Here is a 55501-nt window from a genome sequence, read left to right as displayed (position 1 = left end):
CTCTCCTGGATTGGGCGATTGCTCTGTTGATTGCCCAGGCCTGCCTGGGTGCGCTCGATACCCTGTACCACCACGAACTGACGGTGGCGTTGCCGTATCGCCACAGTGCCCGGCTGGAGTTGTCGATCCACGCGATGCGCTCGTGTTTCTACGGGATTCTGTTTCTGGGCATGGCGCATCTGGCATTCCACGGCACGTGGGCGATTGTGATTGCGCTGCTGTTCGCGCTGGAGATCGGCCTGACGCTCTGGGACTTCGTGGTCGAGGACCGCAGCCGCAAGTTGCCGGCCATCGAGCGCATCATGCATACCGTGCTGGCGGTGAACGGCGGGGCTTTCTTTGCTCTGTACGGGGGGCAATTGGCGCAGTGGGCGAGTTTGTCTACCGGCCTGAGCGCTATCGATTTCGGCTGGCGTGGCTGGTTGCTGACGCTGTTCGCTATCGGCGTTACGGCTTCGGGTATTCGTGACGGATTGGCGGCGTTGCGCATGCAGCGCGAAGGTAAGCCGTCTAACCCGTTCGCTGGCGGAGCTTACAAACGGGTACTGGTGACCGGTGGCACCGGGTTTATCGGTGAAGCCTTGGTCAATCAATTGCTCGACGCCGGCCACACCGTCAGCGTGCTGGCTCGCGATCCTTTGAAAGCCGCGTACCTGTTCGACGGCCGCGCCCGTTGCCTGCGTTCGCTGAGCAAACTCGGTTACAACGAAACCTTCGACGTGGTGATCAACCTGGCGGGGGCACCGGTTGCTGGTCCGCGTTGGAGCGCCAAGCGTCAGGCACAACTGATCGCCAGTCGCGTCAATACCACCGAAGCGCTGATGACTTGGCTGAAAAATGCCACGCATAAACCGGCGTTGTGGGTTCAGGCCTCGGCCATTGGCTTCTACGGCGTGCGCGATGCCAGCGAACGTCTCGATGAAACATCGACCAGGGGCGATGGCTTCATGGCCGAACTCTGCGCGCAATGGGAAACGGCCGCGCAACCGGCCACTGAGTTCGGTGTGCGTCAGGTGGTGATGCGCCTCGGCGTGGTGTTCGGGCCGGGCGGTGCGTTGTTGCCGTTGCTGATTCCGTTTCGCCTGGGCTTTGGCGGACGCATGGGCGATGGTCAGCAGATCATGAGCTGGGTGCATCGCGACGATGTGATTCAAGTGATCGCACGCGCGTTCGATGATGAGAGCTTGAGCGGCACTTACAACTTGGTGGCGCCGGATACGGTCAGTCAGGCAGCGTTTGCCGAGCAGGTCGGCAAGGTCTTGAAGCGTCCGGTGTGGTTTCACATTCCGGCGGCACCGGTGCGCGCACTGGCGGGGGAAATGGCTCAACTGTTTTTCGACGGCCAGCGTGTGGTGCCCGAGCGTTTGAGCGAGGCGGGCTACACGTTCCGCTATCCAGCCCTCGACGCCGCCCTGCGCGATCTGGCCTGAGGATTGTTCATGAGCAAGCCCCTGATGTACCTGCTGGCCGGCAACGGTAGCGCCGCCGATTGGTGGGATGATGCGCTGCCGCACTTTCAGCGCTATCAGGTGGTGCCGCTGGAGTTGCCGGGCTTTGGCAACAATCCACAGGCACCCTGCGAAGACCTCGCGGCGTACGCTCAAGCGTTGCTCGCGATGACGGTGCAGGGCAGCGCGATCATGGCGGTCGGGGTGAATGCGTTGCTGGTGTTGCATGCGCTGCAACGTCAGCCGGGGCACTTTTGCCGCAGTGTGTTGCTCGCGCCAGTCGGGGCGTTCTTGTGGCAACGACGGCTGCCAGCGTTGATGTCGCCGCTGCCGATTCGCAAGACCATTCACTGGTTGCTGGCGAACAAACCAGCGCTTTTTAAACACAAGTTCTCCAATCAGACTTGGACACCCGCGCAATACCAGCGCATGGGCGCCGGGTATGCCCGCTGCCGCGCGTTTGTGCCGCACTGGGACTTGGTGCGAGCAGACACCGCGTTGCCGCTGCTGGAGTGGATCACTGATCCGGTCGAGCTGGTCTGGGGCGATCAGGACAATGTGCTGGGCATCGCTCAGGCCGCAGCATGGTCAGCCATTCTTGCCCGCGCTGATCTGACTATCAGCCTGAAACCCGGTTGGGGTCATTACCCGTGGATCGACTCGCCGGCCGAATTCGCTGCGTGGCTGGAGTCGGGCGAGCGTGGGTTCGTCGCGCATACCAAGGGCGGGCGCTTGCGTCTGGCCGAGTTGGCCGGGCAAGCGGTGCCGCCGGCGCTGTCACTCAATGATTGTCACGATGAACGTCTGCTGGCGTTTCTCGCGAGCCAACCGGACGCCACGTGGGCGGTGCGCTCCTCCAGTTATGGCGAGGATAAAGCCGATGCGGCGAACGCCGGGCTGAGCACCACATTCCTGCGGGAACCGACGCCCAACGTGCCTGCGCGCATTGCCGAGCTGAGCGCGGCAGGTGTGGAAGAAGTGGTGGTGCAACGCTTCATCACACCGCAGTTGTCCGGGATCGCTTTTGTGCGACATCTGTCGGTGGAACTGGAATGGGTCGAAGGTCATCTTGAGTCGTTGGCCGATGGTCGGGTGAGCCCCGAGCGGGCGATCCTTTCCCGCCTCGGCGACTCTTGGGGCAGCGATACTTTCAAACCTTCCCACGGCCTGACAGCGGACCTGTTGTGGCGTTTTCTGCAAGACGTGTTGCGAGTCTTCCATTACGTGCCTGGCGACGTCGAATGGGCCTGGGATGGCCAGCAACTATGGTTGCTGCAATACCGGCCGATCAGCGATTACGGCTGGCGTCGGCACCTGACTGCCGCCAACATCGCCGAGATCCTGCCGCCCCAACCCAGCACTTTGGTGGAGTACGCCCAACGGCGTGCGGCGGCGAGTATTCCAGCGATCATGGCGCGTTGGGATTCGCGGGTGTTGCAGGACAACGAACCGTTCACGGCGGTGTTTGGCGGCGCCTCGTACATCAACAACGATTTGTTTCTCGCACGACTCGCAGACTGGGGCATCTCTGCCAGCAGCTACGCCGGCGAAGTCGGTGGCGCGACTCCGTATCTGCCTTGGCGACCGCTACGGATGTTACATTCGCTACCGTTATTCCTGCGTATGCAGCGCGTTGCTCGCGGGCATTTGCTGAGCCTTGAGCATGGCTTGCGGCGCTTCGACGGTGAACTGTCCGAGCTCACCACCCAAGGCGCCGACGGCCGGCAACTGGCCGACTGGTTCACCCGATTTTATGTGTTCGTGGTGCAAGGCAATCTGTGCATCGCCACCTCACTGGCCAGCAGCGGCGGCGACCTGTTGGGACGGCCACCGACGGCTTATGACGACCTTGAACACAGCCCACATCGTCTGCCGTGGGAAACCGATCCCGCCACACCGCGCCCGGCACCAACCGACCTGCCGTTGCAGGCCTTCCCGCAGTGGCCGGGGTTTATCCGCTTAGCCCATTCAACTGGCCTGCCGGGCCTGCGCGGCTACTACCTGCAAGTGCGTGAGTGGTATCGCGACAATCTCATGCGGATCTTCTTCCGCCTCCATCACGCCATGCCGCTGGCAGATCGCGAGCATTGGTTTGCGCCGCATCCCGACGTTCGTACCCGCGACGGCAGCTTCTGGCAGGACGGTCGCGAAGGCACGGAGCAGGCGACCGGGTTCATGATTTATCCGGGGCAGGTGCAAGGCGTGCTCGGCGCCGACATCCTGCTCGAAGACACCCTCGACCCCGGTCGCCACGCGCACTATCAAGCAGCGCGGGCGGTGATTGCGCGGATGGGCGGGCGGTTGTCTCACGGCTCGACGTTGCTGCGTGAACTGCGCAAGCCCTCGGCGGTGATGCCGCAGGTTGATCCGGCGTGGCTGGGGTGTGAGGTGGTGTACCGCGATGGTGAGTTGAAGTTGATCATTCCAGCGAACAAAGGATGAACCGACTGCTGTTGAGCAGTCGTCGATAACGTTATGCACAGGGATGTCGGTTGATGGGCTTAATCAAGTCTTCATGGCTGCGGGGTTCGCTACTTGGCTGGGTTGCGCTGACGCATACAGCTCTCGCCGCCGATGCCGTGGTGGTCGGCGGTGAGTCAGGCCAGTCGGCGGTTGCACACGGTCCGACCGAGGCTGTTGTCGAGCTGGATACGTGTCGGTTCTCCATGCCGTTGTTGCAAGACCAATGGCTGACGTTCGATCGCTTTTATCTGGTGTTTGTCGCGGGTAAACAACTGCCCGCTCGGGCCAGCGCGCCTGGTTTATGGCAGGCGGAAACATCGAGCGGTTATGACTGGCATTTCGAGAAGTCCGACAACCTGAGTCAGCCGTGGTTTGGCGTGATGTGTGAAAACGCTGACAGCTTCTCCCGGCTCACGGCCCGGAAGCCCCCGGAAGAGGACTCCATCGCGCTGCAAGTCCTACGTGATGACAACGACCGCAGATGCCCGGCGACCCTGACCGATCACGGTTGGGAGCCCACGTCGCTGGCGGGCCCCAAGAAAAGCTACACCTTCGAGGCACTGGGTGGGGAGAAGTCATCTGGGTTCATCTTCGGTTTCCATGACAAATCACGACGTCACATCACTCGCGTCGCTTTCTGCTTGCTCAGGGGCGAAAGCGTACTGATCGGCTCAGCAGAGTCAGGCTCATCCACTCCTTTGGCTATCAGCGCCGAAGGGTTTGAACAAATCAAAACAGCGGTGCGCAGTATTGTTTTTGAGAAAGCAGCCCAATGATGTACCCCATATACGGAGTTACAGCGTGAAAGGATGTTCAGTTCTACTCGGAGGCCTCTTGGCCATTGCCACGTCCATGGCTTTCGCCGCCGACCCGGACTTCAAGGACTACACCGTCACCCCAGTGTTCACCGGCGCCAACCATGAACCGGTACCGCAAGAAAACGGCAACGCGATGATGGATCAAGCACGAGCGCGGGCTCTGAAAGGTAAGGTCAATTTCGCCGGTCATTACATCCTGTACAGGCTCGGTTGTGGCGGCAGCGCCATTTGCGGCGAAGTGCTGGATGCGCGTACGGGGGACGTTGTCGTCGGGCTGCCGAACGCATACGACGGCAGCACTTTCGATATGGCCTACCAGCCCGATAGCCGCTTGATCTTCATTTCCGGCCTCGCGCTCGATGGCGAAGAAGACGCGCAAGGCAATCGGTTGGAAAGTCGTTACCGGGATCGTTACTACGAGTTTGTGAACAATGAGTTTCGGCTGCTGACGATCACTGACGCGGAATCACCGCCGCTTGATTAAGGATGATTGGATGAACCGTTTTTTCATTCAGCCCACGCTGAATGCTCTTTTACTTTTGCCCCTCGCCTACGCCATCCCGGTAACCGCCGAAGCAGGAGCCGACGGCTATGCAAAGTGCCTCGCAAAAAAACAGCCCAGTTAACGGTGAAAGGGAATTTTCCATGAATCAGCGTCTTCTCGCGGGCAGCCTTTCGCTGCTGCTCTCGTTTCCAGCCTTCGCCGCGCCTTCGGATGCCTACACCCAACGCGATGTCATGCAGTGTGGCGGCGTTGAGGTGGTGTTGGTGTCGTCCTGTCGATCCGTGACGGTGCAGGACACTGAAACCCACGTAATCCCGGTCTGCTCCGACCAGACAATCAACATCGGCGGCAAAGTGCTTCGGCGCAACATCGACAAAGTTTCACAGCTCACGTCCGACGGTGCGAAGACGAAGATGCTGAGTAACGTGGTAGTGGCGATGGATTGTGTGAAAGGAACCACGGGCAGCCTGGTTTCAATCGGCGGTTATGGCGGGTGCGGATCCTGCCCTGAATGGCGCGGTTATTACTCGACGGCCGGACGGTTAGAGCATTACAGCTACAGCAATAGCTATCGGTCGTTTGGTTCGAAAGGTTCTTGGGAGGGGCTCATCGAGGCTTATGGCGTCACGAAGAGACAACTGCAATCGGAAAGCCCTGCAGTGAAAAGGATCGTTTATGGCCAGCCTTAAGTGGGTGTTGATGTTCGGCAGCCTGTTTGTCGCCAGTGCCTTTGCCCAAGACCTGCCAATAGTCGGTGTCGGCGGACACTCAGTGACGTTTCGGGCGACAGAATGGACGATGCCCGGTGTGGAGTCGGCGACTGCTTGGTTCACCGCAAGTGGTAAAACGTTCCCGCTCTTCAGCATCGACGTTGGTGCTGATGGGCACTCCGGTTGGCTCAGTCCTGACAAGAAAACCTTGTTGCTCGACCCGGTGAGCTTCGGCATGTTGTCGGTCGAGAGTGGTGAAGAAAAACTGGTGTCGCAACAGCATTGCGATGTGATCTCGATGGAGACCGGTTGCGTGCTGGCTGAGCGTTCTGCCAGCTTTTGTGTCGGTAAATGGGTGGGCAATCAGTGGGTTTCCAACGACGGTGAAGTGTTCAATCCCGTCCTGGAGACGAAGCCCCCAAAGGACTTGTTGAGGCATGTCGTGGACATCGAGCCGGCGCAGTCCCGCGCGGAATCCATCGAATGGAGCCTGAGCTTTTTGAGTCCGGAGTCCTACATGGCGTGTCATCCACCGGCGCGTAATGTTCAGGCGTTCAATGACTTGGGTTTCTACTTGGCCGAGGGTGGTAACGATGAGCTTGCACTGAAATTTTATCGAGGCGTTGAGGCGCTCGGTAAACGCACAGTGTTGATGTTGAACATCGCCGATTCACTGTGGCGCCTTGGTCGCGAAGACGAAGCGCAGCGCTATTACAGCCAATACCGCGACGCAATGAGCGCCGACGGCAAGGCGCAGAAAATTCCGCAACGTGTAGTTGAGCGATCTGTAATTCAGGGAATGAAAAATTGAATATGTTTGTGCGCTCTATCGCGTTGTCCTTTGGATGCCTGTTTGCCTCCATCGCGATGGCCAAGGACGAATGCAAAGAGACCACCGTGAGCTGGCAGATCGATCTGTGCGTGGAAGCGGCACGCAAAGAAGCCGACGTACAGCTCAATGCTAGTTACAAGAAACTGCTAGCGCGGTTCGAGTCTCAGCAGCGGCGCGACCCTGAACAGGGCAAGGCGTTGATGGCGATGGCCAGAGAGGCCCAGCGCGCGTGGATCAAGCTGCGCGACACCACGTGCCCGCTCGAAGCCACGGAAAGCGAGCCCGGTGTGGCGCTGCATATTACGACTATCAACAACTGCGTGGCCAGAATGAGCCTGGAGCGTGCGGCTTATCTGGACACTATCGTCGCTGATGAGCCGGGTAATGTGGTTGATCTCAACAAGGTGTTCCTGTCCGGCTCCCAGCGCTTCGGCGATGTCGTGGCGCGTTATGTCAGCACCTTTGGCAGCCCTTGTTTGACGGTTCAGATTTTGGCGCCTAACGGCGGTTGGAGAGTGCTTTCCTCCAAGCGGTTTTGCAGTTTTGACGGCAAATCGTTTTGGGATGGCTATGCCAGTGCGTTGTTTGAGGATCATGCATTTGCTGCCGATGGTTTACACCTGACGCTCAGCTTGTTCGAGCTTCGTGGGGACGGAGAGAAGCGTCTCGCCTGCGTGATTCCGATTCAGAATGAGCAAATCAAAGAACTGAAGTGCGGCGCTCCTGAAGCAGCGTGAAACCATCAGTGTAAATATTTGAAGATTGATCAACAGGGAAGTGGGTGGAATTGGCCAGGCTCTTAAGTTTTATTGCTGCGCTCGGATGCATGGTCGGTTTGTCGGCTCAACCGGCATCGGCAAGTGACCTACAAACCATAGGCGAGCTGCATCCGCCGGTGGTTGCTTCGTTGGGTGATCAAAAGATCACGGTGTTCTTTTTGAAGAACAACCTTAAAGGTCAGGTTGGGGGCGTGCATGTGCCTGATGCTGAAATTTTCTACGCCCCCATGAATGCGGTGAAGCCTTCGCTGAATTATGTGTGGAAGGTCGAAGGCGAACAAATTGCCTCGGTGTTCTTCTTCGAGCGCAAATTCCCTGAGCGAGCGGGGAAGTCCATGTTTGTTCTGACAAAACACAAAGTCTCGCACAGCCATTTCGAAGGTGATTCCTATTCGGTGCTGGAACTGCCGCTCTTCAAGGACGGCGATCACTTGTCCTTGCAGTTTTTTCGCGGTGACCCGCCAGACCCTGAGTTGCAGAACTGCCGCGACGGTCTAAATCTGGAAGATGACGTAGAAGTCGAGTGTGCTTACAAGGATGCGGCGAGCATTAAGAAGCGCTTGGCAGACTTGGATGCAAAGATGATTGCGAATTCAAAACTGGGTCAGGGCAACCGTCAGAAGACACTACAAGCCGATGGTGACGCGGCCAGTGATTCTTGCCCCTCGACCGACTTTTCAACGTTCCTCTCAGCTTTCTCCGAACGCGCAGACTTGCAGAAAGCCTTCGTCCAACAGCCGCTGAAAATGCTCACGACTGTGGCGGGAGATCCCGAGCCTGAGATGGAAAAGCGCAGCGTCAGCGGCGATCAGATCAAGTTTCCAATCATCCCGGATCGTGTGAAACGAGAGGCCGATGGTCTTACGTTGACCGTCAAGGAAGAGCGGGGCAACAACGCCACGGCGATCCTGCAGAAGCCGGATACCGATTATGTCTTCGAGTATCAGTTTGTTCGTGGGCAATGTTGGCGGCTTGCAAAAGTCTCGGATTTTTCACTTTAGGCATGCGGTAAGCTCTACTGAGAGCACGACATCGTTTTCAAAAAAATGAGATCAGAGGGATCTGTGAAGAAGTTATTTTTAATGCTGTTGTTGGTATTGCCGCTGACGGCCCGTAGTGAGATCACAACACAGGTCTCGTGTTTCCGTTCGCTGGAAGGTAAAAACATCAATTTCGAATTCAGAACCTATTACGACTCGGTTACCCAATGGAGCGGCACTGGGGTTAGGTATAGCAAGTCGAAGAAGGCCATTTCTCTAGTCCATCGAAGCACCGAGCAAGAAATCCTGGCAGAGGATCGGCCCTATCAATTCACGACAACTTGGGTGGAAGTTTCCGAGGGGGCGCTGACGGGTGAGTATGAGATGGTCCGTCAGGGTGCTCGGATCTATGGGATGACCTATACGAATTACAAATCCGGTAAGAAATATTCGTTCGATCAAGATATCAGCATGGAGGCGTCACCAGAGACAGGCTGTCAGTGGTGAGTCGAGATTATCGAGAAAGGGGACTCAACGTCCCCTTTCTCTTTCTGTGGTCCCTTTATGCCTTAGCCCGATGCTCCGCCGGATTCGGCGAATCGATATGATCCAGCGCTCGCTCCACCAACAACTGCACTCCATCCGCCATTCTGCTGAGCGCCAGGGCGACTGAGCGGCGGGTGCCTTCGATGTCATCGGCCAGGTCGGCGGCGATGGCGCTGATGGACTTCAGGTCTTCGGAGGCGTTGGCCAGGAGGGCTTCGGTGTCGATGTCGGGGGAGACGGTGAAGAGTTTGCCTTTGCGCTTGGGTTTTTCGTTGGGTGGTGGGGCGAAATGGTGGTCGAGGGCGCGTTCGGCGGCTTCGTGGAGTTTTCTGGAATCTAAGGATTCGTAGGGGGATGTGGCTGGGTTTTCTGGGGGATTCGGTGTTGGCTTGATCATTTGAGTAGTACCGATATTAGGAGCTAGCACCGTTTCGCTTGCACTTCGAATGAGGTGGCAGCTGTGTATAGGTGTGCAAGACCGGAATCGGCAAACCGGCAGACCCGAAGGTCTCCCACACACAGCCGCCATAACGATTCGGGAGCATAGGAAAACGCTCAATGAATAGCCATAACCGATTGTGTGCCGATTCCGGACTTGCACGTCCGAGTCACCGATTTTGCGGTGACGAACAGAGGTTATCGGTGAACGCCAAGGTCGCCTAGTTCACGGACAGCCCGGCGTTTTGAAGGAAATGTCCGAGTGGTTTGAGGGCATTAAGATCAAAAGATCGCAGCCTTCGGCAGCTCCTACAGGAATGTGTTTCTTTAGGTGTAGGTCGGGTCCCTCAGAATGAAGTGCAAAGCGTGACTTAGCGGTCATCATGCGGGAAAAACGGTTCATCTTCTTCTAACGCAACCCGATGGTGGCGTTCTGGCTTGAAGCGACTACACTGCGCCGGCCGTTCATTTTTCTTTTGAGGCTGTGCGCATGAAATTTCGTTTTCTTCTGTGGATGCTGGGTTTGTTGATGGGTAAGGCCAGTCGGACTAATCCTGCGTTTCAGCAGCAGTTGGGTGACAAGGCGTTGGTGTTTCAGCTACAGACCCTGGACGGGAAGGTGGCGCGGCATTTCGTGGTGAAGGATCAGCGCATTACCAGCAAGTCCGGCGTGTATGCCGAGCCTGCGTTTGCGATTGCCTTTAAAGACGCGGCGTATGGCTTTGCCACGATGCAGGCGAAGAACAAGCAGTTGGCGTTCATGCAGGGGATTCAGGACAAGTCGATTCAGATCAAGGGCAACCCGGCGCTGGTGATCTGGTTTCAGGGGTTGACCAAGTATTTGAAGCCTAGGAAGGCGAAGGCTGAGGCCTGAGAACCTTGATCCAGTCAGGAGTGGAGGAGGCTTTTGTGGCGAGGGAGCTTGCTCCCGCTGGGCTGCGAAGCGGCCCTAAAGCCTGAGACTTCGGTTGTATCTCACACACTGCGGCGGCTGGGTTGCGACTGCTGCGCAGTCGAGCGGGAGCGAGCTCCCTCGCCACAGGGGTTGTGGTGATCAGGTAGATCGGTGGGGGATTCATCGCGGGCAAGCCCGCTCCCACAGGGATTACCTGAGTCCTGTGGGAGCGTGGCTTGGTCCGGGCGGCGATCCGACGATGCCTTTAGGCCTGGCTAAATTGCGAAGCCAATTCGCGCAGCAACACTTCAGCTTCAAGCACTTTGCTGACCACATCGTTGGCCTTGTCGCGCGTCAAACCAACGCGTTCCAGCAACGCATCCGGAATGTCTTCATCCGGACCCGAACCAATCCCGCGACTACGCAGCAAACGCACGGCCAAACATACGAGGTTCGGGTACTCGGCGTAGTCGCCGTCGTAGCTTGGGTCGTGCTGGAAGCGCAGGGCGGTGGCCAGTTCTTCGGGCATGTCCCAGTAGCGCATCAGCCATGAGCCGATCTGTTCGCGGCTGATGCCCAGCAGGTGTTGCTCGACGTAGCTGTGGCACAGGTGCGGGTTGACCTCCAGGTGGCGGCAGATCAGCGAGAAGTGCGGCGGGAAGACGTGGGCCAGCAGCAGGTAACCGAAGTTGTGCAGCAGGCCGGCGAGGTAGGTCAGGCCGGCTTCCGGGCGCTGGGCGCGGGGCATGGCGCGGGTCAGGCCTTCGATGACGGCGGCGGTGTAGATCGATTGCTGCCAGTACGGCGTGGTGTGTTGCGGGTGGTCTTTGGGCAGGCTCAGGGTTTTGCCCAGGGCCAGGCCCAGCGCCAGGTTGATCACCAGGTCGAAACCCAGCACGCGGACGATGGCGTCTTCCACTGAACGAATCTTGCCCGGCGAGGCGTAGTACGGCGACGCCGCCCAGCTGACGACTTGGGCGGCCAGGGCTGGGTCGGTTTCGACCACGCCGGTGATGTCGTCGATGGTGGCGTTGGGGTCGACCCGCAGTTTGATGATTTTTTGCGCGGTTTCGGCCAGCGGCGGTATCTCGATGGTCGCTTCCAGGCGTTGCTGAATGCGCCGCGCGGTGAACGCTTGCACGGCCTGGGTGATTTCCTCGCGGTCATCGTCGGGGCGGTCGAGGTTCGGGCGGATGCTGTGCACGGCTTCGCCGAAGTTGCCGGCGCTGGCCTTGGTCAGCATGGTTTTGAAATCTTCGCTGGTGATTTCCAGCAGCACGCCCGGCTCGCCCGAGTTGATCAGCAACTTCGGTTCGCGCAGCAGGCTTTCTTCATACAGGCACGGTGAGCTGGTGAGCGCCGGCAGGCCGGGCAGCAGGCTCAGGCTGTGTTTGCCGAGCATTTTTACCAGGCGTTCGGTGGATACGGCGGTCAACCGGCGGCCGGTGAGTTCTGCGAGGCGGTTGAGGTCGAGCAATTGACTTTGCGGAAACAGCACCATGAGCGCGCCGACGGCATCGTCCAGCAAAACCGCCTGCACTTTGCGTGAGGCGTTCAGGCCGTGATGGTCGAGGACTTCCTGGTAGGCGATGCCCAGTTTGCCGAGCAGCAGCCGAATAACAGACGGAGCGTGCGGGGTTTCAGGGGCGAGGGCAGCTTCTGTCATGGTCTGTATCCGTTTTCAAACAATTGCAGGAGTATAACCAGCTTGTTTAAAGCCAGGGTCCAGAAACTGCGACAGTGCTCACACTTGGCCGTATTGCTGCCCATGGCGTAGCCAGCGGTCGAGCAGCGGGCTGACGTGATCCGGCCAGCGTTCGAGCAAGGCTTGGGCGGCGTCGCGCACGGCGGGCAGTAAATCGGCATCGCGCATCAGGTCCGCGACCTTGAATTGCAGCAGGCCGGTCTGGCGTGTGCCGAGCATTTCGCCGGGGCCGCGCAGTTCGAGGTCTTTTTCGGCGATGACAAAACCGTCGTTGGTTTCGCGCATGATGCCCAGCCGCTGACGGCCGATCTGCGACAGCGGTGGATGGTAGAGCAGCACGCAATGGCTGACGGCGCTGCCCCGGCCGACGCGGCCACGCAACTGGTGCAATTGTGCGAGGCCAAGGCGTTCGGGGTTTTCGATGATCATCAGGCTGGCGTTGGGCACGTCCACGCCAACTTCGATCACGGTGGTGGCGACCAGCAGTTGCAGGTTGCCGGCCTTGAATTCGGCCATGACGGCAGCTTTTTCGGCGGGCTTCATGCGGCCGTGGATCAGGCCGACCTTCAACTCGCCGAGGGCGGCGGTGAGGTCTTCGTGTGTGGTTTCGGCGGCCTGGCAGGTCAGCTCTTCCGACTCTTCGATCAGCGTGCACACCCAATAGGCCTGACGGCCCTCGGCACAAGCGCCGCGCACCCGTTCGATCACTTCGACGCGCCGGGTGTCGGTGACCAGCACCGTATTCACCGGGGTGCGGCCGGGGGGCAATTCGTCGAGGATCGAGGTGTCGAGGTCGGCGTAGGCGCTCATGGCCAGCGTCCGCGGGATCGGCGTGGCGGTCATGATCAGCTGGTGCGGACACATCCGCCCGCCGACGCCTTTCTGCCGCAATGCCAGGCGCTGCTGCACGCCGAAGCGGTGCTGTTCGTCGATGATCGCCAGTGCCAGGTTCTTGAATTGCACTTCGTCCTGGAACAGTGCGTGGGTGCCGACCACCATCGGTGCGCCGCCCGCGATCTGCTCCAGCGCGGCCACGCGGTTTTTGCCCTTGAGCTTGCCCGCCAGCCACGCAACTTCGATGCCCAGCGGTTCGAGCCAGCGCTTGAAGGTGATGAAGTGCTGCTCGGCGAGGATTTCGGTGGGCGCCATCAGTGCGACCTGATAACCCGCTTCCAGCGCCTGAAGCGCGGCGAGGGCGGCGACCACGGTTTTGCCCGCGCCCACGTCGCCCTGAATCAGCCGCAGCATCGGTTCGTGCTGGCTGAGGTCGTAAGCGATTTCGTTGCCGACCCGTTGCTGGGCGCCGGTCGGGGTGAAGCCGAGGTTAGCCAGATACTGTTGTGGCAGTTTCGTGGCTTTGGGCATGGCCGGCGCGCGCAGGGCACGCATGCTCTCGCGCAGGCGCTGCTGGGACAGTTGATGGGTCAGCAGTTCTTCGAAGGCCAGACGATGCTGGGCCCAGTGATGACCGAGGGCGAGTTCGTCGACGTCGGCATCAGCGGGCGGGTGATGCAGGTAGCGGATCGCATCGGCCAGCGGCGCCAGTTGATAGTCCCGGGCCAGTTCGGTCGGCAGCCAGTCGGGCAGGCTGCTGGGGCCGAGCAGGGTCAGGGTTTGCATGCACAACTGGCGCAAACGCTGCTGGGTCAGGCCTTCGGTGAGCGGGTAGACCGGGGTCAGGGTTTCATCCACCGGCGGCGGTTCGTCACCGGTGATGGCGCGGTATTCCGGGTGGTAGATTTCCAGCCCCGAGGCGCCGGGCCGGGCTTCGCCGTAGCAGCGAATCCGTGTGCCGCGTTTGAGGCCTTCTTTCTGGGCGTTGCTGAAATGGTAGAAGCGTAGGCTGAGCCCGCCGGTACCGTCCTGCAGACGGACAACCAGGCTACGGCGCCGGCCCATGACCACGTCGGCACCGCTGACGGTGCCTTCGATCACCGCGTCTTGCCCGGGTCGCAAATGGCCGATCGGGACCACGCGAGTGCGGTCCTGATAGCGCAACGGCAGGTGGAACAGCACGTCCTGGAGATTCTCCAGACCGACCTTGGCGAGTTTCTCGGCCATGGCTTCGCCGACACCCTTGAGTGCCGTCACCGACACTTGCGACAACTCGGTCATGACAGCGACTTAACCGGCCACCACCGGCGCTGGCGGCTTGGCCACCGAGCACAGGCGAATGGAGTCGGCGAGGATTTCAATCGCCTTGGGCCGTGGGAAGCTCGCGCGCCAGGCGATGGCCACGGTGCGGAACGGCACCGGCGCACTCAATGGACGCACTTCGATCACGCCGGGGGCGTAGTGGTGGCTGTCCACCGCCGACAGCGGCAGGATCGAAATGCCCAGGCCAGAGGCGACCATGTGGCGGATGGTTTCCAGCGAGCTGGATTCCACCGTGGTGTGCTTGGCGCCGTCGTTGCCTTTGGCCAGGGTCGGGCAGGCTTCCAGCACTTGATCGCGGAAGCAGTGGCCTTCGCCGAGCAGCAGCAGGCTCTTGTCGTTGAGCAGAGCGGCGTCGATGGATTCTTTTTGCGTCCACGGGTGTTGGGCCGGCATCAGGACGTAGAACGGCTCGTCGTAGAGCTGCAACGTCAGTACATCGGCTTCGTTGAACGGCAGGGCGATGATGATCGCGTCGAGCTCGCCGTTGCGCAGTTTGTCGCGCAGCACGTGGGTGAAGTTTTCTTCGATGTACAACGGCATCTGCGGGGCGACCCGGTGCAGTTGTGGAATCAGGTGCGGGAACAGGTACGGGCCGACGGTGTAGATCGCGCCGACTTTCAGCGGCGCGGTCAGCTGGTTCTTGCCGGCCTGGGCCAGTTCGCGGATGCCTTGGGCCTGTTCCAGGACTTTCTGTGCCTGGGCAACAATGCCTTCACCGACCGGGGTCAGGCGCACGGCGCTCTTGCTGCGCTCGAAAATCAGCACACCGAGTTCGTCTTCAAGCTTTTTCACGCCCACCGACAGGGTCGGCTGGCTGACGTGGCAACGCTCGGCCGCGTGACCGAAGTGCTGCTCTTGGGCGAGGGTAACGATGTAGCGTAATTCTGTGAGAGTCATAGCAAGCGTCCATGAAGTTGCGGGCCAAGCATACCGGCTGCAATCGATAGACGCACGTTATCAGACTGAGTGTGCTAAGTGACACTGGGCAATGCAGGTTTGCCGTTTCCAGATATGCAAAAAGGCACCTTTCGGTGCCTTTTATAGGTTTTGTAACCGCCGAAGAACCTGTGGGAGCGGCGGTGTTTTTAGCGTCGGCGTTCCAGCGAGTAAACAAACGGTGCAACGATTTCGATGGTGCCGTTGTTCAGCATGTCGGCCGGTGGCTTGGGCAGCGGTTGGGCGCGGCGGATCATTTCCAGGGTAGCCCGGTCCAGATCGGCGTTGCCGGAGCGGCCCACCAGTTCGAACGACAGCACGTTACCTTCGGCATCCACCACAAAGCGCAGACGGTTCAAACCTTCCTTGCCGCGTTGCTGTGCGCTGGCCGGGTACTTTTTGTACTTGGCCAGGTGCGCGAGCAGGGTGCCTTGCCAACTGGCCTTGGCGGCTTGTTGCGCGGGCGATGGACCGGGAGCCGGCTGAGCGGACTTCTCCGTCGGCGCCTGGGTTGGCTGCGTGTCGCTAGGCTTCTCCTCGGAAGGCTTTTCCTTCGGTGGCTCCGGCTTTTTCTCCACAGGCTTGGGCGGTTGCGGCTTCGGCTTGGGTTTGACCGGCTTGGGCACGGCAATCTCGGCCTTCGGCGCTTCAGCGAGTTTTGGAATCGGCAGTTCTTCCACCGGTGCCGGTGGCTGTGGCGGCGTGATCACCTTCGGCGGTGCGGGCGGTGGCGGGGCCGGCATCGGCGCCAGCTCGACCATCATCGCTTGCGGCGGCAGCTCGATCGGCGGGCGCGAGGTCCAGTTCAGCGCGAGCGCAATGGCCAGCGCATGGACGCCCAGCACCACGGCCAGGCTACCGCTGTAACGCGTCAGCTTTTGGCGCGTGTTGATCATTTTTTGGCTGCCGTCTCGAGTCCGACCAGGCCGACCTTCAGGTAACCGGCGGCGCGCAGGGCGTCCATCACGCTCATCAGGTCGCCGTAGTCCACGCCTTTGTCGGCCTGGAAGAAGATCGTCGTGTCTTTCTTGCCCTGGGTCTTGGCGTCGAGTGTGGCGCCGAGGGCTTCGGTCTTCACTTCGTCTTCGCCGAGGAACAGGCGCTGGTCAGCTTTGACGCTGAGGAACACCGGTTTCTCTGGCCGCGGCGCCGGTTTGGCGGTGGAGGCGGGCAGGTCGACCTTGATGTCCACGGTGGCCAGCGGCGCCGCCACCATGAAGATGATCAACAGCACCAGCATTACGTCGATGAACGGCGTGACGTTGATTTCGTGGTTCTCGGCCAGATCGTCGTCTGCGCCTTCTTTCAAATGCAGGCCCATGGCCGATTACCCCACTTTCACCATGTGCGGTTGCGAGCTGCGCTCGGGCGGCTGGTGGTCGAGGTCGCGGCTGACCAGCAGCAGGACTTCCGCCGAGGCGTCGGACACTTGTGCCTTGTAACCGGCAATGGAGCGGGCGAAGACGTTGTAGATGACCACCGCAGGAATCGCTGCAACCAGACCCAGCGCGGTCGCCAGCAGGGCTTCGGCGATGCCGGGGGCCACGACGGCGAGGTTGGTGGTCTGGGTTTTGGCGATGCCGATGAAGCTGTTCATGATGCCCCATACGGTACCGAACAGGCCGACGAACGGCGCGGTGGAACCGATGGTGGCCAGCACGCCGGTGCCGCTGCTCATGTTGCGACCGCAGGCTGCGACGAGGCGCTCGAGGCGGAAGCTCACGCGTTCCTTGATGCCTTCCTTCTCGCGGCTGTTGGCCGACAAGCGCATTTCTTCCAGCGCGTCGTGGACCAGCAGGTTGGCCAGGGTGCCTTCCTTGGCCGCCGTGGTGCTGGCTTCCTTAAGGGTGGCGGCTTTTTTCAGATGAGCGATTTCAGCGCGCAGACGACGCTTGGCGCCCATCAGCTCGAAGCCCTTGGCGATCCAGATGGTCCAGGTGATGATCGAGGCGATGGCCAGGCCGATCATCACGATTTTCACGATAATATCGGCGTTCTTGTACATGCCCCATGGCGACAGGTCGTGGGCCATGCCCAGGGAGTTGTCGGCTTCGAGAGCTTGCGGCATGTCCGCGGCGTCTACGGCCTGGACCGGATCGGTCGCGACAGGTGCGGTTTGAACGGCTGGTGTTTGAGTAGCCGCAGGCTGTGTGGCCGGCGCTTGCGCATCGGCGAATGCGGCGGTCGGCGCCAGCATCAGGCTGAGCAGCAGGGCGGCTACCGCGCTCCAGGCGCGAGGTCGTTTGGTTGGCGAAGCGGAGAGTTGATTGCGTGTCATGCTGGCCGGACCTGAGAGGAAAAGACGGTAAGTGTTCTTCCAGGCCTCGTAAGGCCGAGAACAAAAGTGGCTGGCATTATTGCAATTAATTCTTGTTAACAAAAGTAATAGCGTCTCTTTTTTTCTTCCATTGCTAGCTGCTTATCCATTTCGGGCGCTAGTCTGTACCTTTCTTGAGGGAGTCTTCTGATGTCCGCGCCTTCTGTTTTGATCGCCGGCTGCGGTGATGTCGGCAGCCGTCTGGCTACGCAATTGCTGGCAGGGCACTGGCAGGTTTATGGCCTGCGCCGCAATGTGTCGCGCTTGCCAGCCGGAGTGGTTGGCGTTGCGGGTGACCTGTTCAGCGCGCAATGCCCGGCTGACTGGCCGACCACGCCACTGGACTATCTGGTGTACAGCGCCGCTGCCACCGACCACGACGAGGCGGGCTATCGCGCCGCCTATGTCGAAGGCTTGCAGCATGTGCTGGGGTGGTTGAAACAACATGGCCAGCAGCCAAAGCGCATTCTGTTTGTCTCCAGCAGCAGTGTTTACGGTCAGCAGGACGGTGAGTGGGTCGATGAAACCTCGCCGACGGTGGCGGGCGGTTATTCGGGGCGTTTGATGCTGGAAGCCGAGCAAGTGGCGCGTGATAGCGGCATCCCGGCCAGCATCGTGCGTCTGACCGGTATTTATGGTCCGGGTCGAGAGTGGCTACTGACTCAGGTTCGTCGCGGTTATCGCGTGGCGATCGATCCCCCGCTGTACGCCAATCGCATTCACGTCGACGACGCGGCGGGGTTGCTGGCGTTCCTGCTTGAGGCGGATCGGCGTGGAGTGGCGCTGGATGATGCTTATATAGGTGTCGATGATGCGCCTGCGCCAATGGCAGAGGTGGTGGGCTGGTTGCGTGAGTATCTGGGCGTGACCGAGTGGGCCGATGATGCCAGTGTGCGTCGTGCCGGCAGCAAGCGCTGCAGTAACTCCCGGGCGAAGGCGTTGGGCTGGACACCGCGCTATCCGAGTTTCCGCGAAGGTTATGCCGCGATCCTCGAAGGCCGCTGCTGACTTCCAGTCACCTCAAACCAAATGTGGGAGCAGGCTTGCTCGCGAAGGGGATATAACATTCAACATCATCGTTGATTGTTACACCGCTTTCGCGAGCAAGCCTGCTCCCACATGGGTTCTGCGTTGGCTTCAGGGCGGGCTTACTGCTTTTCGAGCAACCACTTGCGATCACCCGGTGTGAACGAAGGCATCTCGTCCGCCAGTGCAGTGTTCACCGTCTGGAAAATCTCCAGTTCTTTGCCCTTGCGCGCAAAGATCCAGGTATTGCCCTGGCCATTCAACTGCAGCCAGATGTTGTCGTTGCCGCCGCTCATCGACGCGCAATCGCCTGCCAGGCACAGGGCATAGCGATCTGCACCGGGCAGACCGGCGACCTGACCGTCTGCCTGGAACTGGACGGTGCTGCCTTCGCCCGGGCCGCTGAGGATTTTCCAGCTGCCGCCCATGTAAGCCGAATACAGCGCGCGCTCGAAACTAGCGCCAATAGGCGCTCCTTCCGGAACCTGGACCGATGCGCGGTCGAAGACTTGCTCGGGCTCGTTGTCGTTGGCAGCCTGGTTCAGTCGCTTGCCATCACGCTTCAGCTCGCTGGCGGAGCTGCCATAAAAGTCGACATTCCAGGCGCCGGACTTTTCGCCCAGCAGCTTGCCTTCGACGTTTTCAAAACCATTGGTGTAGCGGGCCTGACCGGCCCTGGTGTTGACGTTCCATTCCAGATTCGGGCCATAGGCCTGGAGCGCTTCACGCAGGGGGCCGCCTTTGGATGCGGCATCGATCGCCACCTGGTTGATCCAGGTGCCGCTGATATCACGGTCGGCAGGGTTGCTGGCACATCCGCCCAAGAGTAGGGCGACCAGCGAGAGAGCTAGCGCGTGGCGCATGGTGGAATCCTTTCAGAACCCTTTGTACAAGATCAGTCGGCGCAGCCTCGCAAGGCTGCGCCAGACACATTACTCGATGACCAGAATGGCATCCATTTCAACCTGCGAACCCTTTGGCAGGGCTGCAACGCCGATGGCGGCGCGGGCTGGGTAAGGCTGGTCGAAGTACTTGCCCATGATCTCGTTGACCTTGGCGAAGTGGCTCAGGTCGGTGAGGAAAATGTTCAGTTTGACGATGTCTTTAAACGAACCACCGGCGGCTTCTGCCACGGCTTTGAGGTTCTCGAATACCTGGATGGTCTGGGCTTCGAAGCCTTCGACCAGTTCCATGGTTTTTGGGTCCAGAGGAATCTGACCCGACATGTACACGGTGTTGCCAGCCTTGATCGCCTGGGAGTAAGTACCGATGGCGGCCGGGGCCTTGTCGCTGTTGATAACGGTCTTGGTCATGTATGACTCCTTGTGAAGGGTGGGCTACGCGCGCATGCGGGTGATGCGGATGACCCCGGTCAGGGCGCGCAGTTTCTTGATCACGCGGGCCAGGTGCACGCGGTCGTGCACGCTGACCACCAGTTGGACCACGCTGATACGACCGTCGCGTTCGTCCATGCTGATTTTTTCGATATTGCCGTCGGCCGCGTTGACGCTGCTGGCCAGCAAGGCGATCAGGCCGCGCTGGTGTTCCAGTTCGACGCGCAGCTCGACGTTGAATTCGCCGGTGACATCCTTGGCCCACGAGAGCTGGATGCATTTTTCCGGGTTGTGGCGGATTTCGCTGATGTTGCGGCAGTTGTCCAGGTGCACCACCATCCCTTTGCCGGCGGACAGATGGCCAACGATCGGGTCGCCAGGGATCGGCGTGCAGCACTTGGCGTAACTGAGCACCAGGCCTTCGGTACCGCGAATGGCCAGCGGACCTTCCGGGCTTGGCAGCTGTTCGCCTTCGCCGAGCAGGCGGCGGGCGACTACGTAAGCCATGCGATTGCCCAGTCCGATGTCTTCGAGCAGGTCTTCGATCAGTTCCAGGCGATATTCGTGGAGCATCAACTGCACACGCTCGGCCGGGACTTTTTCCAGCGAGCTGTCGAAACCGTTGAGCACCTTGTTCAGCAGGCGTTCGCCGAGGCTGATGGATTCGGAGCGGCGTTGCAGCTTAAGCGCATGGCGGATGTGGGTCCGCGCCTTGCCGGTGACCACGAAGTTGAGCCATGCCGGGTTCGGCCGTGCGCCGGGGGCGCTGACGATCTCGACCGTGGAGCCGCTTTGCAGCGGTTCGGACAGCGGCGCGAGACGACGGTTGATCCGGCAGGCAATGCAGCTGTTGCCCACGTCGGTGTGTACCGCGTAAGCGAAGTCGACCGCCGTGGAGCCTTTTGGAAGTTCCATGATCCGGCCCTTGGGCGTGAACACGTAGACCTCGTCCGGGAACAGGTCGATCTTCACGCTCTCGATGAATTCCAGCGAGTTGCCGGCCCGTTGCTGCATCTCCAGCACGCCTTTGACCCACTGGCGGGCGCGGGCATGAGTGCCTTTGGGCTGTTCGTCGCCGCTGGATTTGTACAGCCAATGGGCGGCGATGCCATTGTTGGCCATCTCTTCCATTTCACGGGTGCGGATCTGGATCTCGATCGGTACACCGTGCATGCCGAACAGCGTGGTGTGCAGCGACTGGTAGCCGTTGGCCTTGGGGATCGCGATGTAATCCTTGAAGCGCCCCGGCAACGGTTTGTACAAATTATGCACAGCACCCAGCACGCGGTAGCAGGTATCGACCTTGTCGACGATGATCCGGAACGCGTAGACGTCCATGATCTCGTTGAAGGCCCGACGCTTGCCGCGCATTTTCTTGTAGATGCCGTAGAGGTGTTTCTGACGACCGCTGACCTCGCCCTGGATGCCATCAATGGCCAGGCAGTGGCTGAGGGACTCTTCGATCTTGTTGACGATTTCCTTGCGGTTGCCCCGGGCGCGTTTGACCGCCTGGTTGATCCGCGCGGAACGCATCGGGTGCATGGCCTTGAAGCCGAGGTCTTCGAATTCTATGCGGATGGCGTGCATGCCCAGCCGGTTGGCGATGGGCGCATAGATTTCCAGGGTTTCCTTGGCGATCCGCCGGCGTTTTTCGCCGGACAGCACTTCCAGGGTACGCATGTTGTGCAGGCGGTCGGCCAGCTTGACCAGGATCACGCGAATGTCGCGCGCCATGGCCATGGCCATTTTCTGGAAGTTTTCGGCCTGGGCTTCGGCTTTGGTCTCGAAGTTCATCTGGGTCAGTTTGCTGACCCCGTCGACCAGTTCGGCCACGGTTTCGCCGAACTGCGCTTGCAGCGCTTCCTTGGCAATACCGGTGTCTTCGATCACGTCATGCAGCATTGCAGCCATCAAGCTTTGATGGTCCATGTGCATGTCGGCAAGAATATTCGCCACCGCAAGAGGATGCGTGACGTACGCCTCACCGCTGCGGCGGCGTTGACCGTCGTGGGCTTGTTCGGCGTAGAAGTACGCTCGGCGGACCAGGTTGACCTGGTCCTTGCCGAGGTAGGTCGATAAGCGATCGGCGAGGGCGTCTATGCTCGGCATGATAATTCCTGCCGTTTGCTATGACCCCGCGCCGTGCTACGTCGACCAGGCATGGCTTATACTGCCTCGTTGGACTCGTCCTCGAACGCTGCGAACAGCGGTTCGTCTTCGACGATTTCAGCGTTGGCGATGAACTCGTAGCTCATCAGGCCTTCAGCGATTTCACGCAGCGCTACAACTGTAGGCTTGTCGTTTTCCCACTGAACCAGGGGCTCTTTGCCACCAGTGGCCAGTTGACGGGCACGCTTGGTAGAGAGCATGACCAGCTCAAAGCGGTTTTCCACGTGTTCTAGGCAGTCTTCAACGGTTACGCGGGCCATGGTATTCCTCGGAGCGAATGCAATATGCGCGCTGCCCGGTTGGGCGAGCGGACTCAACAGTTTAAAAAATCACCAGCGATTAGGGAAGCGCTGATTTTTTGACCAGGCTCTTCAACGCGCTATAAGCACCAATGTAAAGCCCTTGCAGCGGTTTTGGGAAGAGCTGATTAGCCGAGCAATTCAGCTAATAATTTGCCATGACGCTGCTGCTGACGCTTCTGATGCAGCTGGTTGGCGCGGAAAATCGCCTTCAGATCGTCCAGTGCGTGGGCGAAATTGTCGTTGATGATCAGGTAATCGTAGTCGACGTAATGGCTCATCTCGCTGACGGCTTCGCGCATCCGGCCTTCGATGATCTCGTCACTGTCCTGGCCGCGATTGGTCAGGCGTTGGTGCAGGGCCTCCAGGGACGGCGGCAGAATGAAGATCGAACGGGCCTGGGGCATCAACTTGCGCACTTGCTCTGCACCCTGCCAGTCAATTTCCAGAATCAGGTCGTGACCTTCATCCAGGGTCTGCTGCAGGTGGCTTTGCGAAGTGCCATAGAGATTGCCGAACACTTCGGCGCGCTCGAGGAAATCTCCGTGCTCGATCATCTTCACGAACTCGCTGCGTTCGACGAAGTGATAGTTCACGCCGTTCACTTCACCAGGGCGCATGGCGCGGGTGGTGTGGGAGACCGAGACGCGGATCTCCTGATCAGCGTCGGTCAGGGCTTTGACCAGGCTGCTCTTGCCCGCACCAGAAGGTGCGGAAATGATGTACAGGGTGCCGGTACTGTGGGTCATGTCAGGTTTGCCTTACTCAATATTCTGTACTTGTTCGCGCATCTGCTCGATCAACACCTTGAGGTTGACCGCCGCTTGGGTGCTGCGCGGGTCGAAGGCTTTGGAGCCCAGTGTGTTGGCTTCGCGGTTGAGCTCCTGCATCAGGAAATCCAGGCGTCGACCGGCAGCGCCGCCGGATTTGAGCACCCGGCGAACTTCGATGATGTGAGTGCTCAGGCGATCCAGTTCTTCGGCGACGTCGCTCTTTTGCGCGAGCATGACCATTTCCTGCTCCAGGCGCTGCGGGTCGAGGTCGGCCTTCATGTCGGTGAAGCGGTCGAGGACTTTCTGACGCTGCGTGGCGAGCATCTGCGGGACCAGCTCACGCAGGATCACCACATCTTCTTCAATGGACGTCAGGCGTTCGTTGATCAACCGCGCCAGCTCCGCGCCTTCGCGCTCGCGGCCGGCCTTGAGTTCTTTCAGGCCTTGGTTGAACAGCGCCATGGCTTCGGCATTCAGCGCTTGCGGGTCGGCGGCGTCGGCCACCAGCACGCCGGGCCAGGCCAGGACTTCCAGCGGGTTCAGCGCGGCCGGGTTCTTGATCAGGCTGGCGACGGTCTCGGCGGCAGCGACCAATTGCGCGGCGCGCTCGCGGTCCACTTGCAGCGGTTTGCCAGTGCTTTCTTCGGTGAAACGCAGGGTGCATTCGAGCTTGCCCCGGGAAATTCCCTGGCGCAGGGCTTCGCGGACGGCGCCCTCGAGGTCGCGGAAAGATTCCGGCAGGCGCAGATGGGGTTCCAGGTAGCGGCTGTTGACCGAGCGCAGCTCCCAGCTCAGGGTGCCCTGGACGCCGGCTTTCTCGACGCGGGCGAAGGCGGTCATGCTGTGCACCATGGAGGTACCTCGCAATGCAGGTCGGCGCGTAACCCATGGTTCGCGGACCCGCTATCTGTGAATTAAAGCCGACAGGCAGCAAAGGCGCAGGATTGTAGCGCAGTGGGGCGGATGCGCCCAATCACACGCTGTGACAATGGGCTGCAGGCCGTCGGCTACGCTCTATTCAGAGCCTTCAATCGTCGGGTGATTTTTTTAGAAGTGCCCACTCGCGGCCCACGGCTCTATAATGCTCGGCAGTTTTCCGTCCCCCGTACAGGTAATCCCTATGAAACGTCCAAGTGGTCGCGCTGCCGATCAGCTCCGCTCGATCCGCATTACCCGCAACTACACCAAACACGCCGAGGGATCTGTACTGGTCGAGTTCGGTGATACCAAGGTCATCTGCACCGTCAGCGTCGAGAACGGCGTGCCGCGTTTCCTCAAGGGGCAGGGCCAGGGCTGGTTGACCGCTGAATACGGCATGCTGCCGCGCGCCACTGGCGAGCGTAACCAGCGTGAGGCGAGCCGCGGCAAGCAAGGCGGCCGCACTCTGGAAATCCAGCGGCTGATCGGTCGTTCCCTGCGCGCTGCGCTGGACATGTCCAAGCTGGGCGACGTCACCTTGTACGTCGACTGCGACGTGATCCAGGCTGATGGCGGCACCCGCACCGCGTCCATCACCGGCGCCATGGTTGCACTGGTCGATGCCTTGAAAGTGATCAAGAAGCGCGGCGGCCTCAAAGGTGGCGACCCGCTCAAGCAAATGATCGCTGCCGTTTCGGTAGGCATGTATCAGGGCGAACCTGTGCTTGACCTCGACTACCTGGAAGACTCGGCTGCCGAGACTGACCTCAACGTGGTGATGACCAGCACTGGTGGTTTCATCGAAGTCCAGGGCACTGCCGAAGGCGCACCGTTCCAGCCGGAAGAGCTGAACGCGATGCTGGCACTGGCGAAGAAAGGCATGATCGAGATTTTCGAACTGCAGAAGGCTGCACTGGCTGACTGATTGTTTTGATGTCCGGCAAAGGAGAGCGCCATGAGTGATGAACAGCAGTTGCTTCCCACCCCGAGCTCCGAGGCTCGCCAGTGGGCGATGTTTTGTCACCTCTCGGCGTTTCTCGGTGTCTGGTTTCCGTTCGGTCACCTGATCGGGCCGCTGATACTCTGGCAGTGGAAGCGTGAAGCCGACCCGTTCATCGATGCCCAAGGCAAAGAAGCGCTGAACTTTCAGATTACCGTGGCCCTGGTCTCGGGCATCTGTTACGTGCTGATGCTGGTGTTGATCGGTTTTGCGCTGCTGCCGCTGGTCCTGATCGGGGCGATGGTGCTGTGCATCATTGCCGGGCTCAAGGCCAATGACGGGGTGCCTTACCGCTATCCCTTCACCTGGCGGTTGATCAAATAACAGGCAGTAAAAATCAGCGCGCACAAAAAAGCCGACAGCAATGTCGGCTTTTTTGCATCTGCGAAAAGACGCTTAGATCGTCAGCGTCCAGTCGTAGTCCACGATCAACGGTGCGTGCTGCGAGAACCGTGGCTGACGTGGCAGGCGTGCGCTGCGTACGAAGCGGCGCAGGCCAGGGGTCAGCAACTGGTAGTCGAAACGCCAGCCCAGGTTGAGCATCTCGGCCTGTTCGTTGTCCGGCCACCAGCTGTACTGGTCGCCTTCGCGGCTGACTTCCCGCAGGGCGTCGACATAACCCATGTTGCCGACAATCTCGTCCATCCAGGCACGCTCAGGCGCCAGGAAGCCCGGGGATTGCTGGCTGTCGCGCCAGTTCTTGATATCCAGCTTCTGTTGCGCCACGTACAGCGAGCCACAATAAATGTACTCGCGACGTTTGCGTCGCTGTTTATCCAGATAACGGGCGAAGTCGTCCATTAGCTTGAACTTCTGGTTCAAGTCTTCATCGCCATTCTGCCCCGAAGGGAGCAGCAAGGTCGCGATGCTGACCTTGTCGAAATCGGCTTGCAGGTAGCGCCCGTAGCGGTCGGCCGTCTCGAAGCCGAGACCGCTGATGACAGCCTTCGGTTGCAACCGCGAGTACAAAGCCACGCCACCTTGGGCGGGAACTTCGGCTTCGCAGGCATAAAGGAAGTAGCCATCCAGTTGGAAGGCTGGATCGTCCAGTTCAAAGGCGGAGGCGCGGGTGTCCTGCAGGCAGATGACGTCGGCATTCTGTGCTTGCAGCCAACTGAGCAAACCACGCTCGACTGCAGCCTGAATACCATTGACGTTCACACTGATGATCCGCATAAGTGGCCCCAAAAATCGCGTGCGGGTATGATACACGGCGTCTACCTAATTAGCTAAATCCGTGGTATTTGGGGTTTTTTTCATGCAAGCGTATCAACGCGATTTCATTCGTTTTGCCATCGATCGCGGCGTTTTGCGCTTCGGTGAGTTCACCCTGAAGTCCGGGCGCACCAGTCCATACTTCTTCAATGCCGGCCTGTTCAACTCAGGGAAGGCCCTGGCACAGCTGGGCCGTTTCTATGCGGCAGCCATCGTCGAGAGCGGTATTTCCTTCGACGTACTGTTCGGCCCGGCCTACAAAGGCATCCCGTTGGCGGCAGCCACCGCCGTGGCACTGGCCGAACATCACGACCGTGACCTGCCATGGTGCTTCAATCGCAAGGAAGCCAAGGCCCACGGCGAAGGTGGCAGCCTGGTTGGCGCGCCATTGACTGGCGACGTGCTGATCATCGACGACGTGATCACCGCGGGCACCGCCATCCGCGAAGTGATGCAGATCATCGCTTCCCAGGACGGCGCCAAAGCTGCCGGTGTGCTGATCGCCCTGAACCGTCAGGAGCGTGGCAATGGTGAGTTGTCGGCCATCCAGGAAGTGGAACGTGACTTCGGCATTCCGGTGATCAGCATCGTTTCGCTGAACCAGGTGCTGGAGTTCCTGGCTGACGATCCGCAGCTCAAGCAACATTTGCCTGCGGTTGAAGCCTACCGCGCCCAGTTCGGCGTGTAATCACGCTCCCACAGGGATTGCAGACAGCAAAAGACCCCGCTCAGCATGTTGAGCGGGGTCTTTTGTTTATGTATGGCCCAGTCCCCCAGCATTATTTTTTGCTGGTGCTGCTGAATGTCTCGGCTTTTTTGATCCCGCTGGGTTCATTGGTTTTCTCCGGGTACGGATCAGCCACAGCATCGCCCTGGCCAGTCAGAATTCTCCAGCCATGACGGGTGTGTGCGGTCTTGCGGAGTTGCGGGCAGGGCGGCATCGATGTTTTGCCCTGATTCGAGTATTCGTGACCGCAATCGACACAGGCATAGGTGCCAGGTGAAACATCGCTGCCGTAAGGGACGTAGTCTTTTTGCATGGGTAGACCTCCTGTGGATTCAGAGAAGATCCTATGCAGATTGCTTCCTTCGTGAAGTCGGACGTTTCGCCCAATCAGGTCAGGCATTTCCGGCGCGCATAAAAAAGATCGCAGACTTCGTCAGCTCCTACAGGTTTTTCGTACATCCGAAATCCGTAGGTGCTGCCGAAGGCTGCGATCTTTTTAAGGTTTTGAATCAGGGACGCTTGCGATTGCTGATCAGCGTACCCACACCGGTGTCGGTGAAGATTTCCAGCAGAATTGCATTTGGCACCCGACCATCAATGATCAGCGAGCTGCCCACGCCACCCTGTACCGCTTCCAGCGCGCAACGGATCTTCGGCAGCATGCCGCCGTAGATGGTGCCGTCGGCGATCAGGTCGTCGACTTGCTGGGTGCTCAGGCCGGTCAGGACCTTGCCGCTCTTGTCCATCAGGCCGGCAATGTTGGTCAGCAGCATCAGCTTCTCAGCTTTCAGAGCCTCGGCCACTTTACCGGCCACCAGATCGGCGTTGATGTTGTACGACTCGCCGTTGGCACCGACGCCGATCGGCGCGATCACCGGAATGAAATCGCCTTTGACCAGCAGGTTCAGCAGGTCGGTGTTGATCCCGACCACTTCGCCGACGTGGCCGATGTCGATGATTTCCGGCTGGGTCATCTCAGGGGTCTGGCGGGTGACGGTGAGCTTCTTCGCGCGAATCAGCTCGGCGTCTTTACCGGTCAGGCCGATGGCGCTGCCGCCGTGACGGTTGATCAGGTTGACGATGTCCTTGTTGACCTGGCCGCCGAGGACCATTTCCACCACGTCCATGGTCGCGGCGTCGGTGACGCGCATGCCATCGACAAAGTGGCTCTCGATCGACAGTCGCTTGAGCAGGTCGCCGATTTGCGGGCCGCCGCCGTGAACCACCACCGGGTTGATGCCGACGGCTTTCATCAGCACGATGTCGCGGGCGAAGCCGGTTTTCAGCTCCTCGCTTTCCATCGCGTTGCCGCCGTATTTGATCACCAGTGTCTTGCCGACATAGCGGCGAATGTAAGGCAGCGCTTCGGACAGGACCTTGGCAGTGTTGGCGGCGGCTTCGCGTTCGAGGGTCATTCAGGGCTCCGGGTGCTTCAATAGATCAAAACGGTAGTTGGAGATCAGGTGCAACGCGCTTCAGCTGGACGTGGAATACATCCTTGATGCGCTGCAATTCAGCCTCGTCATCGGCCTCGAAGCGCAGCACCAGCACCGGTGTGGTGTTGGAGGCGCGAACCAGGCCCCAGCCTTTGGCATAGTCGACTCGCACGCCGTCAATGGTGGTCAGGTCGGCGCCTTCACCCCACTGTGCGTCGTGCAGTGCATCAATGATGCTGAATTTGCTCTCTTCGGTCACATGGATATTGATTTCCGGCGTAGAAATATCGTTCGGGAAGATCGCGAACAACTCTTCCGCGGTGGATTTCTCTTTGCTGAGGATCTCCAGCAGCCGCGCGGCGCTGTAAATGCCGTCGTCGAAACCGAACCAGCGCTCCTTGAAGAAGATATGCCCGCTCATTTCGCCGGCCAACAGGGCGCCGGATTGTTTCATTTTCTTTTTGATCAGCGAGTGACCTGTTTTCCACATCAGTGGGCGACCGCCATATTCTTTGATCAGCGGGATCAGGCGACGGGTGCATTTGACGTCGAAGATGATTTCCGCGTCGGGGTTGCGTGCTACCACATCCTTGGCGAACAGCATCAGCAGGCGGTCCGGGAACACGACGCTGCCGGTGTTGGTGACCACGCCCACGCGGTCGCCATCACCGTCGAAGGCCAGGCCCAGGTCGGCGTTGGTTTCCTTGACCTTGGCGATCAGGTCTACCAGGTTTTCCAGCTTGCCCGGGTCCGGGTGATGGTTCGGGAAGTTGCCATCGACATCGCAGAACAGCGGGATGACTTCGCAGTTCAGGGCTTCGATCAGTTGCGGGGCAATCACGCCGGCCGCGCCGTTGCCGCAATCGACCACCACTTTCAGGCGGCGGGCGAGTTTGATGTCCTGGACGATTTCGGTGTTGTAGCGGTCGAGGATCTCGACCTTGGTGATGCTGCCCTTGCCGCTGCTCAGGTTGTTGGTCTTGAGGCGGTCGTGCAGGGCCTGGATCTGTTCGTTGGCCAGGGTATCGCCAGCTATGACGATCTTGAAGCCGTTGTAGTTCGACGGGTTGTGGCTGCCGGTGAGCATCACCCCGGATTTGCCGGCCAGTACGTTGGCGGCGTAGTACAGCGCTGGCGTTGGCACCAGGCCGACGTCGCTGACGTGGCAACCGCTGTCGGCCAGGCCCTGAATCAGTTGTTCCACCAGTTCCGGGCCGGACAGGCGACCGTCGCGGCCGACGGACACATTGGGCTCGCCCTGGGCCAGGCTCTGGGAGCCGATGGCGCGACCGAGCCAATAAGCGGTTTCAGCGTTCAAGAATTCCGGGACGGTGCCGCGAATGTCGTAGGCGCGGAAGATGCTGTCGGGGAACTTGGGTGCGACTTGGGCTGGGGTGCTCATCTGTAGGAATGCTCCATCTCGAAAGTGGCTGGACCTGCCGGCGAAGAACTCGTCGGCTGGCTCGGACTGAAGGGTATGACGGCGTTTTCCGCAGAGAGTTCGTGGTGCGAAAAGGCCATGCCACCAATGTCGACGAGTATTGGGTCGATCAATGCCTTGATTTTCAGTGGTAAACCTTCCAGATGACGTCTGTGTGATTTGTGGCGAGGGAGCTTGCTCCCGCTTGAGTGTGCAGCACTCACAAAGTCGGCAATTGTTGCCAGAATCATGGGGCCGCTACGCTTTCCAGCGCGAGCAAGCTCACTCGCCACAGGGGGCATATCAGTGGCTGCCGGAATGTCCGAAGCCGCCGGTGCCGCGCTGGGTTTCGACAAACTCTTCGACCATTTCGAAGTGCGCTTGAACCACTGGTACCAGAACAAGTTGTGCGAGGCGTTCGCCAACGACCATGTTGAAATCGGTCTGGCCACGGTTCCAGCACGACACCATCAGCGGGCCCTGGTAATCGGAGTCGATCAGGCCGACCAGGTTGCCCAGCACGATGCCGTGCTTATGGCCCAGGCCGGAGCGCGGCAGAATCAAGGCCGCCAGGCCCGGATCGCCGATATACACCGACAGGCCGGTAGGGATCAGCAGGGTCTCGCCCGGCTTGATGACAGTGTCTTTTTCCAGCATGGCGCGCAGGTCGAGGCCGGCGGAGCCGGGCGTGGCGTACTGCGGCAGCGGAAATTCGCTGCCGATGCGTGGGTCGAGGATCTTGGCTTGCAAAGCGTGCATGTAAATTAAACCTGGTTCAGACGTTCGGCGATAAAAGTGATCAGCTGGCGGGCAATCTTGCCTTTGCTGGTCTGGGCAAAAATAGTGGCGTGCAGCTCACGGTCGATCACGCTGCAGGCGTTTTCTTCGCTGTTGAAGCCAATACTCGGGTTGGCGACGTCGTTGGCGACGATCAGATCGAGGTTCTTGTCTTTCAACTTGCGGGCAGCGTAGTCGAGCAGGTGTTCGGTTTCGGCGGCAAAGCCGACACTGAACGGACGGTCGGGACGGGTGGCGATGGTGGCCAGAATGTCTGGGTTGCGTACCATCTGTAGCAACAAGCCGTCGCCGCTTGTAGGGTCTTTCTTGAGTTTCTGTGGGGCCACGACTTCCGGACGGTAGTCCGCGACCGCTGCCGAGGCGATGAACAGGTCGCAAGGAATCGCGGCTTCACAAGCGGCGAGCATGTCCCGGGCGCTGACCACGTCGATGCGTGTGACGCGATCCGGGGTCGGCAGGTGCACGGGGCCGGTGATCAGGGTCACGCGGGCGCCGGCTTCTACCGCGGCTTCGGCCAGGGCAAAGCCCATTTTGCCGGAGCTGTGGTTGGTGATGTAGCGCACCGGGTCGATGTTTTCCTGGGTCGGGCCGGCGGTGATCAGCACGTGTTTGCCGGTCAGCGCTTGGCGCTGGAAGCAGTCTGCCGCGCACTGGGCGAGGTCGGTGGCTTCGAGCATGCGGCCCATGCCGACGTCGCCGCAGGCCTGGCTGCCGGAGGCCGGGCCGAAGACTTTGAAGTCGCGGCTTGCGAGGGTTTGCAGGTTGGCCTGGGTCGCCGGGTCGCGCCACATGGCTTGATTCATCGCCGGCGCCACGGCGACTACCGCGTCGGTGGCCAGCACCAGCGTGGTCAGCAGGTCGTCGGCAATGCCTTGGGCCAGGCGAGCGATCAGGTCCGCAGTGGCGGGGGCGATCAATACCAGGTCGGCCCATTTGGCCAGTTCGATGTGACCCATGGCGGCTTCGGCCGCCGGGTCCAGCAGGTCCAGGTGGACCGGGTGCCCGGACAGGGCCTGCATGGTCAGCGGGGTAATGAATTCGCTGCCGCCACGGGTCATGACCACGCGCACTTCGGCGCCCTGGTCGATCAGGCGGCGAACCAGCTCGGCGCTCTTGTAGGCAGCAATGCCGCCGCCGACGCCCAGAACGATGCGTTTCCGATACAGCCGCTGCATAGGTCTGCCTTTCATTTCGTTGATGACTGCATGGCGATACCCCCTCCCCAGGGGTGAAATCGCCCGCAAAAAAGATGGGCTACGATATCACAGCGACCGCTACGGAACAGCGGCGCCCACTTACATGGAGGTGTTATGAGCATTCGCGATTGGCCAGCGGCGGAGCGACCGCGGGAGAGGTTACTTGAGTTAGGTTCGGCGAGTCTTTCGGACGCCGAGTTGCTAGCGATTTTTTTACGTACCGGTGTATCGGGTAAAAGTGCAGTAGATCTGGCACGGCATCTGTTGAGTCAGTTTGGCAGCCTGCGTTCACTGCTCGAAGCCGATCAAACTGCGTTCAGCAGGCAATTGGGGCTCGGGCCGGCGAAATTCGCTCAGTTGCAAGCGGCACAGGAAATGGGCAGGCGGCACTTAGCCGAACGTGCGCGCCAGAAATCGGCACTGGAAAATCCGCAGGCGGTTCGTGATTACCTGAAGTCGATGCTGCGCCACGAGCCTCACGAGGTATTCGGCTGTCTGTTTCTGGATTCAAAACATCAAGTGCTGACCTTTGAAGTGCTGTTTCGCGGCTCCATCGACAGTACCAGTGTCTATCCAAGACAAGTGGTTAAACGCGCTTTGGCCCACAACGCCGCAGCGTTGATCCTCTGCCACAACCATCCGTCGGGTAACTCCAATCCCAGTCAAGCCGACCGGATGCTGACCAAGCGCCTGCAAGAAGCGCTGGACCTGATCGATGTGCGGGTGCTCGACCATTTCATCGTCGGTGATGGCGATCCGTTGTCCATGGCCGAGTACGGGTGGATGTGAAGAGGAAAGGCTAGATGAGTCACTGTGGGAGCGAGCCTGCTCCCACGGCTTTTGTGGTGACGCTGATTACTTGAAGTTGACCTTGGAGTAATCCTGCCGGCCAAACGGGCTGACGCGATAACCCTCGACGTCTTTGCGCGTCAGGGCGAAGGCCGTGGGGTGGGCCAGTGGCAGCCACAATGCCTGTTGCTGTATTTGCGCCTGGGCCTGTTCGTAGAGCTTGGTGCGTACACCTTGCTCGCCAGTGGTCTTGCCGGCGCTGATCAGCTTGTCCAGATCCTGGTTGCAGTAACGGGCGAAGTTGGTGCCGGCTTTGATCGCCGCGCAGGAAAACTGCGGCGTGAGGAAGTTGTCCGGGTCACCGTTGTCGCCGGCCCAGCCCATGAACAGCAGGTCATGCTCGCCGGCCTTGGCGCGGCGAATCAGTTCGCCCCATTCGATCACGCGGATCTCTGCTTGAATGCCGATTTCCGCCAGGTCGGACTGAAGCAATTGCGCACCGAGGCTCGGGTTGGGGTTCAGCAGGCTGCCGGAAGGACGGGTCCAGATGGTGGTCTGAAAACCGTTCTTGAGCCCGGCCTTGGCCATCAATGCCCGGGCTTTCTCGACATCATGCGGGTAGCCCGGCAAGTTTTTGGCATAGCTCCAGGTGTTGGGTGGGTAGGGCCCATTGGCAGGCTCAGCGGTGTCTTCGAATACGGCCTTGAGGTAGTTGGCCTTGTCGAACGCCAGGTTGATTGCCTGGCGCACTTCCGGCTTGTCCAGCGGCGGATGTTGGCTATTGATGCCGACGAATGCGGTCATGAAGGCGTCAGTCTTTTCCACCTTCAGGGTCGGCTCCTGCTTCGCAGCCTGCACGTCCAGCGGTTTCGGCGACAGGGCGATCTGACACTCGTTGCGGCGCAATTTCTGCAAGCGCACGTTGGCGTCCGGGGTGATCGCGAAGATCAACGGGTCCACCGATGGCTTGCCCTGGAAGTAGTCGCGGTTGGCCTTGTAGCGAATCGAGGCATCTTTCTGGAAACGCGTGAAGATGAACGGGCCGCTACCGATCGGCTGGCTGTTGAGCTTCTCCGGAGTGCCGGCCTTCATCAGTTGCTCGGCGTACTCGGCCGAATAGATCGAGGCGAAGCCCATGGTCAGGGTCGGCAGGAACGTCGAGTCCGGGTGATCGAGGGTGAAGCGGATGGTGAGCGGGTCCAGGGCGTCGATCTTTTTGATCAGTGTCGGTAACTGCATCGACTGAGCGTGCGGGAAGCCGCTCTGGGCGATTTTGTGCCATGGGTTTGCCGGATCGAGCATGCGGTCGAAACTGAATTTCACGTCTTCGGCGGTCAGGTCGCGCGTCGGGCTGAAATACTCGGTGCGGTGAAATTTCACCTGCGGATGCAACTTGAAGACGTAGGTCAGGCCGTCGGGCGTGACGTCCCAGCTGTCCGCGAGGCTGGCGACCACTTTGCCGCTGGCCGTGTCGAAGTCCACCAGGCGGTTCATCAGCACGTCGGCCGAGGCGTTGGTGGTGGTCAACGAGTTGTATTGCACCACGTCGAACCCTTCCGGACTGGCCTCGGTGCAGACGCTCAGGGCGGCGGCATGGGCCAGGGGGCTCAGTAGAAGCGGTGCGAGCAGCAGCGGTAGGGCAGCGAGGCGCATGGTTGGATTCCTTTACAGATGAAGGCCCATCTGCAAGTGCAGTCTGGAAAAGGCCTACCCTAGTGGGCTCTTTTGCAAATGACTATCCCCTTTTTCATTTTCAGGGGAGTATGGGCGATTGTTTTCGGTGGGTGACGGTTGAGAAAAACCCTGAATTGTCCCGTTGGCCGATTCTCTGCGACGAGCGGTCGCTATCGGGCTTAGCCTTTACCCAAGGCGCTCGGCGCCCGAAAAAACGGGTTTTTATCAACTCAATTCACACCGGTTGTTGTTGCTCTCTGGTCTTTCTGGTATAAAGCAGCGCTCTTTTCTAGGGGCCCGGTTCCTTCGTTTGTAGGTGTAGCCGGTAAGACCCTTAAAGAAACGCGGCGCCTGGCGCCAAATGACTGAGAGATTAAGCGGCCAACCCATGCCGGGTTGGGCATGTGGTTTTAGAGGGCTGAGGCATGTCGAGAGTCTGTCAAGTTACCGGTAAGGGTCCGGTGACTGGGAATAACATTTCCCACGCAAACAACAAAACCCGTCGTCGTTTCCTGCCGAACCTGCAGCATCACCGCTTCTGGGTTGAGTCCGAGAAACGTTTTGTGCGTCTGCGCGTATCTGCCAAAGGCATGCGTATCATCGACAAGCGTGGCATTGATGTCGTGCTGGCCGAAATCCGTCGCGATGGCAAGATCTAAGGGAGCTAATCATGCGTGAATTGATTCGTTTGATTTCGAGCGCCGGTACTGGTCACTTCTACACTACCGACAAGAACAAGCGCACTACTCCGGACAAAATCGAGATCAAGAAATATGATCCGGTTGTTCGTAAGCACGTGATCTACAAAGAAGGCAAAATCAAGTAATTGATTTTTCCTCCTTACGAAAAAGGCCCGTATCGCGAGATACGGGCCTTTTTTGTTGCCTGTCGGTTCAAGCGGCACAAACCCTCAAGCCTTCTGTTCAAACACCACATAAATCTTGCGGCACGGCTCCAGCACTTCCCAGGTGCCTTTGAAACCGGCCGGAATCACGAAGCGATCGCCCACGCGCAGGGTCTTGGCGCCGCCGTTGTCATCGCGCAGCACTGACACCCCCTGAACGATTTCGCAGTATTCGTGTTCGGTGTAGTTCACCCGCCACTGACCGACTTCGCCTTCCCAGACACCTGCACTCATCTGGCCGCACGGGCTGTTGTAGTGGTTGTACACCGTTTGTTCGGGGTCGCCCTTGAGGACTTTGGCCGGGTCTGGCCGATAGCGATCGGGCTGGGTGGTGGCCTGACTGAAATCGACGATATCCTGAATGCTCATGTTGGTATTCCCACGTGATTGCGGCGCGACTGACTGGAAAGTTGAAAGTCTATGTTTATTAAAATGAACATCGCAAGGCCATTTAACGGTCCTTTGTCAAATATATTGAAACTTCACCCGTCGCTGGTTTAGGGTAACGGTTGCCTTGAGCCGAAAAGCAGGCTGGCCGGGCAGAATTCCTGACAGCACCCGCGAAGAGCGCGGGCGCTCGTATTCAATAAGAGGAGGACACTCGTATGACCACCCTGACTCGTGCCGACTGGGAACAACGGGCTCGCGATCTGAAGATCGAAGGCCGTGCCTACATCAATGGCGAATACACCGATGCAGTCTCCGGTGAAACGTTCGAGTGCATCAGCCCTGTCGATGGCCGTCTGCTGGGCAAGATTGCCAGCTGTGACGCCGCCGACGCCCAGCGCGCCGTGGAAAACGCTCGCGCCACGTTCAATTCCGGCGCCTGGTCGCGCCTGGCGCCGACCAAGCGCAAAGCCACCATGATTCGTTTTGCCGGCCTGCTGAAACAGCACGCCGAAGAGCTGGCCCTGCTCGAAACCCTGGACATGGGCAAGCCGATCAGCGATTCCCTGTACATCGACGTTCCTGGCGCGGCGCAAGCCCTGAGCTGGAGTGGTGAGGCCATCGACAAGCTCTACGACGAAGTCGCCGCCACCCCGCACGATCAGTTGGGGCTGGTGACTCGCGAGCCGGTCGGTGTGGTCGGTGCGATCGTGCCGTGGAACTTCCCGTTGATGATGGCCTGCTGGAAACTCGGCCCGGCGCTGTCCACCGGTAACTCAGTGATCCTCAAGCCTTCGGAAAAATCGCCGCTGACGGCTATTCGTATTGCAGCGCTGGCAGTTGAAGCCGGCATCCCGAAAGGTGTGCTGAACGTGCTGCCGGGTTACGGTCATACCGTCGGCAAGGCCCTGGCCTTGCACAATGATGTCGACACCTTGGTGTTCACCGGTTCGACCAAGATCGCCAAGCAACTGCTGATCTACTCCGGCGAATCGAACATGAAGCGTGTCTGGCTCGAAGCCGGTGGCAAGAGCCCGAACATCGTGTTCGCCGATGCGCCGGACCTGCAAGCCGCCGCCGAATCGGCTGCCAGCGCTATTGCCTTCAACCAGGGCGAAGTCTGCACCGCCGGTTCGCGCCTGCTGGTCGAACGTTCGATCAAAGACAAATTCCTGCCATTGGTGATCGAAGCCCTCAAGGCCTGGAAGCCGGGCAATCCGCTGGATCCGGCGACCAACGTCGGTGCGCTGGTGGATACCCAGCAGATGAACACCGTGCTGTCCTACATCGAATCCGGTCACACCGATGGCGCCAAACTGGTGGCTGGCGGCAAGCGTATTCTTCAGGAAACCGGGGGCACCTACGTCGAGCCGACGATTTTCGACGGTGTCAGCAACGCGATGAAAATTGCCCAGGAAGAAATCTTTGGCCCGGTGTTGTCGGTGATCACTTTCGATACCGCCGAAGAAGCCGTTGCGATTGCCAACGACACCCCTTACGGCCTCGCGGCGGCAGTATGGACCACGGACATCTCGAAGGCCCACCTCACCGCCAAGGCATTGCGTGCGGGTAGCGTTTGGGTCAACCAGTACGATGGCGGCGACATGACCGCGCCGTTCGGTGGCTTCAAACAGTCCGGGAACGGTCGCGACAAGTCATTGCACGCGTTCGACAAGTACACCGAGCTGAAGGCGACCTGGATCAAGTTGTAAGCCTGTGTGGAGCCCGATCGAACATCGGGCTCCCGAGCGACACAGATCCCCTGTGGGAGCGGGCTTGCTCGCGAAGGCGCCGTAACAGCCAACGATGATGTTGGATGTGATGGCCTCTTCGCGAGCAAGCCCGCTCCCACATTTACTTTGTGCGGCCAGTAAAAATAACAATCCACAGGAGCGTGGAACATGCGTTGGGCGACTTATTTCGCCGTCTTGGCGTCTGTCTTGAGTGTCGGCCTGGCCCTGGGCGTCAGCATGCCGTTAGTGTCGCTGCGCCTGGAAGGCTGGGGTTACGGCTCGTTCGCGATTGGCGTGATGGCGGCGATGCCGGCCATTGGCGTGTTGCTGGGGGCGAAGATCTCCAGCCATCTCGCGGCCCGTCTTGGCACGGCCAATCTGATGCGCCTGTGCCTGTGGGCCGGGGCGGTGTCCATCGGCTTGCTGGCGCTATGGCCGAGCTACCCGATCTGGCTGGTGCTGCGGTTGATGATCGGGGTGATCCTGACACTCGTCTTCATCCTTGGTGAAAGCTGGATCAACCAACTGGTGGTCGAGCAATGGCGCGGCCGATTGGTAGCGCTGTATGGCAGCAGTTATGCGCTGAGTCAGCTGGCCGGGCCGCTACTGTTGGGGGCGTTGGGCACCGAGCACGATTACGGTTTCTGGGTGGGCGTCGGTTTGCTGATGACGTCACCGTTCCTGCTGCTGGGTCGTAGCGGAGCACCCACCAGTGAAGCCTGCAGCGTGACCCTCAACGATTTGCTGAACTTCTGCCGTGGCCTGCCGGCAATTGCCTGGGCGGTGTCGCTGTTTGCTGCGTTCGAAGCGATGATCCTGACCTTGTTGCCGGTCTACTGCCTGCGTCAGGGCTTCACCACGGAAATCGCCCTGGCGATGGTCAGTACGGTGGTGGTGGGGGATGCCTTGCTGCAATTGCCGATTGGTGCGCTGGCTGATCGCTTGTCGCGGCGTACATTGTTTACCGGCTGCGCAATGCTCTTGCTGCTGTCGAGCCTGGCGATTCCATTGTTGATCGATACGTTGCTGATCTGGCCGCTGTGGGTGTTGTTTGGCGCCAGCGCCGGCGGTCTGTTCACCTTGTCGCTGATCCTGATCGGTGAGCGTTACCGCGACGATGCGCTAGTGCGGGCCAATGCCCATATCGCGCAGCTGTGGGGGATCGGTTGCCTGATCGGGCCGTTGGCGGCCGGTGCCGGGAGCCAGTGGATCAGCGGGCATGCCTTGCCGTTGCTGATGGCGGCGGGCGCGTTGGGGTTGGTGATTCTGGTATCGCGGCAAGGGGCGTTTGGGACGGTGCAGCCGGCGTAGATCCTGGCAACTCAAGCTACAGCATCTTTTCCAGGCCAATCGTACTGCTGAACCACGAATTGAAATGCCGCCACCAGCTCCCCGGTTCCTTGGTCAATGTGTGCTGCTTACCGTCGTCTTCGGTGATCCAGACTATCTGACCCTTTTCCAGTCGCGCGTGATAGCTGAGGGCCGGGGCCATACCCTCCAGCGCCAGTTCGCGCACACGCTCGGCAAGTTCCGGGTTGTCCACCAGCACCCCGACTTCGGTGTTCCAGAGCACCGAGCGCGGGTCGAAATTGAATGAGCCGATGAAGGCTTTTTGTCGGTCGAAGATCATGGCCTTGCTGTGCAGGCTGGAATCGGAGCTTTGGTTGGATGATCCTCTGTGAAACAGGCTCGGTCCGCTGCCGCCGTTGTCCCCGGGCTGGCGGCGTAATTCGAACAGCTGCACGCCATGCTCCAGCAAGGCTTTGCGATAAGGCGCATACCCACCATGCACGGCGGGAACATCGGTGGCTTCCAGTGAGTTGGTCAGCAAACTGACCGACACCCCGGCATCGGCGCGACCGGTCAGGTACACCAGTCCCGGTTGGCCGGGTACGACGTAGGCCGAGATCATGATCAGCTCTTTGCTGACCCCGTTGAGTTCAGGCGCCAACTGGGTGGTCAGCAGCAAGTGCGGATCAGGTTCTCCGTCGGACAACACCTTGCTCGGTGCGTCCCATAGCGCCTTGTTCCAGGCCCAGATCAATTCCTGCCGCCAGACGTCCATGCGTGGATGAGTGGTGTAGGTCATCAACTGCAGATAGAGCGCGTGGTTCTGTTTGCGCGTTTCTTCCAGGGATTCGTCCAGGCGGGTCCGGGTATTTCTCAGGTCCCTGGCGCTCGGCCTGCTTGAGAGAAACTGCTCGATCGGCTTGCTCAGGGCGCTGTTCCAGTATTGGTCGAAGCTGTGTCCCAACTGCTCTGCAACCGGGCCGACACTGAGCATGTCGATGTCGGTGAAATTCAGTTTGGGCTCGGCATCGAAATACTCATCCCCCAGGTTGCGCCCGCCCACGATTGCCACGCTATTGTCCGCCACCCACAGTTTGTTGTGCATGCGGCGATGTTGCTGCGACAGGTTGAACAGCCGGCCCATGGTACGCGTCACGACGGTGCTGCGGCCCAGGTGCAGCGGGTTGAAGACGCGGATCTGAATCTTCGGATGGACAGCGAGGGTTGCGATGATCTGGTCCAGGCCATCGCTGGTGGTGTCGTCGAGCAGAATCCGCACCCGCACGCCTCGGTCGGCGGCTTTGAGCAGCTCGCTGATCAGTATCCGTGTGCTGATGCCGTCATGGACGATGTAATACTGCAAATCGAGGCTGCTTTGGGCATTTCGAATCAGCTCGGCGCGGGCGGTGAAGGCCTCGGTGCTATCGGATAGCAAGCGGAAGCCCGACTGACCCTGGTGGGGAGCGGCCTGGGCCTGGATCGAGCGGCCGAAAGCAGAGTCGGTCGCCGGCAGGGCCTGGCTCGGTTCGCGAGGGACGTGGAGCGTCGTGCAGCCACCCAGGAACGAGGCGAGTAACAGCAGAGCAAGCAGGGGCTGTCTGATTCTCACGGCGCATATTCCGGATGGTGGCGGATAGCATATGGACGCCGTATCCCGAAGAAAGGTCAGTCGGTTTCCGCCAGCAGTTTGATTGCTGTCGCACCGACCTTGCGCACAGCTTCTTCAATCTGCGGGGTCGTTTTGGCAGCGTAGTTCATCCGCAGGCAATTACGGTATTTGCCCGAGGCGGAAAAGATACTGCCCACGGCAATCTGTACGCCCTGATCATGCAGTGCACGATTGAGTTTCAGGGTGTCGAAGCCCTCCGGCAGCTCAACCCACAGCATGAAGCTGCCTTGCGGACGGCTGGCGCGGGTGCCGGCCGGGAAATAACGGGTGACCCAATCGATCATTGCGTCGCGATTGCGCTGGTATTGCATCCGCATCCGCCGCAAATGTGGTTCGAAGTGCCCGGCCTTGAGAAATTCGGCAATCGCAATCTGTGGTTGCGTCGCGGTGGAGCCGGTGCTGATGTACTTCATGTGCAGCACGCGCTCCAGATACCGGCCCGGCGCGACCCAGCCAATGCGCAGGCCCGGTGCCAGGGTCTTGGAAAAGGAACTGCAGAGCAGGACGCGGCCGTCTTCGTCGAAGGATTTGATCGTGCGCGGGCGGGGGTAGGTGTAGGCCAGTTCGCCATACACATCGTCCTCGATAATCGCCACGTCGAAACGCTGTGCGAGGTTCAACAGCGCACGTTTGCGTGACTCCGGCATGATGTAGCCCAGCGGGTTGTTACAGTTGGGGGTCAACTGTATGGCTTTGATCGGCCATTGCTCCAACGCCAGTTCCAACGCTTCGAGGCTGATGCCGGTGAGCGGGTCGGTGGGGATTTCCAGCGCTTTCATGCCCAGGCCCTTGAGGGTCTGCATGGCGCCGTGAAAGCTTGGCGAATCCACTGCGACGATGTCACCCGGTCCGCAGATGGCGCGGATGCTGGTCGACAGCGCTTCGTGGCAACCGGTAGTGATCACCAGATCGTTGGCGCTCAATTGGCAGCCGGAATCGAGCATCAGGCGGGCGATTTGTTCGCGCAGTTCGAGGGTGCCGCAGATGTTGTCGTAATACAGGCCTCGCATGTCCTGCTGGCGGCTGATACGTGCCAGGTTGCGCAGTAGCGGTTTCATGGTCGGCGAGGTGATGTCCGGCATACCGCGGCCCAACTGCACGACATCCTTGCGCGGCACGGCGCGGATCAGTTCCAGCACCTGATCCCACTGTGAAATATCCACCGGTCGTTGGGCTGGGCGGCCGACCACGGGTAGCTCTGGCAGTTCGCGGCTCACCGGTACGAAATAGCCGGATTTGGGTTTGGGCATCGCCAGGCCTACGTCTTCCAGCACTCGATAGGCCTGTTGCACCGTGCTCAGGCTGACCCCGTGCTCGACACTCAGCGCCCGCACCGAGGGTAGCCGGTCACCGGGGCGATAGAAGCCCTGTTCGATACGTGTGCCGAGCAACTCGGCGAGGTTGACGTAAAGGGTCATGGTGCAGTCTCGATGTGGGTGATTCGGTTAACCAATACAGATGGGGCAAAAATAAGCGATTCAGAGGCCGAAACAGAAAAACTGTATGGAATTAATACTGCTCTGTTGAATCTGTAATGCTTTTTGCCGTCCGCGCATCATGAAAGCTCTGGCTACCCAAGTAAACAGGAGCGACGAAAATGAACGGCTTGAGCGATGTGCGGCTGACGTTACACAGTCAGGAACTGGCGGCAGGGCAACAGAACGGCGCGCGCGAGGCAATTATGCGCAATGCACCGTCCTGCCTGGGGCGCTGGGGTCTGTTCTGGCATCGTCTGCACACGCGTAAGGCGTTGTTGGAGCTGACGCCGGAGCAACTCAAGGATGTCGGGTTGAGTCGGGAGCAGGCGCGGGAGGAGGGGCTTAAACCTTTCTGGCATCTGTGAGATGAACCGCGATCCCTTGCAGGTGCAGCCTTCGGCAGCTCCTGCAAGGGTTCAGGCCAGTTCTTTAAGACGATGCCAAAGCATTCCCAACGCCAACAACGGCGAGCGCAAATGTTTGCCGCCTGGAAAGGTAATGTGCGGCACCTTGGCAAACAGATCGAAACCACCACTGTGCTGGCCGCTGATGGCCTCAGCCAACAACTTGCCTGCCAGGTGCGTGGCGTTTACGCCATGACCAGAATAGGCCTGGGCGTAATACACATTCGGTTGCTCCTTGAGCCGGCCGATCTGCGGCAGGCGATTAGCCCCGATGCCGATCATCCCGCCCCACTGATAGTCGATTTTCACCCCGGCCAGTTGCGGGAACACCGCCAGCATCTTCGGACGCATGTATGCGGCGATGTCTTTCGGATCGCGTCCTGAATAATGGCAGGCGCCGCCGAACAGCAGGCGGCGGTCCGCCGAGAGTCGGTAATAATCCAGCGCTACCCGTTGATCGCAGACCGCCATGTTCTGCGGCAGCAGCGCGTGAGCCTGCTCTTCACTCAAGGGTTCGGTGGCGATGATGTAACTGCCGGCGGGCAGCACCTTGCCGCCAAGTTGCGGGTTGAGATCGTTGAGGTAGGCGTTGCAGCCCAGCACCAGGGTCTTGGCGCGGACCGAGCCCCGGGCGGTGTGGACCTTGACCTCGCGGCCATAATCGATGCGGGTTACAGCCGATTGCTCAAACAGTTTGGCGCCCAATTGCCGGGCTGCGGCCGCTTCGCCCAGTGCCAGGTTCAGTGGGTGCAGATGCCCGGAGCCCATGTCGATCAAACCACCGACATAGCGATCGGAACCCACCACGCTGTGCATTTCGTTGGCTTGCAGCAGACGGGTTTCGTAACGGTAACCGAGGCTGCGCAGCTCGCTGGCGTCTTCAGCGAAGCCTTCCAGGTCATGGGCCTTGTTGGCGAGGTCGCAGTAGCCCCAGGTCAGGTCGCAAGCGATCTGAAAGCGCTCGATTCGCTGGCGGACGATTTCCACCGCTTCCAGGCCCATCAGTTTCATCTGACGCACGCCGTCTGCACCGATCACATTGGCGAACTGATCGAGGCCATGGCCGACGCCGCGAATCAATTGCCCGCCATTACGTCCGCTGGCGCCCCAACCGATCTTGTGCGCTTCAAGGAGCACCACGCGCAAGCCTCGTTCAGCCAGTTCCAGCGCGGTGTTCAGCCCCGAGAATCCGCCGCCCACCACGCACACGTCTGCGACCAGCTCACCTGTGAGCGCCGGAAGGTCGGGTTGCGGCAGGCTGCTGGCGGCGTAATAAGAGGCGACGTGCCGGTGGTTAGGGGCAGGTTGCTGAACGGGGGCGTTCATGGACGTCATCCTGATGCGTGTGTTTGAAAAAGTTGACGGAGCATAAGCCGCCCCTTCGGATACGGGCAACATTGGTCGGTTGGCGCTGTCTGGATTGGGGCTTTTGCGTCAGAATCCCGGTCTATTCCGCATTCGGGTCACCGCTTCGATGAGCTGCAACAGTCAGAAAATTCGCACGCTGCGCCAGCAAATTCCCACCTTCGAGTGCGTGCCCGGCTGCCATGACTGTTGTGGGCCGGTCACCACCTCGCCCGAAGAAATGTCCCGCCTGCCGCGCAAGACCCGGGCCGAGCAGGACGCGGCGATGGACGAACTCAATTGCGTCCATCTGGGGCCCAACGGGTGCACGGTGTATGACGAGCGCCCATTGATCTGCCGTCTGTTCGGTACCACCAAGACATTGCCATGCCCCAATGGACGGCGGCCAGTGGAGCTGATTCACCCGCGGGTCGAGAAGCAGATCCACGAATACATGGCCAGTACCCGGCAGGTGTTGGTGTAGGGCTCAATCCGGAATCGGCAGACTCAAACTCTCTTTCACTTCTTCCATCACGATATAGCTCTTGGATTCGCGCACATGCGGCAACTTGAGCAGGATGTCGCCCAGCAATTTGCGGTACGAGGCCATTTCGGAAATCCGCGCTTTCACCAGGTAATCGAAGTCCCCTGACACCAAATGGCATTCAAGTACGTGGGGCAGTTTCAGCACCGCGCGTCGGAACTCTTCGAAAGTATCGCCGGATTTGTAGTCGAGACTGATCTCGACGAACACCAACAGACTACCCTTCAAGTGCTGCGGATTCAGCCGGGCGTTGTAGCCCATGATGATCCCTTCGCGCTCCAGGCGCCGTACCCGTTCAGTGCAGGGGGTGGTGGAGAGGCCGACCTTTTCCCCCAGTTCGGTGAAGGAGATACGCCCGTCCGCTTGCAGGATCCGCAGGATGTTGCGGTCGATCTTGTCCAGCTCACGTTTGGTCTGAGTGTTGGTCCGCATAGGGGATGCGCCTCCGTGAAAAGGGTTTTTGCCGAGAATTGTCGCCAAATATAAGCACTTATATAGTGAAAAGCACTGGCTAATCTTTTTTAAACTGCCCACATCTTCGGTCTGCACAATAAACGTCAGCGGTAAGCCGCGATGAGGGATATGAAAATGCGCGTTCTGGTCTTGGGTAGCGGCGTCATCGGTACCGCCAGTGCCTATTATCTGGCACGAGCCGGCTTTGAAGTGACGGTTGTGGACCGTCAGCCAGCGCCGGCCATGGAAACCAGTTTCGCCAACGCCGGGCAGGTTTCGCCGGGTTATGCCTCACCGTGGGCCGCACCGGGCGTGCCGCTCAAAGCCATCAAGTGGCTGTTGCAGCGTCACGCGCCATTGGCGATCAAGGCCACTGCTAATATCGACCAATACCTGTGGATGGCGCAGATGCTGCGCAACTGCACCGCCAGCCGTTACGCGGTGAACAAAGAGCGCATGGTGCGTCTGTCCGAGTACAGCCGCGACTGCCTCGACGAATTGCGCGCCGAAACCGGCATTGCCTACGAAGGCCGTAGCCTGGGGACTACCCAGCTGTTCCGCACCCAGGCGCAGCTCGATGGCGCCGCCAAAGACATCGCCGTGCTGAAAGAGTCCGGTGTGCCGTTCGAACTGCTCGACCGTGCCGGCATTGCCCGGGTCGAACCGGCCCTGGCCAGCGTCACCGACATCCTCGCCGGTGCCTTGCGCCTGCCGAACGACCAGACCGGCGACTGCCAGATATTCACCACCCGCCTGGCCGAAATGGCCGTGAAACTGGGTGTGGAGTTCCGTTTCGGCCAGGACATCCAGCGCCTCGACTTCGCCGGTGATCGCATCAACGGTGTGTGGATCGATGGCAAGCTGGAAACCGCCGACCGTTACGTGCTGGCCCTCGGCAGTTACTCGCCGCAGTTGCTCAAGCCGCTGGGCATCAAGGCCCCGGTGTACCCACTCAAGGGTTACTCGCTGACCGTGCCGATCACTAACCCGGCGATGGCCCCGACGTCGACCATTCTCGATGAGACCTACAAGGTCGCGATCACCCGCTTCGACAACCGCATCCGCGTCGGCGGCATGGCTGAAATCGCCGGTTTTGACCTGTCGTTGAACCCGCGCCGGCGCGAAACCCTGGAGATGATCGTCAACGACCTTTATCCTCAGGGCGGCAATCTGCCCGAAGCGAGTTTCTGGACTGGCCTGCGTCCGACCACTCCGGACGGCACGCCGATTGTCGGTGCCACACCGTTCAAAAACCTGTTCTTGAATACGGGCCACGGTACGCTCGGCTGGACCATGGCTTGTGGGTCCGGTCGTTTGCTGGCTGACCTGATGGCCAAGAGAACGCCGCAGATCAGCGCCGAAGGCCTCGATATTTCCCGTTATGGCAACACACTTAAGGAGCCTGCAAAACATGTCAATCCAGCGCCAGCTCACCAATGAGCGCATGAGCCAGATCGTTGTCCATAACGGTACTGTGTATCTGGCAGGACAGGTCGGCGACGACATGAGCGCCGGGATTGAACAGCAGACCCGTGAAGCCCTCGCCAACATCGAGCGTTTGCTGGATCTGGCCGGGACGGACAAGAACCGTCTGCTGTCGGTGACCATTTACCTGAAAGACATCGACGCGCACTTCGCAGGCATGAATTCGGTGTGGGACCAGTGGCTGCCAAAAGGCGTCGCGCCGGCCCGTGCCACGGTCGAATCGAAGCTGTGCGAACCGCAAATCCTGGTCGAGCTGTCGGTCGTTGCCGCGCTGCCATAAACGCTCTGCCATAAATCAAGTCACAAAGATCCCTCTCCCGGCGCTGTTGGTGGTTCACGCTGTCAGCCAGCGCCGGTTTTTTTCCCAATGACCGACTAGAAGTCTGCCGCCATGCGTCCTGCCCGTGCCCTGATCGACCTTCAAGCCCTGCGTCACAACTACCGGATTGCCCGTGAAGTCACGGGTGCCCGTGCCCTCGCGGTGATCAAGGCCGATGCCTATGGCCATGGCGCGGTACGTTGCGCCCAGGCGCTGGAAGCCGAGGCGGACGGCTTTGCCGTGGCGTGTATCGAAGAGGCCCTGGAGCTGCGCGCCGCTGGTATTCGTGCGCCGGTGTTGCTGCTGGAAGGTTTTTTCGAAGCCGATGAGTTGGCGCTGATCGTCGAGCATGACTTCTGGTGTGTGGTGCATTCGTTGTGGCAACTCGAAGCCATCGAAAAAGCCACGCTGAGCAAACCGATTACGGTGTGGCTCAAGCTCGACTCCGGCATGCATCGGGTTGGTCTGCATCCAGCGGATTACCAGGCCGCCTATCAACGGCTGCTGGCCAGCGGCCAAGTGGCGAAGATCGTGTTGATGAGTCACTTCGCCCGCGCCGATGAACTGCACTGCCACGCCAGCGTCGATCAGGTCGCGGTATTCGAAGCGGCGCGTAAGGGTTTGGCGGCCGAAATCAGCCTGCGTAACTCGCCGGCGGTGCTTGGTTGGCCGCAGATTCCGAGCGATTGGGTGCGCCCGGGCATCATGCTCTACGGCGCGACGCCGTTCGAAGAGGCCAATGCCGTGGCGTCTCGCCTGCAACCGGTGATGACCCTGGAATCGAAGGTGATTTGCGTGCGTGAACTGCCGGCCGGCGAGCCGATTGGTTACGGCGCGAAATTCGTCACCCCCAAGCCGATGCGTGTGGGTGTGGTGGCGATGGGGTATGCCGATGGTTATCCGCGCCAGGCACCGAGCGGCACACCGGTGCTGGTGGCCGGGCAACGCAGTCAGTTACTGGGTCGGGTATCGATGGACATGCTCTGCGTCGACCTGACCGACGTGCCGCAAGCCGGCCTCGGTTCGCCCGTCGAGCTATGGGGTAAAAATATCCTCGCCAGTGATGTCGCGACAGCCGCCGACACGATTCCTTATCAGATCTTCTGCAACCTGCGTCGGGTTCCGCTGCTCTATTCCGGGGCCTGACAAACAGCGCTCCCGACCGAAAGTCGCTTCGCCAGGCTGGATTCAGGCGCAAGTGTTGTAAATACTGAACGCTGTCGCCATGATAACGCTCAATATTCTTGCAACCTGAATCCCTGGAGGCTCCAGCATTGGACGTCGGTGAACGACTGCAATCGATCCGTAAGCTCAAAGGTCTTTCCCAGCGTGAGCTCGCCAAACGCGCGGGTGTTACCAACAGCACCATATCGATGATCGAGAAGAACAGCGTCAGCCCCTCGATCAGTTCGCTGAGGAAGGTACTGGGCGGGATTCCCATGTCCATGGTCGAGTTCTTTTCCGAAGAAATCCTGCAGGAAAAGCCGACTCAGATCGTCTACAAGGCCCACGAGCTGATCGATATTTCCGATGGCGCAGTGACCATGAAGCTCGTCGGTCGGGCTCACCCGAGCCGGGCTATCGCGTTCCTCAACGAAATCTACCCGCCAGGCGCCGACACCGGCGAGGAGATGCTCACCCACGAGGGCGAGGAAACCGGGATCCTGGTGGAGGGTCGGCTGGAACTGGTGGTAGGGCTCGAAACATTTGTGCTCGAGGCCGGCGACAGCTACTACTTTGAAAGTACCAAGCCGCACCGTTTCCGGAATCCGTTCGATGCCCCGGCGCGACTAATCAGCGCAGCCACTCCAGCGAATTTCTAAGAGGCACGGCGTCGTGCCCGGATTGCACAGACGCCCATGCTGTATTCCCGCCTTGTGATAAGACCCCTTCGACTTTGGGGTTGTTTCAGTGTGGCGGGCTTACCGCTATACTTGCGCCCGCCTGCGAACCGTGGCCGCAGGCGTGACTAGCCACCATTGAGGGTGTACGCGTGAACCTAATTATGAAAATGCTGGCCGCACCAGCAACCGTATTGGCCCTTTGGGCAGTCAGCGCACAAGCTGCGACCAACGACGATATCGCTAAACGTCTTGAACCAGTCGGCCAAGTCTGTGTGCAGGGTAAAGAATGCAAGGGGATGGAAGTCGCTGCTTCGGTTGGCGGCGGTGCGTCGAAAACGCCTGACGAAATTATTGCCAAACACTGCAATGCTTGCCATGGCACCGGCCTGTTGGGCGCACCGAAGATCGGTGATGCCGCAGACTGGAAAAAACGTGCCGATAAAGAAGGCGGCACCGCTGCTGGCTTGGCGAAGGTAGCGTTGAGCGGGCTCAATGCGATGCCACCAAAAGGCACATGCAGTGACTGCGAACTGAAAGACCTTGAAGGCGCCATCCAGAAGATGTCTGGCCTGAAATAAGCCTGTTTTCAACGAAAAGCCGCTTGCGAGCGGCTTTTTTGTGCCTGCGATTTGTCTGAGGCTATTCTTTGCAGCAAAGACCCGGCAAGCTCGGTTCAACCCAATTCATGGGTTGGGCGGGAGGATCAGATGGTGCAGTTGTGTTCTATCGAGCAGGCGGTCGATGACGTTCTGGCACGGTTGCCGGCGCATATCCATATGGGCCTGCCGCTGGGGCTGGGCAAACCCAACCACTTCGTCAACGCGCTGTATCAACGCATTGCGCAACTGCCCGAGCGGCAGCTGACGGTCTACACCGCCCTGTGTCTCGGCCGTCCGCCCTTGGGTGATGGCTTGCAAAAGCGCTTCCTCGAACCCTTCATCGAGCGGGTGTTCGGCGATTACCCGGAACTGGATTTCCTCGCCGACCTGCATCGCGACAGCCTGCCGAACAACATCCACATTCATCAGTTCTTCATGCAACCGGGCAGCCTGCTGAACAGCGCCCCGGCCCAGCAGGATTACGTCAGCAGCAATTACAGCCACGCCGCACGGGACATCAATGCCGCCGGTTTGAATCTGGTGGCGCAACTGGTCGCCAGCCACAGCGAACATCCCGATCGCCTCAGTATGAGCTGCAACCCGGACATCACCCTCGACCTGTTGCCGATGATCGCCAAGCGCCGGGCGGCGGGGGAGACGATCCTGATGGTGGGCCAGGTGCACAACGATTTGCCGTACATGCCCGGTGACGCGGAAGTCGGCATCGACACCTTCGATCTGCTGATCGACGCCAAGGACAACACCACGTTGTTCTCCACACCGAACATGCCGGTAGGTTGCCAGGATCATTTCATCGGGCTGCACGCCAGCACGCTGGTGCGCGATGGGGGCACCTTGCAGGTCGGCATCGGCGCCATGGGCGATGCCCTGACGGCGGCGTTACTGGCGCGGCAGGCGGACAGTGACGGTTACAAGGCGTTGCTGGCGGATCTGAATCTCAGCCAGTGGGCGCAGTTGATCGAGCGCGAAGGGGGCGTCGAACCGTTTGCCAAGGGCCTTTACGGTTGCAGCGAAATGTTCGTCAACGGCTTGCTGGTGCTGGCGGACGCCGGGATCGTGCGACGCAAGGTCTACCCGGATGTGCAGACCCAGCAGCAGGCGAACGCCGGGACGCTGAATGAGGCGGCGCAAACCGACGGCATCTCGGTACATGGCGGGTTTTTCCTCGGGCCGCGCAGTTTCTACGAGCGCTTGCGCGAGTTGCCGCAGAGCAAGCGGCTCGAATTCAACATGACCCGCATCAGTTACATCAACGAGCTCTACGGTCAGGAAGAACTCAAACGCTTGCAGCGCCTTGATGCGCGCTTCATCAACACTGTGTTCACCATGACGTTGCTCGGTGCGGGCGTGGCGGATCAGCTCGAAGACGGGCGGGTACTCAGCGGCGTTGGCGGGCAATACAACTTCGTGGCCCAGGGTCATGCACTGGAAGGCGCGCGCTCAATCCTGCTCCTGCGCAGTTGGCGCGAGTCGGGCGGTGAGGTCAGTTCGAACATCGTCTGGGAATACGGCCATTGCACGATCCCACGGCATCTGCGGGACATCGTCATCACCGAGTACGGCATCGCCGATTTGCGGGGCAAGACCGACGCGGCGGTGATCGAGGCGTTGCTGAACATCAGCGACTCACGCTTCCAGCCGGGGCTGATCGAACAGGCGCAGAACGCTGGCAAATTATCGAAGCATTTTCGCCTCGATCCGCGTTTCGCCGACAACAGCCCGCAGCGTTTACAGGCCATTCAGGCCCGGCATTCGAATCTGTTTCCGGAATATCCGTTGGGCTGTGATTTCACGGCGCAGGAGCGGGATTTATTGCGGGCGCTGAACTGGTTGAAGAGCAAGTTCAAGCTCACGGAGATTCTGGAATTGGGCAAGGCGGCGCTGGATGCGCCAGAACCTTCGCAGTTTCCCGTGCATCTGGAGCGGATGCAGCTGACGAAGCCGGAGGGGTTGAAAGAGGATTTGTTTCAGCGGTTGTTGCTCACCGGCCTCAAAGCCACCGCGCAATAACTGGCAGTCGAAATCAAATGTGGGGGCGAGCCTGCTCGCTCCCACATTGGTTTTTCGGTGTAGTGGCTTTATTCGATGAAGGTTACAACGCCATCCTTCAGCGACTGCACCCGAGCCAACGATTCCACGCGATAACCCTGGGCATCCAGTTCCGCACGGCCACCCTGGAACGACTTCTCGATCACGATGCCCAGACCGGCCACGGTCGCGCCGGCCTGTTTGATGATCGAGATCAGCGCTTGCGAAGCCTTACCGTTGGCCAGGAAGTCGTCGATGATCAGCACGCGGTCGCTGCTGGTCAGGTGACGCGGGGAGATCGCCACAGTGCTTTCGGTCTGCTTGGTGAACGAGTAGACCGTCGCCGACAGCAGGTTTTCAGTCAGGGTCAGGGACTGATGCTTGCGCGCGAAAATCACCGGTACGCCGAGGTTCAGGCCGGTCATGATCGCCGGGGCGATACCCGAGGCTTCGATGGTGACGATCTTGGTGATGCCCGAATCCTTGAACAGCGAGGCGAATTCGTCGCCGATCAGCTTCATCAGGGCCGGGTCGATCTGGTGGTTCAGAAAGGCGTCGACTTTCAGGACCTGGTCGGAAAGCACGATGCCTTCTTCGCGAATTTTCTTGTGCAGTGCTTCCATGAAGCTGTCCTCTGTTGGCGTCTTTTGTGCCGAAGGTCTAAATAAATGTGGCTAATTCTAGCGCTTTAGCATTGCGCGTATATCTGCCAATGCGCTGTTGCCACGAACGGCTTTGACTTCGGTCGGGGTGTCGTCGTTGCCTTCCCAGGCCAGGTCGTCCGGCGGCAGTTCATCGAGGAAGCGGCTGGGCGCGCAGTCGATGATCTCGCCATATTGCTTACGCTTGGCGGCGAAAGTGAAAGCCAGCGTCTGACGCGCTCGGGTAATCCCGACGTAGGCCAGGCGGCGTTCCTCTTCGATGGTGTCGGCTTCGATGCTGGAGCGGTGCGGGAGGATTTCCTCTTCCATGCCCATGATGAACACGTAAGGGAATTCCAGGCCCTTGGAGGCGTGCAAGGTCATCATCTGCACACCTTCGGCGCCATCTTCCTCTTCCTGCTGACGCTCCAGCATGTCGCGCAGCACGAGTTTGCCGATGGCATCTTCGACGGTCATCTCACCGTCTTCGTCTTTCTCCAGCGTGTTCTTCAGTGCCTCGATCAGGAACCAGACGTTACCCATGCGGTAATCGGCGGCCTTGTCACTGGAGCTGTTGGTGCGCAGCCAGTTCTCGTAGTCGATGTCCATGACCATGCTGCGCAGGGCGGAGATCGGGTCTTCGCCGGCGCACTGCTCGCGGACCTTGTCCATGAAGCGCTTGAAGCGCGACAGGCGATCGGTGAAGCGGCTGTCCAGGTGTTCGCCCAGGCCGATTTCGTCGGTGGCGGCGTACATCGAGATTTTTCGCTCGGTGGCGTAGTTGCCCAGCTTCTCCAGGGTGGTCGAACCGATCTCCCGGCGTGGGACGTTGATCACCCGCAGGAAGGCGTTGTCGTCGTCCGGGTTCACGATCAGGCGGAAGTAGGCCATCAGGTCCTTCACTTCCTGGCGTCCGAAAAAGCTGTTGCCGCCGGACAGTCGGTAAGGCACCTGGTGATGTTGCAGCTTCAGCTCGATCAGCTTGGCCTGGTAGTTGCCGCGATACAGAATCGCGAAATCGCTGTAGGGCCGGTCGGTGCGCAAGTGCAGGCTGAGGATTTCCACGGCCACGCGCTCGGCTTCGGCGTCTTCGTTGCGGCAGCGGATCACGCGGATCTCGTCGCCGTGACCCATTTCACTCCACAGCTGCTTTTCGAATTCGTGCGGGTTGTTCGAAATCAGCACGTTGGCGCAGCGCAGGATGCGGCTGGTGGAGCGGTAGTTCTGCTCCAGCATCACCACTTTCAGGGACGGGTAATCGTCCTTGAGCAGCATCAGGTTTTCCGGGCGGGCGCCGCGCCAGGCGTAGATCGATTGGTCGTCGTCGCCTACCACAGTGAACTGGTTGCGTTTGCCGATCAGCAGTTTCACCAGCAAATACTGGCTGGCGTTGGTGTCCTGGTATTCGTCCACCAGCAGGTAGCGGACCTTGTTCTGCCATTTTTCCAGGATGTCGTCGTGTTCCTGGAACAGTTTTACCGGCAGCAGAATCAGGTCGTCGAAGTCCACCGCGTTGAACGCCTTGAGCGTGCGCTGGTAGTGGGTGTAGACGATGGCGGCGGTCTGTTCCTTGGGGTTGCGTGCGTTTTCCAGGGCTTCGGGCGGCAGGATCAGGTCGTTTTTCCAGGCGCCGATCATGTTCTTGATCTCGTCGACGCCGTCGTCGCCCGAGTATTCCTTCTGCATGATGTCGGTCATCAGGGCTTTGACGTCGGTCTCGTCGAAGATCGAGAAGCCCGGTTTATAGCCCAGCCGCACATGTTCCTTGCGGATGATGTTCAGGCCCAGGTTGTGAAAGGTGCACACCGTCAGGCCGCGGCCTTCACCGCCCTTGAGCAGCGTGCCGACCCGTTCCTTCATCTCCCGCGCGGCCTTGTTGGTAAAGGTCATGGCGACGATGTACTGGGCGCGGATGCCGCAGCTCTGGATCAGATGCGCAATTTTGCGGGTGATCACGCTGGTCTTGCCGGAGCCTGCGCCGGCGAGCACCAAAAGAGGGCCGCCGACGTAGCTCACGGCTTCTTGCTGCCGGGGATTGAGTCGGGACATACGAAATCAGGGAGTCGTTAGCGAAATGGGCCGGCATTTTAACAGGCTCAGAGAATTGTGCTGCTCTCTCCGACTTGTGACGCAACACGCGATCTCTATTTGCCGGTTTTGATACTTTCACGCAGGATGCGCAATGAATTCGCGTCTAATGTACGTATTCAAGACTCGAAGTCGTGTTTGATAACCGATGATATTGGGTCATTGGTTACCCGAGCGGCATAATGCGCGCCGCCTACATCTTTGCAGAGTCTAGGGAGCTAGCTTGTCTACGCCTGTCGAACCCTTGCGTTTGCTGCTACTGGCCCAAGAGCCGGCGTGGGCAGCGTTGTTGCGCGAGTGTCTGGCTCCAATGGGGAGTTCGGCAGTGCTGCTCAGCGCGCCGAGCTGGGAGTCGGTCAGCAACTTGTTCGATGACAACCGCAGCGCGGTGTTGTTGACGATTCCTGCTCTGCAGCCAGCACCCGGCCGTTGCAGCCTGCCGACGGTGTTGCTGCTCGAACACGAACCGCTGGCGCCGCCCGACGGTGTGAGCGACTGGCTGGTGCGCAACCTGCTGGATCCCGGCATGTTGCGCCGCTGTCTGCGTCATGTGCGTGAGCGCGGGGTGCTGGAAAACACCTTGCAGCGCCTGGCCGAGCAGGATCCGCTGACCGGCATCGCCAACCGCCAGGGTTTCCAGACCTTGCTGGCGGCGCGTCTGGCGGACAACGACGGCCGCGGCCTGGCCCTCGGTCACCTCGACCTCGACAACTTTCGACACGCCAACGACGCCCTCGGCCATCAGGCAGGCGACCGGTTGATTCTGCAAGTGGTCTCGCGGCTGAAAAGCCAGCTGGAGGCCGGCGATCAACTGGCGCGGCTGGGTAGCGATGAATTCGCCCTGCTGATCGACACCCGCCGCGCCCCTCAGCGCGCTGAATGGATGGCCGAACGGATTACCGAAGCCCTGTCCGAGCCCTACTGGATCGACGGCGAAAGCCTGTTGATCGGTTCCAGTCTCGGCATTGCTCACGCCCGGGCGCAGGCCGGCGCCGACCCGTTGATGTGGCATGCGCACATCGCCATGCAGCAGGCCAAGAGTACTCAAGGCTGCACCTTTCACATCTTCAACGAGCGGATCAATCGCAATGCCCGCAGCATCGCCGACCTTGAAAGTGAGCTGCGTCGGGCCTTGCGTCGCGATGAGCTGGAGTTGCATTACCAGCCACGCCTGAACCTTGCGGACGGCCAGATCGTCGGCCTCGAAGCCTTGGTGCGCTGGCGTCATGGCGAACGCGGTTTGCTGCCCCCCAGCGAATTCGTGCCACTGGCCGAGCAAAGCGGCTTGATCGTGCCGCTGGGTTACTGGGTGATTTCCCGAGCCCTGCGGGACATGCAGGCGTTGCGTGAGCGGGGCCTGCCGGCGCTGCACATGGCGATCAACCTGTCGTTCCGGCAGTTTCAGGACAGCCAGTTACTGTCGACCCTGAGCCGGTTGATTGCCGAGCGTGGCGTCGAGGCGCAATGGCTGGAATTCGAACTGACCGAAACCGCGGTGATGCGTCGCAGTGACCTGGTCAAGCAGACCATGGACGCCCTCGGACGGCTCGGTGTGCGCTTTTCGCTGGACGATTTCGGCACCGGGTTCTCATCGTTCGTGCACCTGAACAGCCTGCCGATCGCCTTGTTGAAGGTCGACAAGAGCTTTGTCGGCGGCATGGAAGAACGGGAAGAGAATCGCAAACTGGTGCACGCCATGATCAACCTGGCGCACAACCTCAACCTCGAAGTGGTTGCCGAAGGGGTGGAAACACCGGAGCAGCTGGATTTGTTGCGCGGATTTGGTTGCGATCAGGTGCAGGGGTATCTGATCAGCAAGCCGTTGCCGTTGGCGGAGTTGGTTGAGTATTTGACCTTCGGCTCCAGCCAGCAGGCTGTGCTGGCTTAACAACGTACCGTAGGAGCGAGGCTTGCCCGCGAAGGCGGAGTGTCAGTCGATATTGTTGTTAACTGACACTCCGCCTTCT

The 55501-nt window shown here is 59.9% G+C and carries 55 protein-coding genes and 1 pseudogene (1 of these 56 cut by a window edge); 29 read left to right on the top strand and 27 right to left on the bottom strand.

The annotated features are described in order from the left end of the window. The 10 genes from AC07VO_RS25830 to AC07VO_RS25785 form a co-directional block, all read left to right on the top strand. On the top strand, positions 1–1430 hold the 3' portion of the coding sequence (locus tag AC07VO_RS25830) for a TIGR01777 family oxidoreductase (protein ID WP_086945180.1). It extends 13 nt beyond the left edge of the window; only the last 1430 of its 1443 coding nucleotides appear in the window; the start codon falls outside the window, past its left edge; the stop codon is at positions 1428–1430. A 9-nt stretch (positions 1431–1439) separates the two neighbouring features. After that, the gene (locus AC07VO_RS25825; RefSeq protein WP_086945179.1) at positions 1440–3890 is read left to right on the top strand and encodes an alpha/beta fold hydrolase; all 2451 of its coding nucleotides are present in this window, start codon (positions 1440–1442) and stop codon (positions 3888–3890) included. Between the two features lie 53 nt (positions 3891–3943). Beyond that, positions 3944–4687, top strand: a complete 744-nt coding sequence (locus AC07VO_RS25820; RefSeq protein WP_018927464.1) for a hypothetical protein — start codon at positions 3944–3946, stop codon at positions 4685–4687. 76 nt (positions 4688–4763) lie between these two features. Further along, entirely contained in the window at positions 4764–5213 is a 450-nt protein-coding gene (locus tag AC07VO_RS25815) for a hypothetical protein (RefSeq protein WP_086945178.1), read from the top strand. Positions 5214–5223: 10 nt separating this feature from the next. Continuing rightward, positions 5224–5355 carry a hypothetical protein gene (locus AC07VO_RS25810; RefSeq protein WP_256580758.1) on the top strand — a complete coding sequence of 44 codons (132 nt, stop codon included), beginning with the start codon at positions 5224–5226 and terminating at the stop codon, positions 5353–5355. 19 nt (positions 5356–5374) lie between these two features. Further along, positions 5375–5923: a hypothetical protein gene (locus AC07VO_RS25805; protein ID WP_086945177.1), complete on the top strand. Its 549-nt coding sequence runs from the start codon at positions 5375–5377 to the stop codon at positions 5921–5923. After that, the gene (locus AC07VO_RS25800; protein ID WP_086945176.1) at positions 5910–6755 is read left to right on the top strand and encodes a tetratricopeptide repeat protein; all 846 of its coding nucleotides are present in this window, start codon (positions 5910–5912) and stop codon (positions 6753–6755) included. The genes AC07VO_RS25805 and AC07VO_RS25800 overlap by 14 nt, the downstream gene beginning before the upstream one ends. A gap of 2 nt (positions 6756–6757) precedes the next feature. Beyond that, positions 6758–7513 (top strand): lysozyme inhibitor LprI family protein, encoded by a 756-nt coding sequence (locus AC07VO_RS25795; protein ID WP_495007680.1) that lies wholly within the window; start codon positions 6758–6760, stop codon positions 7511–7513. Between the two features lie 44 nt (positions 7514–7557). After that, a complete protein-coding gene (locus AC07VO_RS25790) occupies positions 7558–8556 on the top strand; it encodes a hypothetical protein (protein WP_245846300.1) in 999 nt (332 codons plus the stop codon). Positions 8557–8637: 81 nt separating this feature from the next. Continuing rightward, on the top strand, positions 8638–9042 hold the full coding sequence (locus AC07VO_RS25785) for a hypothetical protein (RefSeq protein WP_018927471.1): 405 nt from the start codon (positions 8638–8640) through the stop codon (positions 9040–9042). Positions 9043–9097: 55 nt separating this feature from the next. Here the strand turns inward: AC07VO_RS25785 and AC07VO_RS25780 are convergent, their stop codons facing one another. Further along, entirely contained in the window at positions 9098–9478 is a 381-nt protein-coding gene (locus tag AC07VO_RS25780; protein WP_064621110.1) for a DUF6124 family protein, read from the bottom strand. A 531-nt stretch (positions 9479–10009) separates the two neighbouring features. Between AC07VO_RS25780 and AC07VO_RS25775 the strand changes: the two genes are divergently transcribed. Continuing rightward, complete coding sequence (locus AC07VO_RS25775; protein ID WP_064621109.1) at positions 10010–10393, top strand: hypothetical protein; 384 nt, start codon at positions 10010–10012, stop codon at positions 10391–10393. Between the two features lie 286 nt (positions 10394–10679). On the opposite strand, the gene AC07VO_RS25770 is transcribed toward AC07VO_RS25775, so the two are convergent. The 6 genes from AC07VO_RS25770 to exbB all read right to left on the bottom strand — a co-directional run bounded on the left by AC07VO_RS25770 (position 10680) and on the right by exbB (position 17490). Next, the gene (locus AC07VO_RS25770; RefSeq protein ID WP_064621108.1) at positions 10680–12080 is read right to left on the bottom strand and encodes an aminoacyl-tRNA deacylase and HDOD domain-containing protein; all 1401 of its coding nucleotides are present in this window, start codon (positions 12078–12080) and stop codon (positions 10680–10682) included. A gap of 78 nt (positions 12081–12158) precedes the next feature. Continuing rightward, entirely contained in the window at positions 12159–14234 is a 2076-nt protein-coding gene (recG, locus tag AC07VO_RS25765; protein ID WP_018927475.1) for an ATP-dependent DNA helicase RecG, read from the bottom strand. Between the two features lie 9 nt (positions 14235–14243). Continuing rightward, positions 14244–15173 carry a hydrogen peroxide-inducible genes activator gene (locus tag AC07VO_RS25760; protein ID WP_008007618.1) on the bottom strand — a complete coding sequence of 310 codons (930 nt, stop codon included), beginning with the start codon at positions 15171–15173 and terminating at the stop codon, positions 14244–14246. Between the two features lie 188 nt (positions 15174–15361). After that, positions 15362–16108, bottom strand: coding sequence for an energy transducer TonB family protein (locus tag AC07VO_RS25755; RefSeq protein ID WP_018927476.1), 747 nt, complete (start codon positions 16106–16108; stop codon positions 15362–15364). Beyond that, positions 16105–16533: a TonB system transport protein ExbD gene (gene exbD / locus AC07VO_RS25750; RefSeq protein WP_007934588.1), complete on the bottom strand. Its 429-nt coding sequence runs from the start codon at positions 16531–16533 to the stop codon at positions 16105–16107. Before exbD ends, AC07VO_RS25755 begins: the two co-directional genes overlap by 4 nt. A 6-nt stretch (positions 16534–16539) precedes the next feature. Beyond that, positions 16540–17490, bottom strand: a complete 951-nt coding sequence (exbB, locus tag AC07VO_RS25745; RefSeq protein ID WP_064621107.1) for a tonB-system energizer ExbB — start codon at positions 17488–17490, stop codon at positions 16540–16542. Between the two features lie 189 nt (positions 17491–17679). Between exbB and AC07VO_RS25740 the strand changes: the two genes are divergently transcribed. Next, on the top strand, positions 17680–18537 hold the full coding sequence (locus AC07VO_RS25740; RefSeq protein WP_064621106.1) for an SDR family oxidoreductase: 858 nt from the start codon (positions 17680–17682) through the stop codon (positions 18535–18537). 140 nt (positions 18538–18677) lie between these two features. On the opposite strand, the gene AC07VO_RS25735 is transcribed toward AC07VO_RS25740, so the two are convergent. From AC07VO_RS25735 to AC07VO_RS25710, 6 genes are all read right to left on the bottom strand, one after another. Continuing rightward, positions 18678–19418 (bottom strand): hypothetical protein, encoded by a 741-nt coding sequence (locus AC07VO_RS25735; protein ID WP_018927479.1) that lies wholly within the window; start codon positions 19416–19418, stop codon positions 18678–18680. A gap of 69 nt (positions 19419–19487) precedes the next feature. Further along, positions 19488–19868 carry a RidA family protein gene (locus AC07VO_RS25730; RefSeq protein ID WP_018927480.1) on the bottom strand — a complete coding sequence of 127 codons (381 nt, stop codon included), beginning with the start codon at positions 19866–19868 and terminating at the stop codon, positions 19488–19490. Positions 19869–19892: 24 nt separating this feature from the next. Then, positions 19893–21998 (bottom strand): bifunctional GTP diphosphokinase/guanosine-3',5'-bis pyrophosphate 3'-pyrophosphohydrolase, encoded by a 2106-nt coding sequence (gene spoT, locus AC07VO_RS25725; protein ID WP_007934594.1) that lies wholly within the window; start codon positions 21996–21998, stop codon positions 19893–19895. 56 nt (positions 21999–22054) lie between these two features. Beyond that, positions 22055–22318 (bottom strand): DNA-directed RNA polymerase subunit omega, encoded by a 264-nt coding sequence (gene rpoZ / locus AC07VO_RS25720; RefSeq protein ID WP_003177259.1) that lies wholly within the window; start codon positions 22316–22318, stop codon positions 22055–22057. A gap of 167 nt (positions 22319–22485) precedes the next feature. Continuing rightward, entirely contained in the window at positions 22486–23106 is a 621-nt protein-coding gene (gmk, locus tag AC07VO_RS25715; RefSeq protein ID WP_018927481.1) for a guanylate kinase, read from the bottom strand. Between the two features lie 12 nt (positions 23107–23118). Then, positions 23119–23982: a YicC/YloC family endoribonuclease gene (locus tag AC07VO_RS25710; RefSeq protein ID WP_018927482.1), complete on the bottom strand. Its 864-nt coding sequence runs from the start codon at positions 23980–23982 to the stop codon at positions 23119–23121. 268 nt (positions 23983–24250) lie between these two features. Between AC07VO_RS25710 and rph the strand changes: the two genes are divergently transcribed. After that, positions 24251–24973, top strand: coding sequence for a ribonuclease PH (rph, locus tag AC07VO_RS25705; RefSeq protein WP_007934600.1), 723 nt, complete (start codon positions 24251–24253; stop codon positions 24971–24973). Positions 24974–25003: 30 nt separating this feature from the next. Next, positions 25004–25372: a DUF4870 domain-containing protein gene (locus AC07VO_RS25700; protein ID WP_018927483.1), complete on the top strand. Its 369-nt coding sequence runs from the start codon at positions 25004–25006 to the stop codon at positions 25370–25372. A 72-nt stretch (positions 25373–25444) separates the two neighbouring features. Here the strand turns inward: AC07VO_RS25700 and crc are convergent, their stop codons facing one another. After that, on the bottom strand, positions 25445–26224 hold the full coding sequence (gene crc, locus AC07VO_RS25695) for a catabolite repression control protein Crc (protein WP_007934608.1): 780 nt from the start codon (positions 26222–26224) through the stop codon (positions 25445–25447). 82 nt (positions 26225–26306) lie between these two features. Between crc and pyrE the strand changes: the two genes are divergently transcribed. After that, positions 26307–26951, top strand: a complete 645-nt coding sequence (gene pyrE / locus AC07VO_RS25690; RefSeq protein ID WP_018927484.1) for an orotate phosphoribosyltransferase — start codon at positions 26307–26309, stop codon at positions 26949–26951. Positions 26952–27042: 91 nt separating this feature from the next. Here the strand turns inward: pyrE and AC07VO_RS25685 are convergent, their stop codons facing one another. The 5 genes and pseudogenes from AC07VO_RS25685 to coaBC all read right to left on the bottom strand — a co-directional run bounded on the left by AC07VO_RS25685 (position 27043) and on the right by coaBC (position 31819). Then, on the bottom strand, positions 27043–27303 hold the full coding sequence (locus AC07VO_RS25685; RefSeq protein WP_018927485.1) for a zinc ribbon-containing protein: 261 nt from the start codon (positions 27301–27303) through the stop codon (positions 27043–27045). 196 nt (positions 27304–27499) lie between these two features. After that, positions 27500–28405: an acetylglutamate kinase gene (argB, locus tag AC07VO_RS25680; protein ID WP_018927486.1), complete on the bottom strand. Its 906-nt coding sequence runs from the start codon at positions 28403–28405 to the stop codon at positions 27500–27502. Between the two features lie 25 nt (positions 28406–28430). After that, positions 28431–29807, bottom strand: a pseudogene (locus AC07VO_RS25675) (phosphomannomutase/phosphoglucomutase); the annotation flags it as partial. Positions 29808–30149: 342 nt separating this feature from the next. Continuing rightward, positions 30150–30605: a dUTP diphosphatase gene (dut, locus tag AC07VO_RS25670; RefSeq protein ID WP_018927488.1), complete on the bottom strand. Its 456-nt coding sequence runs from the start codon at positions 30603–30605 to the stop codon at positions 30150–30152. A 5-nt stretch (positions 30606–30610) separates the two neighbouring features. Beyond that, a complete protein-coding gene (gene coaBC / locus AC07VO_RS25665; RefSeq protein WP_086944349.1) occupies positions 30611–31819 on the bottom strand; it encodes a bifunctional phosphopantothenoylcysteine decarboxylase/phosphopantothenate--cysteine ligase CoaBC in 1209 nt (402 codons plus the stop codon). A 135-nt stretch (positions 31820–31954) separates the two neighbouring features. Between coaBC and radC the strand changes: the two genes are divergently transcribed. Then, entirely contained in the window at positions 31955–32629 is a 675-nt protein-coding gene (gene radC / locus AC07VO_RS25660) for a RadC family protein (protein WP_086944350.1), read from the top strand. A gap of 66 nt (positions 32630–32695) precedes the next feature. Here radC and AC07VO_RS25655 read toward each other — a convergent pair whose 3' ends face one another. Further along, on the bottom strand, positions 32696–34282 hold the full coding sequence (locus tag AC07VO_RS25655) for an ABC transporter substrate-binding protein (protein ID WP_018927491.1): 1587 nt from the start codon (positions 34280–34282) through the stop codon (positions 32696–32698). 446 nt (positions 34283–34728) lie between these two features. Between AC07VO_RS25655 and rpmB the strand changes: the two genes are divergently transcribed. Beyond that, positions 34729–34962, top strand: a complete 234-nt coding sequence (gene rpmB / locus AC07VO_RS25650; RefSeq protein WP_018927492.1) for a 50S ribosomal protein L28 — start codon at positions 34729–34731, stop codon at positions 34960–34962. An 11-nt stretch (positions 34963–34973) separates the two neighbouring features. Then, a complete protein-coding gene (rpmG, locus tag AC07VO_RS25645; protein WP_003177274.1) occupies positions 34974–35129 on the top strand; it encodes a 50S ribosomal protein L33 in 156 nt (51 codons plus the stop codon). An 84-nt stretch (positions 35130–35213) separates the two neighbouring features. On the opposite strand, the gene AC07VO_RS25640 is transcribed toward rpmG, so the two are convergent. After that, positions 35214–35576: a cupin domain-containing protein gene (locus AC07VO_RS25640; RefSeq protein ID WP_018927493.1), complete on the bottom strand. Its 363-nt coding sequence runs from the start codon at positions 35574–35576 to the stop codon at positions 35214–35216. A gap of 236 nt (positions 35577–35812) precedes the next feature. Between AC07VO_RS25640 and AC07VO_RS25635 the strand changes: the two genes are divergently transcribed. Together AC07VO_RS25635 and AC07VO_RS25630 are read left to right on the top strand one after the other, a co-directional pair. Further along, positions 35813–37306, top strand: a complete 1494-nt coding sequence (locus AC07VO_RS25635; RefSeq protein ID WP_086944351.1) for an aldehyde dehydrogenase — start codon at positions 35813–35815, stop codon at positions 37304–37306. 189 nt (positions 37307–37495) lie between these two features. Then, positions 37496–38638 (top strand): MFS transporter, encoded by a 1143-nt coding sequence (locus AC07VO_RS25630; RefSeq protein WP_019580474.1) that lies wholly within the window; start codon positions 37496–37498, stop codon positions 38636–38638. Between the two features lie 16 nt (positions 38639–38654). On the opposite strand, the gene AC07VO_RS25625 is transcribed toward AC07VO_RS25630, so the two are convergent. Beyond that, a complete protein-coding gene (locus AC07VO_RS25625; protein WP_018927496.1) occupies positions 38655–40226 on the bottom strand; it encodes a phospholipase D family protein in 1572 nt (523 codons plus the stop codon). Positions 40227–40282: 56 nt separating this feature from the next. After that, positions 40283–41704, bottom strand: coding sequence for an aminotransferase-like domain-containing protein (locus AC07VO_RS25620; RefSeq protein ID WP_018927497.1), 1422 nt, complete (start codon positions 41702–41704; stop codon positions 40283–40285). Between the two features lie 179 nt (positions 41705–41883). Here AC07VO_RS25620 and AC07VO_RS25615 point away from each other — a divergent pair, with 179 nt between their 5' ends. Continuing rightward, positions 41884–42129 carry a DUF1127 domain-containing protein gene (locus AC07VO_RS25615; protein ID WP_018927498.1) on the top strand — a complete coding sequence of 82 codons (246 nt, stop codon included), beginning with the start codon at positions 41884–41886 and terminating at the stop codon, positions 42127–42129. Between the two features lie 51 nt (positions 42130–42180). Here AC07VO_RS25615 and AC07VO_RS25610 read toward each other — a convergent pair whose 3' ends face one another. Then, positions 42181–43494 carry an NAD(P)/FAD-dependent oxidoreductase gene (locus AC07VO_RS25610; RefSeq protein ID WP_018927499.1) on the bottom strand — a complete coding sequence of 438 codons (1314 nt, stop codon included), beginning with the start codon at positions 43492–43494 and terminating at the stop codon, positions 42181–42183. A gap of 148 nt (positions 43495–43642) precedes the next feature. Here AC07VO_RS25610 and AC07VO_RS25605 point away from each other — a divergent pair, with 148 nt between their 5' ends. After that, the gene (locus AC07VO_RS25605) at positions 43643–43996 is read left to right on the top strand and encodes a YkgJ family cysteine cluster protein (RefSeq protein WP_007934627.1); all 354 of its coding nucleotides are present in this window, start codon (positions 43643–43645) and stop codon (positions 43994–43996) included. Between the two features lie 3 nt (positions 43997–43999). On the opposite strand, the gene AC07VO_RS25600 is transcribed toward AC07VO_RS25605, so the two are convergent. Continuing rightward, a complete protein-coding gene (locus AC07VO_RS25600; protein WP_003177284.1) occupies positions 44000–44488 on the bottom strand; it encodes an Lrp/AsnC ligand binding domain-containing protein in 489 nt (162 codons plus the stop codon). 156 nt (positions 44489–44644) lie between these two features. On the opposite strand from AC07VO_RS25600, the gene dadA reads away from it, so the two are divergent. The 6 genes from dadA (at position 44645) to AC07VO_RS25570 (ending at position 50787) form a co-directional block, all read left to right on the top strand. Beyond that, positions 44645–45949, top strand: a complete 1305-nt coding sequence (gene dadA / locus AC07VO_RS25595; RefSeq protein ID WP_064621369.1) for a D-amino acid dehydrogenase — start codon at positions 44645–44647, stop codon at positions 45947–45949. Then, the gene (locus AC07VO_RS25590; RefSeq protein ID WP_018927502.1) at positions 45921–46274 is read left to right on the top strand and encodes a RidA family protein; all 354 of its coding nucleotides are present in this window, start codon (positions 45921–45923) and stop codon (positions 46272–46274) included. Before dadA ends, AC07VO_RS25590 begins: the two co-directional genes overlap by 29 nt. Positions 46275–46385: 111 nt before the next feature. Further along, positions 46386–47459, top strand: coding sequence for an alanine racemase (gene alr, locus AC07VO_RS25585; protein ID WP_018927503.1), 1074 nt, complete (start codon positions 46386–46388; stop codon positions 47457–47459). Positions 47460–47587: 128 nt separating this feature from the next. Further along, positions 47588–48136: a cupin domain-containing protein gene (locus tag AC07VO_RS25580; RefSeq protein ID WP_018927504.1), complete on the top strand. Its 549-nt coding sequence runs from the start codon at positions 47588–47590 to the stop codon at positions 48134–48136. A 170-nt stretch (positions 48137–48306) separates the two neighbouring features. Next, entirely contained in the window at positions 48307–48735 is a 429-nt protein-coding gene (locus AC07VO_RS25575) for a c-type cytochrome (RefSeq protein ID WP_081625748.1), read from the top strand. 129 nt (positions 48736–48864) lie between these two features. Then, a complete protein-coding gene (locus tag AC07VO_RS25570) occupies positions 48865–50787 on the top strand; it encodes an acetyl-CoA hydrolase/transferase C-terminal domain-containing protein (RefSeq protein ID WP_086944352.1) in 1923 nt (640 codons plus the stop codon). A gap of 68 nt (positions 50788–50855) precedes the next feature. Here the strand turns inward: AC07VO_RS25570 and AC07VO_RS25565 are convergent, their stop codons facing one another. Beyond that, the gene (locus tag AC07VO_RS25565) at positions 50856–51428 is read right to left on the bottom strand and encodes a xanthine phosphoribosyltransferase (protein ID WP_018927509.1); all 573 of its coding nucleotides are present in this window, start codon (positions 51426–51428) and stop codon (positions 50856–50858) included. A gap of 57 nt (positions 51429–51485) precedes the next feature. Further along, complete coding sequence (rep, locus tag AC07VO_RS25560) at positions 51486–53495, bottom strand: DNA helicase Rep (RefSeq protein WP_018927510.1); 2010 nt, start codon at positions 53493–53495, stop codon at positions 51486–51488. Between the two features lie 262 nt (positions 53496–53757). On the opposite strand from rep, the gene AC07VO_RS25555 reads away from it, so the two are divergent. After that, complete coding sequence (locus AC07VO_RS25555; RefSeq protein ID WP_064621098.1) at positions 53758–55422, top strand: putative bifunctional diguanylate cyclase/phosphodiesterase; 1665 nt, start codon at positions 53758–53760, stop codon at positions 55420–55422. Positions 55423–55501: the final 79 nt, after the last annotated feature.

This window comes from Pseudomonas sp. GW821-FHT03E01, from assembly GCF_059420765.1.
Note: the sequence above shows the minus strand (reverse complement) of the source record. Positions and strands in the feature narration are given on the sequence as shown.

Excerpts from the sequence above, each read along its gene's own strand:
- AC07VO_RS25825 (WP_086945179.1), top strand. The coding sequence starts at position 1,440 with ATGAGCAAGCCCCTGATGTACCTGCTGGCCGGCAACGGTAGCGCCGCC.
- AC07VO_RS25820 (WP_018927464.1), top strand. The coding sequence starts at position 3,944 with ATGGGCTTAATCAAGTCTTCATGGCTGCGGGGTTCGCTACTTGGCTGG.
- AC07VO_RS25815 (WP_086945178.1), top strand. The coding sequence starts at position 4,764 with ATGGCTTTCGCCGCCGACCCGGACTTCAAGGACTACACCGTCACCCCA.
- AC07VO_RS25810 (WP_256580758.1), top strand. The coding sequence starts at position 5,224 with ATGAACCGTTTTTTCATTCAGCCCACGCTGAATGCTCTTTTACTTTTG.
- AC07VO_RS25805 (WP_086945177.1), top strand. The coding sequence starts at position 5,375 with ATGAATCAGCGTCTTCTCGCGGGCAGCCTTTCGCTGCTGCTCTCGTTT.
- AC07VO_RS25800 (WP_086945176.1), top strand. The coding sequence starts at position 5,910 with ATGGCCAGCCTTAAGTGGGTGTTGATGTTCGGCAGCCTGTTTGTCGCC.
- AC07VO_RS25795 (WP_495007680.1), top strand. The coding sequence starts at position 6,758 with ATGTTTGTGCGCTCTATCGCGTTGTCCTTTGGATGCCTGTTTGCCTCC.
- AC07VO_RS25785 (WP_018927471.1), top strand. The coding sequence starts at position 8,638 with ATGCTGTTGTTGGTATTGCCGCTGACGGCCCGTAGTGAGATCACAACA.
- AC07VO_RS25780 (WP_064621110.1), bottom strand. The coding sequence starts at position 9,478 with ATGATCAAGCCAACACCGAATCCCCCAGAAAACCCAGCCACATCCCCC.
- AC07VO_RS25775 (WP_064621109.1), top strand. The coding sequence starts at position 10,010 with ATGAAATTTCGTTTTCTTCTGTGGATGCTGGGTTTGTTGATGGGTAAG.
- AC07VO_RS25770 (WP_064621108.1), bottom strand. The coding sequence starts at position 12,080 with ATGACAGAAGCTGCCCTCGCCCCTGAAACCCCGCACGCTCCGTCTGTT.
- recG (WP_018927475.1), bottom strand. The coding sequence starts at position 14,234 with ATGACCGAGTTGTCGCAAGTGTCGGTGACGGCACTCAAGGGTGTCGGC.
- AC07VO_RS25760 (WP_008007618.1), bottom strand. The coding sequence starts at position 15,173 with ATGACTCTCACAGAATTACGCTACATCGTTACCCTCGCCCAAGAGCAG.
- AC07VO_RS25755 (WP_018927476.1), bottom strand. The coding sequence starts at position 16,108 with ATGATCAACACGCGCCAAAAGCTGACGCGTTACAGCGGTAGCCTGGCC.
- exbD (WP_007934588.1), bottom strand. The coding sequence starts at position 16,533 with ATGGGCCTGCATTTGAAAGAAGGCGCAGACGACGATCTGGCCGAGAAC.
- exbB (WP_064621107.1), bottom strand. The coding sequence starts at position 17,490 with ATGACACGCAATCAACTCTCCGCTTCGCCAACCAAACGACCTCGCGCC.
- AC07VO_RS25740 (WP_064621106.1), top strand. The coding sequence starts at position 17,680 with ATGTCCGCGCCTTCTGTTTTGATCGCCGGCTGCGGTGATGTCGGCAGC.
- AC07VO_RS25735 (WP_018927479.1), bottom strand. The coding sequence starts at position 19,418 with ATGCGCCACGCGCTAGCTCTCTCGCTGGTCGCCCTACTCTTGGGCGGA.
- AC07VO_RS25730 (WP_018927480.1), bottom strand. The coding sequence starts at position 19,868 with ATGACCAAGACCGTTATCAACAGCGACAAGGCCCCGGCCGCCATCGGT.
- spoT (WP_007934594.1), bottom strand. The coding sequence starts at position 21,998 with ATGCCGAGCATAGACGCCCTCGCCGATCGCTTATCGACCTACCTCGGC.
- rpoZ (WP_003177259.1), bottom strand. The coding sequence starts at position 22,318 with ATGGCCCGCGTAACCGTTGAAGACTGCCTAGAACACGTGGAAAACCGC.
- gmk (WP_018927481.1), bottom strand. The coding sequence starts at position 23,106 with ATGACCCACAGTACCGGCACCCTGTACATCATTTCCGCACCTTCTGGT.
- AC07VO_RS25710 (WP_018927482.1), bottom strand. The coding sequence starts at position 23,982 with ATGGTGCACAGCATGACCGCCTTCGCCCGCGTCGAGAAAGCCGGCGTC.
- rph (WP_007934600.1), top strand. The coding sequence starts at position 24,251 with ATGAAACGTCCAAGTGGTCGCGCTGCCGATCAGCTCCGCTCGATCCGC.
- AC07VO_RS25700 (WP_018927483.1), top strand. The coding sequence starts at position 25,004 with ATGAGTGATGAACAGCAGTTGCTTCCCACCCCGAGCTCCGAGGCTCGC.
- crc (WP_007934608.1), bottom strand. The coding sequence starts at position 26,224 with ATGCGGATCATCAGTGTGAACGTCAATGGTATTCAGGCTGCAGTCGAG.
- pyrE (WP_018927484.1), top strand. The coding sequence starts at position 26,307 with ATGCAAGCGTATCAACGCGATTTCATTCGTTTTGCCATCGATCGCGGC.
- AC07VO_RS25685 (WP_018927485.1), bottom strand. The coding sequence starts at position 27,303 with ATGCAAAAAGACTACGTCCCTTACGGCAGCGATGTTTCACCTGGCACC.
- argB (WP_018927486.1), bottom strand. The coding sequence starts at position 28,405 with ATGACCCTCGAACGCGAAGCCGCCGCCAACACTGCCAAGGTCCTGTCC.
- dut (WP_018927488.1), bottom strand. The coding sequence starts at position 30,605 with ATGCACGCTTTGCAAGCCAAGATCCTCGACCCACGCATCGGCAGCGAA.
- coaBC (WP_086944349.1), bottom strand. The coding sequence starts at position 31,819 with ATGCAGCGGCTGTATCGGAAACGCATCGTTCTGGGCGTCGGCGGCGGC.
- radC (WP_086944350.1), top strand. The coding sequence starts at position 31,955 with ATGAGCATTCGCGATTGGCCAGCGGCGGAGCGACCGCGGGAGAGGTTA.
- AC07VO_RS25655 (WP_018927491.1), bottom strand. The coding sequence starts at position 34,282 with ATGCGCCTCGCTGCCCTACCGCTGCTGCTCGCACCGCTTCTACTGAGC.
- rpmB (WP_018927492.1), top strand. The coding sequence starts at position 34,729 with ATGTCGAGAGTCTGTCAAGTTACCGGTAAGGGTCCGGTGACTGGGAAT.
- rpmG (WP_003177274.1), top strand. The coding sequence starts at position 34,974 with ATGCGTGAATTGATTCGTTTGATTTCGAGCGCCGGTACTGGTCACTTC.
- AC07VO_RS25640 (WP_018927493.1), bottom strand. The coding sequence starts at position 35,576 with ATGAGCATTCAGGATATCGTCGATTTCAGTCAGGCCACCACCCAGCCC.
- AC07VO_RS25635 (WP_086944351.1), top strand. The coding sequence starts at position 35,813 with ATGACCACCCTGACTCGTGCCGACTGGGAACAACGGGCTCGCGATCTG.
- AC07VO_RS25630 (WP_019580474.1), top strand. The coding sequence starts at position 37,496 with ATGCGTTGGGCGACTTATTTCGCCGTCTTGGCGTCTGTCTTGAGTGTC.
- AC07VO_RS25620 (WP_018927497.1), bottom strand. The coding sequence starts at position 41,704 with ATGACCCTTTACGTCAACCTCGCCGAGTTGCTCGGCACACGTATCGAA.
- AC07VO_RS25615 (WP_018927498.1), top strand. The coding sequence starts at position 41,884 with ATGAACGGCTTGAGCGATGTGCGGCTGACGTTACACAGTCAGGAACTG.
- AC07VO_RS25610 (WP_018927499.1), bottom strand. The coding sequence starts at position 43,494 with ATGAACGCCCCCGTTCAGCAACCTGCCCCTAACCACCGGCACGTCGCC.
- AC07VO_RS25605 (WP_007934627.1), top strand. The coding sequence starts at position 43,643 with ATGAGCTGCAACAGTCAGAAAATTCGCACGCTGCGCCAGCAAATTCCC.
- AC07VO_RS25600 (WP_003177284.1), bottom strand. The coding sequence starts at position 44,488 with ATGCGGACCAACACTCAGACCAAACGTGAGCTGGACAAGATCGACCGC.
- dadA (WP_064621369.1), top strand. The coding sequence starts at position 44,645 with ATGCGCGTTCTGGTCTTGGGTAGCGGCGTCATCGGTACCGCCAGTGCC.
- AC07VO_RS25590 (WP_018927502.1), top strand. The coding sequence starts at position 45,921 with ATGTCAATCCAGCGCCAGCTCACCAATGAGCGCATGAGCCAGATCGTT.
- alr (WP_018927503.1), top strand. The coding sequence starts at position 46,386 with ATGCGTCCTGCCCGTGCCCTGATCGACCTTCAAGCCCTGCGTCACAAC.
- AC07VO_RS25570 (WP_086944352.1), top strand. The coding sequence starts at position 48,865 with ATGGTGCAGTTGTGTTCTATCGAGCAGGCGGTCGATGACGTTCTGGCA.
- AC07VO_RS25565 (WP_018927509.1), bottom strand. The coding sequence starts at position 51,428 with ATGGAAGCACTGCACAAGAAAATTCGCGAAGAAGGCATCGTGCTTTCC.
- rep (WP_018927510.1), bottom strand. The coding sequence starts at position 53,495 with ATGTCCCGACTCAATCCCCGGCAGCAAGAAGCCGTGAGCTACGTCGGC.